At 29.6% G+C, this 57671-nt stretch carries 55 protein-coding genes, 1 tRNA gene and 1 pseudogene (2 of these 57 only partly in view); 34 read left to right on the forward strand and 23 right to left on the reverse strand.

Annotated elements, in window-relative coordinates; all coding sequences use genetic code 11:
- On the forward strand, positions 1-961 hold the 3' portion of the coding sequence (locus TOPB45_RS02365; RefSeq protein ID WP_013909258.1) for an iron-containing alcohol dehydrogenase. The gene continues 191 nt to the left of window position 1, outside the view; 961 of the gene's 1152 nt are visible here — the last part of the coding sequence; its start codon lies off the left edge, out of view; it ends in the stop codon at positions 959-961.
- 37 nt (positions 962-998) lie between these two features.
- Positions 999-1916, forward strand: coding sequence for a J domain-containing protein (locus TOPB45_RS08510; RefSeq protein WP_013909259.1), 918 nt, complete (start codon positions 999-1001; stop codon positions 1914-1916).
- Positions 1917-1955: 39 nt separating this feature from the next.
- Here TOPB45_RS08510 and TOPB45_RS02375 read toward each other — a convergent pair whose 3' ends face one another.
- Positions 1956-3344, reverse strand: coding sequence for a coiled-coil domain-containing protein (locus TOPB45_RS02375; protein ID WP_013909260.1), 1389 nt, complete (start codon positions 3342-3344; stop codon positions 1956-1958).
- Between the two features lie 23 nt (positions 3345-3367).
- Positions 3368-4245: pseudogene (gene pstS, locus TOPB45_RS02380) on the reverse strand (phosphate ABC transporter substrate-binding protein PstS).
- Between the two features lie 93 nt (positions 4246-4338).
- Between pstS and TOPB45_RS02385 the strand changes: the two are divergent.
- Both TOPB45_RS02385 and TOPB45_RS02390 read left to right on the forward strand, forming a co-directional pair.
- A complete protein-coding gene (locus TOPB45_RS02385; RefSeq protein WP_013909261.1) occupies positions 4339-5013 on the forward strand; it encodes a response regulator transcription factor in 675 nt (224 codons plus the stop codon).
- Position 5014: 1 nt separating this feature from the next.
- Positions 5015-6088 carry a sensor histidine kinase gene (locus tag TOPB45_RS02390; RefSeq protein ID WP_013909262.1) on the forward strand — a complete coding sequence of 358 codons (1074 nt, stop codon included), beginning with the start codon at positions 5015-5017 and terminating at the stop codon, positions 6086-6088.
- On the opposite strand, the gene TOPB45_RS02395 is transcribed toward TOPB45_RS02390, so the two are convergent.
- Complete coding sequence (locus TOPB45_RS02395; RefSeq protein ID WP_013909263.1) at positions 6034-9081, reverse strand: EAL domain-containing protein; 3048 nt, start codon at positions 9079-9081, stop codon at positions 6034-6036. The two genes, TOPB45_RS02390 and TOPB45_RS02395, sit on opposite strands and share 55 nt — an antisense overlap.
- Positions 9082-9189: 108 nt before the next feature.
- Between TOPB45_RS02395 and folE2 the strand changes: the two genes are divergently transcribed.
- Positions 9190-9969 carry a GTP cyclohydrolase FolE2 gene (folE2, locus tag TOPB45_RS02400; protein ID WP_013909264.1) on the forward strand — a complete coding sequence of 260 codons (780 nt, stop codon included), beginning with the start codon at positions 9190-9192 and terminating at the stop codon, positions 9967-9969.
- Here the strand turns inward: folE2 and TOPB45_RS02405 are convergent.
- Complete coding sequence (locus TOPB45_RS02405; protein ID WP_013909265.1) at positions 9966-11351, reverse strand: hypothetical protein; 1386 nt, start codon at positions 11349-11351, stop codon at positions 9966-9968. The genes folE2 and TOPB45_RS02405 overlap by 4 nt on opposite strands.
- A 281-nt stretch (positions 11352-11632) precedes the next feature.
- Between TOPB45_RS02405 and hypB the strand changes: the two genes are divergently transcribed.
- From hypB to TOPB45_RS02420, 3 genes are read left to right on the forward strand one after another with little or no spacing between them, the layout of a single operon-like run.
- Complete coding sequence (hypB, locus tag TOPB45_RS02410; RefSeq protein WP_013909266.1) at positions 11633-12349, forward strand: hydrogenase nickel incorporation protein HypB; 717 nt, start codon at positions 11633-11635, stop codon at positions 12347-12349.
- A gap of 5 nt (positions 12350-12354) precedes the next feature.
- The gene (hypE, locus tag TOPB45_RS02415) at positions 12355-13365 is read left to right on the forward strand and encodes a hydrogenase expression/formation protein HypE (RefSeq protein WP_013909267.1); all 1011 of its coding nucleotides are present in this window, start codon (positions 12355-12357) and stop codon (positions 13363-13365) included.
- A 1-nt stretch (position 13366) separates the two neighbouring features.
- Positions 13367-13708, forward strand: coding sequence for a hydrogenase maturation nickel metallochaperone HypA/HybF (locus tag TOPB45_RS02420; protein WP_013909268.1), 342 nt, complete (start codon positions 13367-13369; stop codon positions 13706-13708).
- Here the strand turns inward: TOPB45_RS02420 and TOPB45_RS02425 are convergent.
- Positions 13686-14237, reverse strand: coding sequence for a HyaD/HybD family hydrogenase maturation endopeptidase (locus TOPB45_RS02425; protein ID WP_013909269.1), 552 nt, complete (start codon positions 14235-14237; stop codon positions 13686-13688). The two genes, TOPB45_RS02420 and TOPB45_RS02425, sit on opposite strands and share 23 nt — an antisense overlap.
- Positions 14238-14468: 231 nt before the next feature.
- Here TOPB45_RS02425 and TOPB45_RS02430 point away from each other — a divergent pair, with 231 nt between their 5' ends.
- The 3 genes from TOPB45_RS02430 (at position 14469) to TOPB45_RS02440 (ending at position 16928) form a co-directional block, all read left to right on the forward strand.
- Entirely contained in the window at positions 14469-15365 is an 897-nt protein-coding gene (locus TOPB45_RS02430; protein WP_013909270.1) for a universal stress protein, read from the forward strand.
- Between the two features lie 159 nt (positions 15366-15524).
- Positions 15525-16493: a sulfite exporter TauE/SafE family protein gene (locus tag TOPB45_RS02435; protein ID WP_013909271.1), complete on the forward strand. Its 969-nt coding sequence runs from the start codon at positions 15525-15527 to the stop codon at positions 16491-16493.
- A gap of 21 nt (positions 16494-16514) precedes the next feature.
- A complete protein-coding gene (locus TOPB45_RS02440; RefSeq protein WP_013909272.1) occupies positions 16515-16928 on the forward strand; it encodes a hypothetical protein in 414 nt (137 codons plus the stop codon).
- 3 nt (positions 16929-16931) lie between these two features.
- Here TOPB45_RS02440 and TOPB45_RS02445 read toward each other — a convergent pair whose 3' ends face one another.
- Complete coding sequence (locus TOPB45_RS02445) at positions 16932-17882, reverse strand: biotin--[acetyl-CoA-carboxylase] ligase (RefSeq protein WP_013909273.1); 951 nt, start codon at positions 17880-17882, stop codon at positions 16932-16934.
- A gap of 24 nt (positions 17883-17906) precedes the next feature.
- Positions 17907-17996: transfer RNA gene (locus tag TOPB45_RS02450), tRNA-Ser, on the reverse strand.
- Between the two features lie 147 nt (positions 17997-18143).
- Here TOPB45_RS02450 and TOPB45_RS08515 point away from each other — a divergent pair.
- Positions 18144-19022, forward strand: coding sequence for a GGDEF domain-containing protein (locus TOPB45_RS08515; protein WP_013909274.1), 879 nt, complete (start codon positions 18144-18146; stop codon positions 19020-19022).
- Here the strand turns inward: TOPB45_RS08515 and tadA are convergent.
- The 6 genes from tadA to kdsA are packed head-to-tail and all read right to left on the reverse strand — an operon-like array spanning position 19011 to position 23605.
- Positions 19011-19469, reverse strand: coding sequence for a tRNA adenosine(34) deaminase TadA (tadA, locus tag TOPB45_RS02460; protein ID WP_013909275.1), 459 nt, complete (start codon positions 19467-19469; stop codon positions 19011-19013). The genes TOPB45_RS08515 and tadA overlap by 12 nt on opposite strands.
- The gene (gene ispH, locus TOPB45_RS08520) at positions 19462-21099 is read right to left on the reverse strand and encodes a 4-hydroxy-3-methylbut-2-enyl diphosphate reductase (protein WP_013909276.1); all 1638 of its coding nucleotides are present in this window, start codon (positions 21097-21099) and stop codon (positions 19462-19464) included. The genes tadA and ispH overlap by 8 nt, the downstream gene beginning before the upstream one ends.
- Positions 21096-21839: a RadC family protein gene (radC, locus tag TOPB45_RS02470; protein WP_013909277.1), complete on the reverse strand. Its 744-nt coding sequence runs from the start codon at positions 21837-21839 to the stop codon at positions 21096-21098. Before radC ends, ispH begins: the two co-directional genes overlap by 4 nt.
- 2 nt (positions 21840-21841) lie before the next feature.
- Entirely contained in the window at positions 21842-22324 is a 483-nt protein-coding gene (gene lptC / locus TOPB45_RS02475) for an LPS export ABC transporter periplasmic protein LptC (RefSeq protein ID WP_013909278.1), read from the reverse strand.
- Entirely contained in the window at positions 22291-22824 is a 534-nt protein-coding gene (locus TOPB45_RS02480; RefSeq protein ID WP_013909279.1) for a KdsC family phosphatase, read from the reverse strand. Before TOPB45_RS02480 ends, lptC begins: the two co-directional genes overlap by 34 nt.
- Positions 22811-23605 (reverse strand): 3-deoxy-8-phosphooctulonate synthase, encoded by a 795-nt coding sequence (kdsA, locus tag TOPB45_RS02485; RefSeq protein ID WP_013909280.1) that lies wholly within the window; start codon positions 23603-23605, stop codon positions 22811-22813. The genes TOPB45_RS02480 and kdsA overlap by 14 nt, the downstream gene beginning before the upstream one ends.
- 46 nt (positions 23606-23651) lie before the next feature.
- Here kdsA and TOPB45_RS02490 point away from each other — a divergent pair, with 46 nt between their 5' ends.
- The 4 genes from TOPB45_RS02490 (at position 23652) to TOPB45_RS02505 (ending at position 27886) form a co-directional block, all read left to right on the forward strand.
- A complete protein-coding gene (locus tag TOPB45_RS02490) occupies positions 23652-25211 on the forward strand; it encodes a radical SAM protein (RefSeq protein WP_013909281.1) in 1560 nt (519 codons plus the stop codon).
- Positions 25212-25277: 66 nt separating this feature from the next.
- Positions 25278-26576, forward strand: a complete 1299-nt coding sequence (locus TOPB45_RS02495) for a hypothetical protein (protein ID WP_013909282.1) — start codon at positions 25278-25280, stop codon at positions 26574-26576.
- Position 26577: 1 nt separating this feature from the next.
- Positions 26578-27327 (forward strand): hypothetical protein, encoded by a 750-nt coding sequence (locus TOPB45_RS02500; protein ID WP_013909283.1) that lies wholly within the window; start codon positions 26578-26580, stop codon positions 27325-27327.
- Between the two features lie 220 nt (positions 27328-27547).
- Positions 27548-27886, forward strand: coding sequence for a hypothetical protein (locus TOPB45_RS02505; protein ID WP_144011480.1), 339 nt, complete (start codon positions 27548-27550; stop codon positions 27884-27886).
- Here TOPB45_RS02505 and TOPB45_RS02510 read toward each other — a convergent pair.
- Genes TOPB45_RS02510 through TOPB45_RS02520 form a run of 3 tightly spaced genes read right to left on the reverse strand, consistent with a single transcriptional unit; the run spans position 27883 to position 31896 of the window.
- Positions 27883-29091: a glycosyltransferase gene (locus tag TOPB45_RS02510; RefSeq protein ID WP_013909284.1), complete on the reverse strand. Its 1209-nt coding sequence runs from the start codon at positions 29089-29091 to the stop codon at positions 27883-27885. The genes TOPB45_RS02505 and TOPB45_RS02510 overlap by 4 nt on opposite strands.
- Positions 29085-29714: a DUF5752 family protein gene (locus TOPB45_RS02515; protein ID WP_013909285.1), complete on the reverse strand. Its 630-nt coding sequence runs from the start codon at positions 29712-29714 to the stop codon at positions 29085-29087. The genes TOPB45_RS02510 and TOPB45_RS02515 overlap by 7 nt, the downstream gene beginning before the upstream one ends.
- Positions 29707-31896 carry a bifunctional alpha,alpha-trehalose-phosphate synthase (UDP-forming)/trehalose-phosphatase gene (locus tag TOPB45_RS02520; RefSeq protein WP_013909286.1) on the reverse strand — a complete coding sequence of 730 codons (2190 nt, stop codon included), beginning with the start codon at positions 31894-31896 and terminating at the stop codon, positions 29707-29709. Before TOPB45_RS02520 ends, TOPB45_RS02515 begins: the two co-directional genes overlap by 8 nt.
- A 155-nt stretch (positions 31897-32051) precedes the next feature.
- Here TOPB45_RS02520 and TOPB45_RS02525 point away from each other — a divergent pair, with 155 nt between their 5' ends.
- Genes TOPB45_RS02525 through TOPB45_RS08525 form a run of 7 tightly spaced genes read left to right on the forward strand, consistent with a single transcriptional unit; the run spans position 32052 to position 38124 of the window.
- Entirely contained in the window at positions 32052-32369 is a 318-nt protein-coding gene (locus TOPB45_RS02525; RefSeq protein ID WP_013909287.1) for an MTH1187 family thiamine-binding protein, read from the forward strand.
- Positions 32370-32378: 9 nt separating this feature from the next.
- Positions 32379-33584, forward strand: a complete 1206-nt coding sequence (locus TOPB45_RS02530) for an argininosuccinate synthase (RefSeq protein ID WP_013909288.1) — start codon at positions 32379-32381, stop codon at positions 33582-33584.
- A complete protein-coding gene (gene fsa / locus TOPB45_RS02535) occupies positions 33581-34237 on the forward strand; it encodes a fructose-6-phosphate aldolase (RefSeq protein ID WP_013909289.1) in 657 nt (218 codons plus the stop codon). Before TOPB45_RS02530 ends, fsa begins: the two co-directional genes overlap by 4 nt.
- Positions 34237-34800, forward strand: coding sequence for a phosphatase PAP2 family protein (locus TOPB45_RS02540; protein WP_013909290.1), 564 nt, complete (start codon positions 34237-34239; stop codon positions 34798-34800). Before fsa ends, TOPB45_RS02540 begins: the two co-directional genes overlap by 1 nt.
- Positions 34800-36218, forward strand: coding sequence for an ArnT family glycosyltransferase (locus TOPB45_RS02545; RefSeq protein WP_013909291.1), 1419 nt, complete (start codon positions 34800-34802; stop codon positions 36216-36218). Before TOPB45_RS02540 ends, TOPB45_RS02545 begins: the two co-directional genes overlap by 1 nt.
- A gap of 8 nt (positions 36219-36226) precedes the next feature.
- Entirely contained in the window at positions 36227-37540 is a 1314-nt protein-coding gene (gene radA / locus TOPB45_RS02550) for a DNA repair protein RadA (protein ID WP_013909292.1), read from the forward strand.
- 2 nt (positions 37541-37542) lie between these two features.
- On the forward strand, positions 37543-38124 hold the full coding sequence (locus TOPB45_RS08525; RefSeq protein ID WP_013909293.1) for a TVP38/TMEM64 family protein: 582 nt from the start codon (positions 37543-37545) through the stop codon (positions 38122-38124).
- Here the strand turns inward: TOPB45_RS08525 and hisF are convergent.
- The 5 genes from hisF to TOPB45_RS02580 form a co-directional block, all read right to left on the reverse strand.
- Positions 38114-38893 (reverse strand): imidazole glycerol phosphate synthase subunit HisF, encoded by a 780-nt coding sequence (gene hisF, locus TOPB45_RS02560; protein ID WP_013909294.1) that lies wholly within the window; start codon positions 38891-38893, stop codon positions 38114-38116. The two genes, TOPB45_RS08525 and hisF, sit on opposite strands and share 11 nt — an antisense overlap.
- A gap of 72 nt (positions 38894-38965) precedes the next feature.
- Positions 38966-39166, reverse strand: a complete 201-nt coding sequence (locus TOPB45_RS02565; protein ID WP_013909295.1) for an FmdB family zinc ribbon protein — start codon at positions 39164-39166, stop codon at positions 38966-38968.
- A 58-nt stretch (positions 39167-39224) separates the two neighbouring features.
- Entirely contained in the window at positions 39225-39962 is a 738-nt protein-coding gene (locus tag TOPB45_RS02570; RefSeq protein WP_013909296.1) for an SIR2 family NAD-dependent protein deacylase, read from the reverse strand.
- Entirely contained in the window at positions 39963-40289 is a 327-nt protein-coding gene (gene cutA / locus TOPB45_RS02575; protein ID WP_013909297.1) for a divalent-cation tolerance protein CutA, read from the reverse strand. It lies immediately after the preceding gene.
- Positions 40286-41518, reverse strand: coding sequence for a molybdopterin molybdotransferase MoeA (locus TOPB45_RS02580; RefSeq protein WP_013909298.1), 1233 nt, complete (start codon positions 41516-41518; stop codon positions 40286-40288). Before TOPB45_RS02580 ends, cutA begins: the two co-directional genes overlap by 4 nt.
- Positions 41519-41760: 242 nt before the next feature.
- On the opposite strand from TOPB45_RS02580, the gene fdnG reads away from it, so the two are divergent.
- From fdnG to TOPB45_RS02605, 4 genes are all read left to right on the forward strand, one after another.
- Positions 41761-44796 (forward strand): formate dehydrogenase-N subunit alpha, encoded by a 3036-nt coding sequence (gene fdnG, locus TOPB45_RS02590; RefSeq protein ID WP_081460693.1) that lies wholly within the window; start codon positions 41761-41763, stop codon positions 44794-44796.
- Between the two features lie 17 nt (positions 44797-44813).
- Complete coding sequence (locus TOPB45_RS02595; RefSeq protein ID WP_013909300.1) at positions 44814-45530, forward strand: 4Fe-4S dicluster domain-containing protein; 717 nt, start codon at positions 44814-44816, stop codon at positions 45528-45530.
- Between the two features lie 98 nt (positions 45531-45628).
- Positions 45629-46372, forward strand: a complete 744-nt coding sequence (locus TOPB45_RS02600) for a formate dehydrogenase accessory protein FdhE domain-containing protein (protein ID WP_013909301.1) — start codon at positions 45629-45631, stop codon at positions 46370-46372.
- 2 nt (positions 46373-46374) lie between these two features.
- Positions 46375-48306: a molybdopterin biosynthesis protein gene (locus tag TOPB45_RS02605; protein WP_013909302.1), complete on the forward strand. Its 1932-nt coding sequence runs from the start codon at positions 46375-46377 to the stop codon at positions 48304-48306.
- Here the strand turns inward: TOPB45_RS02605 and TOPB45_RS02610 are convergent.
- On the reverse strand, positions 48303-49445 hold the full coding sequence (locus tag TOPB45_RS02610) for a YihY/virulence factor BrkB family protein (RefSeq protein WP_013909303.1): 1143 nt from the start codon (positions 49443-49445) through the stop codon (positions 48303-48305). The genes TOPB45_RS02605 and TOPB45_RS02610 overlap by 4 nt on opposite strands.
- A 127-nt stretch (positions 49446-49572) precedes the next feature.
- Here TOPB45_RS02610 and TOPB45_RS02615 point away from each other — a divergent pair, with 127 nt between their 5' ends.
- A complete protein-coding gene (locus tag TOPB45_RS02615; protein WP_013909304.1) occupies positions 49573-50016 on the forward strand; it encodes a tetratricopeptide repeat protein in 444 nt (147 codons plus the stop codon).
- Here TOPB45_RS02615 and TOPB45_RS02620 read toward each other — a convergent pair.
- Positions 50013-51083, reverse strand: a complete 1071-nt coding sequence (locus TOPB45_RS02620; RefSeq protein ID WP_013909305.1) for a branched-chain amino acid aminotransferase — start codon at positions 51081-51083, stop codon at positions 50013-50015. The two genes, TOPB45_RS02615 and TOPB45_RS02620, sit on opposite strands and share 4 nt — an antisense overlap.
- 116 nt (positions 51084-51199) lie before the next feature.
- On the opposite strand from TOPB45_RS02620, the gene TOPB45_RS02625 reads away from it, so the two are divergent.
- The 6 genes in view from TOPB45_RS02625 to TOPB45_RS02650 are tightly spaced (at most 11 nt apart) and all read left to right on the forward strand, a layout consistent with a single transcriptional unit that may run on beyond the window.
- On the forward strand, positions 51200-51832 hold the full coding sequence (locus TOPB45_RS02625) for a PD-(D/E)XK nuclease family protein (protein WP_013909306.1): 633 nt from the start codon (positions 51200-51202) through the stop codon (positions 51830-51832).
- Entirely contained in the window at positions 51777-54770 is a 2994-nt protein-coding gene (locus TOPB45_RS02630; RefSeq protein ID WP_013909307.1) for a PD-(D/E)XK nuclease family protein, read from the forward strand. Before TOPB45_RS02625 ends, TOPB45_RS02630 begins: the two co-directional genes overlap by 56 nt.
- A 7-nt stretch (positions 54771-54777) precedes the next feature.
- Positions 54778-55890, forward strand: coding sequence for a CofH family radical SAM protein (locus TOPB45_RS02635; protein ID WP_013909308.1), 1113 nt, complete (start codon positions 54778-54780; stop codon positions 55888-55890).
- 11 nt (positions 55891-55901) lie between these two features.
- Positions 55902-56798 carry a glycosyltransferase family 2 protein gene (locus tag TOPB45_RS02640; protein ID WP_013909309.1) on the forward strand — a complete coding sequence of 299 codons (897 nt, stop codon included), beginning with the start codon at positions 55902-55904 and terminating at the stop codon, positions 56796-56798.
- Positions 56795-57532, forward strand: a complete 738-nt coding sequence (locus TOPB45_RS02645; RefSeq protein ID WP_013909310.1) for a lipopolysaccharide kinase InaA family protein — start codon at positions 56795-56797, stop codon at positions 57530-57532. Before TOPB45_RS02640 ends, TOPB45_RS02645 begins: the two co-directional genes overlap by 4 nt.
- Position 57533: 1 nt before the next feature.
- On the forward strand, positions 57534-57671 hold the 5' end (the start) of the coding sequence (locus TOPB45_RS02650; protein ID WP_013909311.1) for an asparagine synthase-related protein. It continues 1356 nt past the right edge of the window; the window shows 138 of its 1494 coding nt (coding positions 1-138); the start codon lies at positions 57534-57536; the stop codon falls past the right edge of the window.

Consider the following 57671-nt stretch of genomic DNA (forward strand, 5'->3'; position numbering starts at 1 on the left):
AGAACATTCAGGGGTTAAACCTAATCCAGTTTTATCTCATACAAGAGAGGGAATTAAAAAAGCTAAAGAAAATAAAGTGAAAGCTATACTTGCTGTAGGTGGAGGTTCAGCAATTGATGAAGGAAAAGCTATAGCAGTGGGAGCAAAAACTAAAAAAGATATATGGAAATATTTTAAAGGTGAGGAAGTTATTGAAACTGCTTTACCTATTTATACTATCCTTACTTTAGCTGCAACAGGTTCTGAAATGAATGGATTTGCTGTAATTACTAATGAGGAAACTAAAGAAAAATTAAATATTGCCTCAGAACATATTTTTCCAAGAGTCTCTATTCTAAATCCAGAACTAACTTATACAGTAACTTCTCAGTATCAAGCCTATGCTGCAGTTGATGTAATAGCACACATAATTGAGTACTATTTTACTTGTAAAGTTTGTCCTAATTTGTCAAATAGAATTTCAGAAGGGCTCATAAAGACAGTTATGGAAACTACAGAAATCATATTAAAGGATCCAAAAAACTATAAAGCCCGTGCTGAATTTATGTGGTCTTCAACACTTGCTTTAAATGGATTAACAAGAACTGGAGTTGGTGGAGGTCTATTTCCTAATCATTTAATAGCACATGCCTTGGGAGGTATCTATGACCTTCCTCATGGAGCCTGTTTATCAATTGTAATCCCTGCATGGATGAGCTGGTATAAAGAGGAAAATAAATCTCAATTTGAAAGATTTGCTAAAGAAATCTTCGGTGTTTCTTCTGCTGAAGATGGTATATCTGCACTTAAAAACTGGTTTAAAAAAATAGGTGCTCCTGTAAGTTTAAAAGAAGTAAATATCTCAGAAAAAGAAATTCCAGAGATTGCAGAAAAGGGATATAATATTGCCAAAATTTGGGGAATAGAAAACCTTTATTCTAAAGAAGTAATTGAAGAGATATTAAAAAAAGCAATAAAATAGAGCTTTTATTTTTTTAAATAAGTTTTAAAATAAAAATATGTATATTGCAAGAAGACCTGTAGCTGGACATTTTGAATACTCTTTAAAAGAATCCTATTATGAAGCTCCCTATTGGAAAAGTAAAACTATCTTAAATCTTGGGGAATTTCCAGAAAATTATATAACCTATTACAGTGAAGTTGCATTTTCTATAGATTTAGAAGAAAAATTAGAAGAACTTGGATATAAAGTAGATCAATGGGAATTAGAAAGGCTATTTTTTAGATTTTTAAATCCTGAAGCACAAAGAATAATTCTTCAATTTACTCGACCTAAAAGTATTAAAAAAGTACACAAAACCTTTTCTATAAAAGATATCCATCCCTTTGATATTAAAAGAAGATTGGTTTTAAAATTTGGGATCTCAAATCCAGAAAAATATATGGATATTCCTTATCCCTTTTTAAGTGAACTTTGTGAGAAATCAAGAGATGAATTGGAAAACTATTTTTGGGATTTAGAAGATAGACTAAAACATAGAGAAAAAATAAGATATCTTATGGCAATTTTTGGTCTTTCTTATATATCTTCCAGAGCAACTCAAGAAGATATAGATAGGCTTTTTTTAAATAATTTTTGTCAAATTTTGGAAGATGAAACCTTTAGAATGGGTATAAGCTCAGAGGAACTTCATAGAAATTATTTTTGTAGATATATATGGATATATTTTGATATGGTTCCCTTTTTCCCAAGACCAAAGGAGTTTTATTTTAAAGAAAAAGAGATCTATTTTAAAGCTTTTGAGCTCCTTGGTATTCCTGTTGAAGAATTAAAAAGATTATCAAGAAAGGAGTTGTTGAAAATTTTTAGAAAAAAGGCAAAAGAGCTTCATCCAGACAAAGGAGGTTCTCACGAAAGATTTATAGAATTAAGAAAAATTTTTGAAGAACTCCTTAAAATAAAAAAGGGGGATTAAAATCCCCCAAAAATAATAGGTGTAGTATGAAGGTAAGGATTAAAATGCTACTTGCAAGGTTAATTGTAATCTTTTGTCATCCTTAAGCAATTTATCTTCATAATTTACATAATCATAATCAAGAACAAGCATATTTTTGTGAGGTTTATCAAGATGATAAACAATTCCCAAAATGTATCTTTTACTTTCATCTACTATTTTATCAGCTAAATCCTTTTGATCATCATTTTGGTCAAAATAATCATATCTTGCAATTAAACTTATAGGAAGGCTTGAGAAGGCATAAGGTTTAAGTTCTAAGAAAAAGGAATAGCCATCCTTATCATAATCATCAGAACCCTTTTGATTTGAATGTCCCCAGTAATATTGAGCAGTAGCAGTAAAATATTCATGTTCATAACTTGCAAAAAGAAGATTTACTCGCCAGTTAGGAGGATTTTTCTCTACGTTCCCCTTTCCTCTAATTCCGAAATAGGAGATCTGAAAACCAGGTAAGAGATCTGGTAGGGGTCTTAAAGTAATTCTTGCCTCAATAGGTTTATCATTATTTTTTTCTCTATCATGATATCCTGCACCATTATAAATTCCTAAAGCAATGCTTCCATATCTTCCTGCATAAGAGGGATTAACCCTTTTTTTGTACCATTCAGGCATTTCTTCACCAAGAAGTGCCATGAAGGTAATTCCAAAATCTGCAGAATTAAATAGACCATTTCTTTCTGTAAACATTGTATCTTGACATCTATACCAATTTAAATTTTCTTCATAATCAAGCCAAGGAAAATGAACCTGTCCAAATTCTAAGAAAGGCTTTTTTAAAAATCCCATATCCGGGAATTTAAACTTTCCATAAATATATTTAGTTCTTACCATTATAGAACCATCTATATTAGTTTTATTTGGTTTTTGAAGCTCTTCTTTTACTTGAGTTACATCAAAAGTTACATGGGCATCAAACCAAGGAGTTATATTTTTGGTAAATCTTACATATCCTCTTTTAATAGCAACTTGACTTCTCTGTTTATCATCTCCAGCTTCACCTCCCACATCTTTCCCCTTTCCATTCATATAAGAGATATACCACAAACCATTTACATTTAATCCTTTTAGAGCCTTAATAATTTCATCAAGCTTCTTATTTTTTTTCTCCACTTCATCTTTAGCCTTTTCTACCTTTTCAACCATAGAAGTTAAGGTGCCTTCTTTTTGCTTAAGCTCTTTTTCTTTTTGTTCTAATTCTGAAAGAAGTTTTTTAATCTCTTCCTTTTTCTTTTCATAATCTTCAAGAAGAGTTTTTAGTTCAGCAATTTTTGCATCTAAAGACTTTTCTTCTGTTAAAGCCTTAGCATAAGAGGGAAAAAGACTTAAAACTCCTAAGGAAAGTGCTAAAGCTAATCCTTTTTTAAAGCGTTTTTTAGTTTTTCCCATAGCAAACCTCCTTAATTTTTTATTTAAGGATTAATTTTATATTTCCCCCAGTATTCATAGATGAGATGAACTAAATTCTTGGGTAAAGGAATATAGTATAAGTCTTCTGCTATTTTACTACCCCTTTCAAAAGCCCATTTAAAAAATTTAGTTACCTCTTTTGCATTAGGTTTATCAAGAGGTATAAGAATAAAAGATGCTCCTTCTCCATTTTCCATTTTGCATTGCTTACAGCAGATTGCATTGATTTTACTGAAGGAGTAATAAAGGCACTTCCCTTAGCATTTAAAAGATTGGCTCCTATTCCCACAGGCCAATTTACTGAGGTTCCAGCTCCTACTTTTTCTCTCCACTCAGGACAAGCTTTACTTAAATAGGTAGTAAAAAGCCATGTTGTTCCAGAGCCATCAGATCTTCTAACCACTACAATAGGACGTTCAGGAAGATTGACTTTTGGATTTAATTTTTTCAAATATGGGTCATTCCAGTTTTTAATTTTACCCAAGTAAATATCACAGATAGCTTTATGATCTAAATTTAAAGAAATATTTTTTAATTCTGGCAAATTATAAGTGATTACTACAGCACCAATTATAAAAGGGAATTGAACTAAGTTATATTTTCTTAATTCTTCAGAAGCCAAGGGTTTATCACTTGCTCCAAAATCAACTGTCTTTTCTTGAGCCTGTTTTATTCCTCCTCCAGAACCTATTCCTTGATAATTGATTTTTACTTTAGTGAGTTTATAATATTCATAAGCCCAAGCTTCAATTACAGGTTGAGGGAAAGTAGCTCCTGCACCAGTTAATTCAATAGCTTGAGATAAAGAAGGACTCAAAATGCAAAAGATTATGATTAAAAGACACCAAAATTTAAAAATTAAAGACTTCATCATATTCACCTCCTTTTTAAGATTTTTTGTGAAAAGTATAAAAAAGTAATTTTAAAAAAGAGTTAAAAAAATGTTAAAAATAGGTTAAAAATCAGATATTAAATGGAAAAAATTTTAATAGTGGAAGATGATAAAGAGATAGGAAAAATTCTTTCAGAGGGCTTTTCTTCTCAAGGTTATAAATGTCATATAGTTAGTTCTTTGTCTGAGGCTTACATTTACCTTTTATCTTCTTCAGATCTATCTCTTGTTATACTTGATCTTATTCTCCCAGATGGTGACGGATTAGAACTTTTAAAGTATCTTCGTTCAACCCTTAAATTTAAAAAATTACCAGTAATTATAATTTCAGCCAGAGGAGCAGAGCTTGACAGAATTTTAGGTTTAGAATTGGGGGCAGATGATTATGTGGTTAAGCCATTTAGTCTAAGAGAAGTTATAATAAGGGCTAATAAAATTTTAAAAAGAAATTTACAACCAGAAGAGATTTTAAATTATGGTCCCCTTAAAGTGGATAAGAAAAAAAAGATTATTTTACTTGAAGAAAAACTCCTTACTCTTACACCTACAGAATATAAGATTTTAGAAACCTTAGTAGAAAACTCAGAAAGAATTATTACCAGAGAAGAGCTTATTAGAATAATTTGGCCTGTAGAAAAGGAATATTACTCAAGAGTTTTAGATGCTTATATTTGTAGATTAAGAACCAAGCTTGGTAAATATGGAAAAATCATAGAAACTGTTAGAGGCTTTGGATACCGTTTAGCTCAGATATAAAATGAAAATCCCCCTTTCTTTATTAATTTTCTTAATAATAGCCCTTTTAATAGCCATATTTTTTCTTCTCAAAAAATTTTTAAAAATTAAAAAGGAAAATAGCCTTTTAAAAAGAGAGCTTAATTTTTGGATAGATTTTTTCTCTAATTATCCTTTTCCTCTTTTTATAATTGAAAAAGATGAAATAAAATGGCAAAACAAAAAGGCTCTTGAGATTTTAGGAGATCTTAGGGGTAAGAAAAAAGACCAAATAGAGTTATTTTTAAAAGATTCTTATTGGGATCGAAAAGTCCTTTTTCTTTCACCAGAATCGGCAGCTTATCTTTTGATTGATAAAAAGGAGGAAAAAATTTTAAAAAGAAGTTATGAAATAGCTTTAGCCTATCTTTCTCATGAATTAAAAACACCCTTTACTATGGTAAAAAACTATGCAGAAAAATTGGAAGAAAAACTAAAAGAAATTAAATCTTTTGAAGCTCTTTTAAAAGATTTTGAAGCTTTAAAAAATTCTTTAGAAAGGGTTGAAAGATTAATTTATAAACTATTTTCATCCTTAGAGTATTTAGTTAAGGATTTAAAAATAAAAAAGGAAAATTTTTCTTTAAAACCTGCAATAGAGGAGGTAATTTTTTGGGTAACCCCACTTTGTAAGGATAAAAATATAGAGTTAGAGGTGGATATACCAGAGGATATAGAAATAGAGGGAGATAAAGAATGGTTAATGCAAGCTATTTTAAATCCTTTAGAAAATGCTATTAAATTTTCCCCACCTGGAGAAAAAGTGATTTTAAAGGTTTACCGAAGAGAAAATGATTGGATTAATATTTTGATAAGAGATATGGGTCCAGGGGTTGCTTATGAAGAGCTTCCCTTTTTAGGAATGCCCTTTTTTAAATCAAGTGCTGAAAAGGGATTAGGTTTTGGGCTTTTTCTTACTAAAAAAATAATATCTGCTCATGGGGGAAAACTTAGATTTAATCTTCCTTCCCAAGGAGGCTTAGAAGTATTAATAGAAATACCTTATAATTTGAAAAGAGTTTCTATTTCTTCTTCTGACATGGGTTTTGCTAAATAAAAACCTTGAACATAATCACACTTTAGTTTTTTAAGAAGCTTAAGTTGTTCCTCTGTTTCTACTCCTTCAGCTACAGTTTTTATGTTTAAAGAATGGGAAAGATTAATGATACTTTCTACAATATAATAGGTTTTAGGGTCTTTAACCAAATCCCTTGTAAAGGAAATATCAATTTTAAGAAGATCAATAGGAAAATCTTTCAAATAGTTTAAAGAGGAAAAACCTGTCCCAAAGTCATCTAAGATAACTTTTATCTTTAAAGATTTAATAGTTTCTATTATCTCTTTTGCCATCTCTATGTTTTCTGCTAAGGTGTGTTCTGTGATTTCTATTTCTAAAAAATAGGGATATTGAGAAAAAAATTCTTTGAAATGGGTTAAAAGATTTAAAAATTGGGCAGATTTAAAGCTTTGAGAGGATACATTTATAGAAATAGGTATTTTCCACTTTTTAATTTTCTCTATATTTTTCTTTAAGCATAAAGACTCAAATTCTGATAAATAGGGGCTATTTTCAAGAAAGTTTATAAACTCGGATGGTAAAATAAGTTTTTTATTTTTCTTAATTCTTACAAGGGCTTCTAATCCAGCTAATTTTAAAGTTTCTGTTTCAAAATAGGGCTGATAATAGAAAACAAAAAGATCCTTTTCAAAGGCAGTTTTAATAAGTAAATCAGTTTTAAAATCTTTTTCTACTTTTCTTTCTATTTCAGTGTTATAGATTTCTATATGAGAAGGACCTCTCCCTTTGGCTTCAACTAAAGCCAAATTGACTTTTCTCCAAAGTTCATCAACTGTATTTCCATCTTGTGGAAATATAACTATTCCCATATTCCAATCTAAGGAGATACTTTTATCTTCATAAGAAATGGGTTCTTTTAAAATATTTTCTAATATTTTTATCCATTCATATATTTCCTCTTTTGTGATATCTATAACAAAGAGGCAAAACTCATCTCCTCCAGTTCTTCCTAAAATCCCCTTATCTTTTATAGCATCTTGAAGTTCTCTTGCCAATTCCTTTAAGCAGTAATCTCCTACCTCATATCCATAGAAATGATTTATATAAGAAAATCTATAAAAATCTATTAGAAAAAGTACAGAAGGTTTATTGAGAATATTTAAAAGCTCAGTTAATTTTCTTTGAAATCCTTGTCTATTTGGAAGACCAGTTAAAAGGTCTTGGTATTGAAGAGATTCTCTTTCCTTTTCAAATTCTAATTCCTTAGTTAAATCCCTTCCTACAATTATTACCTTAGTTTTAGTAGGTAACTTAATAAAAGAAATTTTTAATTCTAAGATCAATCTTATCCTATCTGGTTTATGGTAGATAACAAATCTTGTGGTATCCTTTTTGAGCTTAATTATTTCTTCGGGTATAAAAAGAAGTTTAAAACAATTTTTTTTAAGTAAATCTTTTTTTTCAAAGCTAAGAATTTTTTCTCCGAAAGGATTAATATATTCAATTCTTCCTTCTTCATCAGCAATTATAGTTAGTTCTTCTGCTTTTTCTACAAGCTTACCTAAGGTTAAATCTCTTTCAATTAATTTTACTTTTTTTAAGGCAAAATTTAAATCTTCTTGAAGCTCATTTAATAAGGATAAAATATCTTTTGAAAAGAAGCCTTTTTCAGAGGAAAGTAGATTTAAAAAAGCTATAATATTTTCCTCTTTTATAAGGGGGATGATACCAAGGGAATAGGAGTTAATATCTTGAAAAAAAGGTGTTTTTTCGGTTGTAGTAATTATTAAATTTTTAGAGGGTTTAAAATCTTCTGGATAAGAATAAAGGACTTTTCCATTTTTATCACTTATCCATACTCCTTCTAATTCTAAAGATTCATGCACAGTAGGTAATATATTTTTATAAATTTCTTCTTCAAAATTGCAGTGTATAAGTATTTGATTAACTTTTCTTAAAAGATTAAAAAATCTTTGTAATTTTTTAAGCTCAGTTATATCAACTCCTATAATAAATCCACAGTATTTATTTCGATAAAAAATGGTTGAGGCAAATAAAAGAACTTCTATTTTTCTTCCATCTTTTGATTTAAATGTTATGGGCTCATAAGGGGAAAAGAAGTATTCACCTTTTAATCTTCTTTCTACAACCTTTTTAACCCCTTCTCTATCTTTTTCATAATAAAGAATTTCCCAGGCAGCTAATTTTTTAATTTCCTCAAGGGTATATCCCAATAATTTAAGAAAATAAGGATTTACATAAAGATAAGTGTCATGATATATAGCAATACCAAAAAAGGGGGCATTTAAAAAGGTTTCTAAGATAGTAGCTTTTTCTATTAATTGAGGAAAGATTTTACTTATATAAGAAAAGAATTTAATTAAATTTTCTTCCCATATATTTACTTCTTCTATTTCTTCAAAACCAAGAGTTTTTATTATCTTTTTATCTATGGAAAATAGGGAAGTTTTTATTTCGTTAAAGAAGGGACTTTCAGAGGAAAGCATAAAATAATGAGTAATTGGAAAAGGAAACTTTTCTATATAAGGAAATTTATCTAAATAGGGTTTTGCTCTTAATTCTGAAAGTATATAAAGATCACCTTTATCATTAAGAATTTCAGCCTCAACTTCTTCATAAAAATCTTTAAAGATTGCTTGAATTTTGGAAAAGTTAAAATCAAATTTTAAAACTAAATAAAATAATAGAGCATAAAAAATAGCTTGATTAACAGTAACAATTCTAATTTTTTCTTCTTTTTTAATTTCTGAAAAAGGTTTTTTAGAGATGGCTAAATAGTGATCAATTTTATCTTTAAATTTAGCAATAGGTCTATAGTTTTTCTCAATTAAGTGTAAAGAAAGGGAAAAGGAGGCATAAAATAAATCAACTTCTTCTAAATCCTGAGGAAATTTTTCAAAGACACTAAGTTTTACCTCTTTATTTAATAAATCTTTTAAATTCTCAGAAAATTTTTCCCAAAGACTTAATTTTTCCCTTTGACAACTGCAGATTCTTAATTTAATATCCATATAAGCCTAAAAAAAATATTTTTAATTTATGAAAAGTCAATATACATATTATCATAGTATTTTTTATATTCGGATATTTTTAAAAAAGAGTTAAATTAAAAATTAATTATGAAGCTTGAAGATATACAAAGTTTAGCTCCAGAAAATAAGATTCCTTTAGACAAGGTAGGGATAAAAGGTTTTAAATATCCTGTAAAAGTTCTTGATAGAGAAAAGGGTATTCAGCACACAGTTGCAGAAATTAACCTTTATGTAGATCTTCCTGCAAGGTTTAAAGGAACCCATATGAGTAGATTTATTGAGGTTTTAAATGAATTCGGAAGAGAAATTCATATGAAAAATGTAATAAAGCTTTTAAAAAGGCTAAAGAAAAAACTTTCTTCAAGGTCTGCTCATATAGAAATGTATTTTCCCTATTTTTTAGAAAAAAAAGCACCTGTAAGTGGAATAGCAAGTCTTATGGAGTATCAGGCATTTATCTTAGCTTCCTATTCTCAGAAAAAAAAGGATTTAATAGTAGGGGTAGAGGTTCCTGTTATGACCCTTTGTCCCTGTTCTAAAAGTATAAGTAAATATTCTGCTCATAATCAAAGGGGAAAAGTAACTATTAAAGTAAGGTTTAAGAATTTTATTTGGTTAGAGGAACTAATTGAAATTGCTGAGACTTCTGCCTCAAGTCCAGTTTATTCCCTTTTAAAAAGACCAGATGAAAAGTTTGTTACAGAACATGCCTATGAGAATCCCAAATTTGTAGAAGATGTAGTAAGGGAGGTTGCAAGAAAGCTTTTAGAACATCCAGAAATTACCTGGTTTTCAGTTGAGGCAGAAAATTTTGAATCAATTCATGCTCATAATGCCTATGCCTTTATAGAAAGGACTAAATCTTAAAAATTAGCATAAATTCCTAAATACCAAGTAAAGTTTGTAGGATCCCAACCTTTATTATTTGTTTTAGCAGCTTTATCTTTTATATAAGCTTTTAAGGCATCTTCAGCCTTTACATAATCAAAACCAATTCCAATTCTATTAGTAACATCAATACCTTTTTTGCCTCTTATAGGATAAAGGCTTAAGCATGCTCCATATCTTTCATAAACAAGGTCTTTATGAATTTTACCTGTGGTATCCCTATAATTTCCGTCTACATCTACATATTCATATCTAAATCCAATTCCTGGATAACCAATTCCAATTTTTTCATCATATATTAGATGAATCTCTCCATACCATGTCCAAACATCTCCTTTTTTATACTTATTAATCACTTCTTCATAAAAATGGGTATCTTTAAAATACATATATCCAAGCTCAGCGCCTATAAGATATTTTTGGTAAAACTTCTTTTCAAAGGCAAAATCAGCAGCATAAGCCTTTCTTGTAAGAGAAGATGAACCATATTTATTGGTATTAGCATTTTCTAAATGGGTTTCATGATGATATCCTATTCCAAAGGTCATAAAATCAAGGCTTCCTCCATAGGTTTGATATTCTCTTGAGGAAGGGTCAAAAACATTGGGCTCTTGTTTAAATCCCCAAAAAGTGGGAGTAAATTCAAGTCTTACATCATACTCAAAATTTTTAAATGATTCTTGAGGCCCTGTTGTTTGAACATTCCCAAAACCTCCAGTAGTAAGACTCCAAACTTTTGAACTATTAGATCTATCCTCACTAAAAATTCCAGCAAAGTATTTTATTAAACCATCTTTTATAGAGCCTTTAACCATCATTCCCATATCTGTTCTTTTATAAGCTTGATTTCCTCTATATCCACCTTCATAAGGATTAACAGGTTTTAAAGCCTCTTTAAATTGATTGGCTAAAAAATAATCTCCATCACTTGACATAACAGGACTATTATGACGACCTATAAAATTGTGTCTACTAAAAGGAGTTCTTATTTTTCCAGCACCTATTATAAATTCAGGACGAAAATTAAAATAAATAGCTCCCTCCCAAAGCATACCTTCATATCCTTCATTATCATTAAAGTCAAAATTTCCATAAAAACTTATTAATTTAGTTATTTGCCCTTTTGCACCAAGCCTATATTTGTAAATTTGAAATTGTTGTTGTCTATAATCTTTATATTGTTTCATAATATCTGTAGGTGAAAAACTATAAGCCCCCTTATCTAAATTTAAATAAAAAACCCTTATTTGTGCTTGCAAATCTGCAAAGGTATCTTCACTTACTTTAATTTGAACAGCATTAGCCTTTAAGGAAAAGCAAAAAATCCCCATTCCAATTAATCCTAATAATTTCTTTTTCATTCTTTAGACACCTCCTGCAATTTTTAAATTTAAATAACTTATAAGGGTAGTTTTTGATAAGTCAAATTTTTTTAGAAAGAATTAAAATTGAAAAATTTTAATTGATTAGAGTTATAAAGGAATAAAATAAGTTTTTTTAATTTTTTAAAATCTTTTTAAATAATTTTTAGAAATTTTTAAATAATTTTTAAGCCTTTATAGAAATTACCAAAATTGCTTTAAAAAATTTTAAAAATATATTATATTTGTAGTAAATATTTAAAAACTAAAAGGAGAGGAATATGTGTAAAGAATGTGGGTGTGGAGTAACTGAAAGTTCTGATAAAAAGGCATTAGAGGTTTTTGAAGACATTTTGAAATATAATAAATTCCAAGCTATGCATAATAGAGAACATTTTGAGGAACATAAAATTTATGCTATTAATCTTATGAGTGCTCCTGGAGCAGGGAAAACTACTCTTTTAGAAAAAACAATTGATTTTTTAAAAGAAAAGTACCGTTTAGGAGTAATAGAAGGAGATTTAGAAACTGAGAGAGATGCAGAAAGAATAAGAAAAAAGGGAATCCCTGTTTATCAAATAACTACAGGAAGTGCTTGTCATCTTGATGCCTCTTTAATTCACAAAGCTATGCATCATCTACCTCTTGATGAAATAGACCTTCTTTTTGTAGAAAACATAGGAAATCTTGTTTGTCCTGCCAATTATGATTTAGGTACCCATTTAAATGTAACCCTTCTTTCTGTTCCTGAAGGGGATGACAAACCAGAAAAGTATCCTCTTATTTTTAAAGTTTCAGATTTAGTATTGATTACTAAAGTTGATTTATTACCCTATTTTGATTTTGATTTAGATAAGGTAAAGGAAGATATAAAAAAGACAAATCCCAAGGCTCATATAATAGCTCTTTCTGCAAAAGATGGAATAGGTTTTGAAGAGTGGATTAAATTTTTAGAAGATAAATTTAATGAATATCGCAAAAACCTCAATTTTAGGTAAAACCTATGAAAATTGATAAACTTCTTCTTTCTCATGGTGGAGGAGGAGAAGAAACTTATTTTCTTATAAAAGAATATATTCTTAAATACTTTTCTAATCCTATTCTTAATCAACTTGAAGATTCTGCCATATTAACTGATAGTTTTTCAGAATTAGCTTTTACTATAGATGGTTTTACAGTAAAACCTATATTTTTTAAAGGTGGAAATATTGGTAAACTTGCAGTAACAGGCACTATAAATGATCTTGTAGTAGTTGGAGCAAGACCACTTTATTTGACAGTGGGCTTTATAATTGAAGAAGGTTTTTTGATGGAAGATTTTGAAAAAATTCTTAAAAGTATAAAAGAAGAGGCTGAAAAAAATAAAATTTTTATAGTAGCAGGAGATACAAAAATAGTTCCTAAAAAAGAAATTGACGGAATATTTATTACTACTTCAGGAATAGGGAAAATTGTTTATAAAGGAATTTCTTGTTCCAATTTAAAGCCAGGAGATGTTATTATAGTTTCGGGTTCAATTGGAGATCATGGAGCATGCATCTTAGCAGAAAGAGAGGGAATTAAATTTGATATAGAGTTACAAAGTGATTGCGAAAGTCTTTTACCTTTAGCAGAAGAACTTTTTAATTCAAAAATAGAGATTCATGCTATGAGAGATCCTACAAGGGGAGGGCTTGCAGCAACCCTTTATGAGTGGGCTTATAGCTCTCAAGTAAATATTATAATTGAAGAAGCTCTTATTCCTGTAAAACCTCAAGTAAAGGCTTTTTGTGAAGCTCTTGGATTTGAACCCTATCATCTTCCCTGTGAAGGAAGAATGGTTCTTTCAGTTCCAGAAAAATTTGCTGAAAAAGTTTTAGAGATTTTTAAAAATCATCCCTCAGGAAGTTCTGCTCAAATTATAGGAAAAGTTTTAGAAAAAAGTTCCTTTCCTCAAGTGATTTTAAAAACCCTTTATGGGACAGAGCGTGTTCTTGAAAATACCTCAGGAGAACTTTTTCCCAGAATTTGCTAAAATGCACGAATATTTTATTGTTCAAAATATACTTAAAACTGTAGAAGATGTTTTAAAAGATTATCCAGGAAAAAAAGTTACTAAAGCAGTTTTACTTATAGGTAAATTTTCAGGAGTTGAACCAGATTTACTAAAGACAGCCTTAGATTTTTTTAAAAAAGGTAGTCCCCTTGAAGAAGCTGAAATAATTATAGAATTGGAAGATTTAAAAATAAAATGCTTAGATTGTGGTAAGACCTCGGTTAAAGAAAGATGGGATATTATTTGCCCTTTTTGTAAATCGTTTAATACTCAGATAATCTCAGGTGAAGAAATGTTTCTTAAGACTTTGGAATTGGTTTAATTCCCCATTCTTTGAGTTGAGCTAAAACTTCCTCTAAAAGTTTATCATAATTTTTTTCTACCACCTCTGACAGCCCAATTTTTAGCTCTAAAGAATAGGGTTCAATTCCAATAATAACTAATTCTTCTGGATATTTATCTCTTAATTTAACAAGGCTTAAAATATCAGAAAAACTTAATTCATGCATAGAGATCTTTTCTATTACTTGATAAGGAATATCTTCGCCTTTAAATTTGTAAATTGTTCCTGGTGGTTTTCCTCCTGAGATAGCATCTATAACAAGAAGTTTTTTAGCAGATTCTATATAATGTAAAAGAGAAAAGCCCCCAACTCCACCATCAACCAATTCTACATTTTCTGGGAATTTATAATGGGTAGATAGGTCTTGTACTACCTTAACTCCTACCCCTTCATCAGAAAGAAGTAGATTTCCAATACCTAAAATTACAATTTTGGTTTCACACACCTTAATTTTTCCTAATTTTTTTTTTAAATTTAATTCCACCAAGGATTTTATATTAATTTTCATACATTTTCAAGTTTAATTTTAATAAGGATGTTTTTAATAAGAATGTTTTAATATAAAAAATAAAGAAAAATAAAAAAATTTATCAAAAAAATGCTCTAAAATTTTTAAATTTTTTTATAAAAGTTAATTTTATTCAAAATTAAGCCAATTAGGTCAAAATTAACTTTGACTTTTTAGAGAAAGAAATGTATTTTGAAATTATCAAATTAATAGAATGCAGGAGGAATAAAAATGAAGGTTTTTCAACTTTATGAAAAAATGTTAGTTGCTTGTGGATCAGAACCTTCAGGTTTACACGCTTTAAAAGAGATAATTAAATATATTAAAGAGGATGGTAAACCGATTATTGTTTTATCAGTAGTTCCTTTTTATGAAGAATTCTATGAAGGAGATTTATATTTATTTACTTCTAAAGAAGATATTTTGGAGAAATTTTATAAACCCTTTAAAGAGGCTTTAGAAAAGGCTAAAGAAATAGGGGATCAGGAAAAAGTTATTGTAAAAACTGTTTTAGAAGAGGGTGATCCATTTATTAAAATTGTAGATACTGCTTTAAGCGAAAATTGTGATTTAATAGTTCTTGGAAGAAAAAAAGAATTAGGTTTAATGGGGAAATTATTAGGAGCAAATGTAGCAAGAACTATAGGGCAATCTCCTATTGATATTCTTGTAATTCCTGAAGGTTCAAATTTATCTTTTAATAAAATATTGGTTCCTATAGATGGCTCTATTTACAGTGAAATTGCTTTGAAAAAAGCCTGTAAAATAGCACAAACTTTTTCTTCAGAACTTTTTATTTTGTCAGTAGTTGATATTCCTGTAGAGATTTCTGCAGAATATCCTGATTTAAGAGAAAGGGTTTATAGTAAAGCTAAAAACATCTTAGAGGGAGCGCAAAAATTGGCTGAAAATTTATGTAAGAAGGTAGAGACTGATATAAGAGAAGGTGATCCTGCAGAGAAAATTTTATCTTTTATTAAAGAGAAAGGTATAGAGACTGTGGTAATAGGTTCTCATGGGAAAACAGGAATGAAGAGATTACTTATGGGAAGTGTTGCTGAAAAGGTTCTTACATTTGCTTCTATTCCAGTATTGGTTTCTAAAAGTTTAGAATTTAGAGCAATTTAATTGTAAAAAATTATGAAAAAATGCTTTAAAATTTTTAAATTTTTTTATAAAAGGAAATTTTTCTTAAAATTAAAAAAATTTAAATAAATTTGGTTTTGACTTTTTAGAGGGAAAATTATAATTTTAATTATTTAAAATTTTTATAGAGGAGGGAGGGAGATGTGCAAATTTAAAAAATGGATTTGGTGGATCTGTGGATTATTTTTGATTTTTCTAATTCTTTATTCTTTATCTTTTGCAGAGGTGAAAGAAGCAACTCAACAAGTTAGCACAAGTTCTTCACTTCCTTGGTGGTTTTGGCCTTTAGCTTTATTCATTTTTACTTTTATTTTAGGAATTTTAGCTGTTTTAGCTGGTGTAGGAGGAGGTGTTCTTTTTGTTCCTTTAGTAAGTAGTTTTTTCCCTTTTCATATTGATTTTGTAAGAGGAGCTGGTCTTTTTGTAGCTTTAACTGGTGCATTAGCTGCAGGTCCTGGTCTTTTAAGGCAAGGATTTGCAGATTTGAGACTTTCTATTCCTATGGCTCTTATTGCTTCAACTTGTTCTATAATAGGGGCTTTAATAGGATTAAAACTTCCTTCTAATATAGTTCAAATTCTCCTAGGAGTTACTATAATTTTTATTGTTATTGTAATGGCTATGGCAAAAAAATCAGAATTTCCAGAAGTTAAAGAACCAGACGCCCTTTCCCAAGCTTTACAAATTAGTGGTATTTTTTATGATCCTTCTATAGGAAAAGAAGTTGAATGGAAAATTCATAGAACACCCTTAGGACTTGGATTATTTTGTTTAATTGGAATCATTGCAGGGCTTTTTGGACTTGGAGCTGGATGGGCTAATGTTCCTGTTTTAAATCTTATTCTTGGTGCACCAATTAAAGTAGCTGTTGCTACAAGTAAATTTTTGCTTTCTATTACTGATACCTCAGCTGCATGGGTATATTTAAATAGCGGAGCAGTGCTTCCTATGATAGTTGTTCCTGGTGTTGTAGGAATAATGCTTGGTTCAGTAGTAGGAGTTAAAGTACTTGCTATTACAAAGCCTAAAATTGTAAGATGGATTGTAATTTTAGTTCTCGGTTTTGCAGGGGTAAGAGCTTTACTTAAAGGTTTAGGTATTTGGACATAAAACCTAAGGAGGAGGTAGAAAATGACCCAAAATAAATATGTAAAAGAAGAACAAATAGCTTATGCTAATCTTCTTGATATAGGAATGAAATTAGGATTAGTTGCTCTTATAATAACCTTCATAATCTATCTTTTAGGACTTCTTCCTAATCAAATTCCTATAAATGAATTGCCTAATCTTTGGAAATTAAGAGCACACGAATTCATAGAAAAAACCGGGCTTCCTACAGGATGGGGATGGCTTAAAAATATAAATAAAGGCGATTATTTAAACTATATTCCTATTGTCTTTTTAGGAGGTTTAACCATTTTATGCTATATTAGGATTTTACCTATTTTTATAAAGAAAAAGGATACTGCTTATACAATTCTTACTTTATTAGAAGTTTTAATTTTAATTCTTGCTGCTATTGGTATTTTTAAAGTGGGGCATTAAGTTTTAAAGAAAATTCCTTAAATGTATACAGTCTCCAGAATAGATTTTTAAAATTTTTGTGTCTTCAGTTTTTAAAAGGAGTGCTCCATCATCAGAAATATCTAAAGCTAAACCCATTTTTTCTCCCTCAGGATGAATAATTTTTACTTTTCTTCCTAAGGTTAAGCTTTTATCTTTCCATAGATTTAAAATTTTAATGCTTTCCACTTTTAATAAATCTTTAAACTCCTTTATTAGCTCTTTAATTATATCCTTTCTTTTAAGTTCTTTTTTAAGAATTTCTTTTAAAGATATAGCTTCTGGGACAAGAGAGCTAATTTCATTATTTACATTTATTCCTATTCCTATAATAGCGTAATCTATTTTATCAATTTCAGCTTTCACTTCCAATAATATTCCTGCAAGTTTTTTTTCTTTATCGTTTTCTTTATAAATAATGTCATTAGGCCATTTTAAAAAAACTTTTATTCCTGCTATTTTTTCAATAGCTAAAGCTGTAGCTAAGGATGCTATATAGGTAAGGAGATAGGCTTCTTTTAAAGAAAAAGACGGTTTAATAACAAGGCTCATCCATATTCCACCTTTTGGAGAATACCAAAATCTTCCCATTCTTCCCTTTCCCTTAGTTTGGGTTTCAGCAATTATAAGAGCCTCTTCTCCTTTTTCGGCTATTTCTTTTGCTATATCCATGGTTGAGGTAACTTCTTTATAATAATAGACTTTATAGGGAAGGTAAGCTAATTCTTCTTCATTTAGTAAATCACCATTATCTATTAAGGAATAGCCCTTAGGTGTAGCCTTAATTAGATATCCTTTTCTTTTTAGATCTTTTATATGTTTCCAGACAGCAGTTCTTGATATACTAAGAATTTTAGCTATTTTTTCGCCAGAGATAATTTTATTTTCTTTTAAAAGTTTAAGAATATCCTGTTTGGTATTTTTTGTTTTTTTCAAAGGGATTTTTTAAAAATTTTTATGCGGAGGAGGAGGGATTCGAACCCCCGAAGGGAGATTTGCTCCCTTAGCCGATTTCGAGTCGGCCCCCTTCGTCCACTCGGGCACTCCTCCTTTTAAAAACTTTAAAATTTCTTTTCATTCTGTCAAGAAGTTGAAAAATTCAAATTTTCAAATGAGATATTGCAAAATTTTAAAAAAGTGATTAATAAAAAAATTATTTTTAAAAGTAATTTTTAGAAGACCTTAAGGTTTAGGCGAATGAAAGTCAAAGATATAATGAAACCAAATCCAATTACTCTTACCTTGCAAAATAGTTTAAAAGATCTAATTGAGATATTTAGAGAAAATGAAATAGGAAGTGTTATAATTGTTGATCAAAAGAAAGAACCCTATCAAATTGTTACCTTAAGAGACTTAAGTAGAATATGTTTTTTAAATTTATTTACTGATTCTATTTTGGAGGCATTAAAAGAGTTAAATAAAGACAAAAATTCCTTAATAACTGTTTCCCCTAATGATTCATATATAGAAGCCCTTTCTTTAATGAAAAAATTTAATATAAGTCATTTGCCTGTGGTAAATCAAAAGAAAAAACTTGTAGGTATTTTAAGTATAAGAGATATTGCTAAAAATTTCCCAGAACTAATTTTTATAGACCCTTTAACAGAAGTAAATAATAGAGCCTATTTAAATATAATAAATACCAAAATAAAAAAAATAAACGGACCTGCAACTATTTTAATGATAGATATAGATAATTTTAAAGAGATAAATGATACCTTTGGTCATGTAGTAGGAGATAAAGTTTTAAAAAAACTTGCTCAAACTTTGAGGAAAAATGTTAAAATTACAGATGAAGTCATAAGATATGGAGGAGAAGAATTTTTAATTATAGCTTATAGATGTGATTTAGAAGAAGGAAAGATTTTAGCTGAACGCTTGAGAAAAAGGGTAGAAGATATTAAATTTAATAAAATATGCCCTAAATTTAAAATTACTGTTAGTATAGGAATATCAATTTATGAACCTCAAGAAGACCTTTTAACTGCTATTGAAAAAGCAGACAAAGCTATGTATAAGGCAAAACAAAAAGGGAAAAATAGAGTAGAAGTTTTTGAAAATAGCTTATCTTCTTAATTTAAAAAATTCTTTTAATAAATTCTGAGCTTCCTCTTTTAATAAACCCTCTCTTATTTTTATTCTATGATTAAATCTTAAGTCTTGAACAAGGTTATATATGCTTCCACAGGCTCCAGTTTTTTCATCTCTTGTTGCAAAGATCAATTCTTCAATTCTTGCAAGGACTAAAGCATAGGCACACATAGGACAGGGTTCAAGGGTGACATAAATTTTACAACCTAAAAGTCTAAAATTTCCTAAATTTTTGCATGCCTCTCTTATAGCTAAAATTTCTGCATGAGCTGTAGGATCATTAAGTTTTATTATCTGATTTCTTCCCTTCCCAATTATTTTACCTTCAGGGCTTACAATTACTGCTCCTACAGGGACTTCCTCTTCTTTAAAGGCAAGTTCAGCCTCAACTAAAGCTTCCTTCATAAAAATTAGATCTTTTTCATCAAACATAACTTAGAAGTATACTTAATAAATTAAAAGTAAAAGGTAAAAGAAAAGACAAATTTTCTAAATAAATTATCTGTCCAAGTGGTCTATTTTTAGAAAAAATATAAAGTTTATAAGCAAAAATCCACAATAATAAAAGAATAATATAAGTTTTTTTAACGTAGATAAAAGGTAAAGTTAAAAGAGCACCTAAAAAGATAAGAAATAGCATTAATTTATAGAGCCTTTCCTCTTTATAGCCAAAAAGGGAAAATAAAAAATTAGAGGGTAAAAAGCCATCTGTTTGGGAATAAATAGATTCAAAATAGAGACGTAAAAAAATTAAAATAAATAAAGTTTGTAAAAAAATTAGGAAAGATAAAAGGTTAAAAAGAGGGTAAAAAAATAAAATAAGTATAGTAAAAATAAGAGGCTCTATAATGAAATATAAAATACTTCTAAATAAAAATTGATTTAAAATTAATAAAACTATAAATAAAGCTAAAACTTTCGGATTATATAGAATACTACTTATAATGCAGAAAAGAGAAAAAAGAGGTAGTATAAATTTAATTAATTTTTCATGCTTTTTTATAAAGATAGCTTTGATAGAGTAATAGAATTCAAAGGATGTTAGGTTTTGTAGATTTTCAAGGTTATATTTTAACATTAAAAAAGAAAAAAGAGAGCATAGTAAAAGAAAGTTTTTAGGATTAAAAGGGTGTGTAAAATTTAAAAAGCCCCAAAAAAGAAGGACTAAATTGAAGGAGTGAAGAAAGGAAAGAAAAGAAAAGGATTTTAAAAAGAGATAAAATTTAGAGGTATGAGATTTTAAAAAATCTACTACTTCATTAATTAGCCAATTAGGAGTTGAGGCACCAGCTGTTATACCAACTATTCCATTTTTTTTGATTTCTTCTAAAGGGATTTCTTCAGGTTTTTCTATCAAATATACTTTCTTTCCTTCTTTTTTAGCAATCTCAGCAAGTCTATTGGTGTTGGCACTGAATTTTCCTCCAATAACTATAATAGAAGAAGATATTTTACTTAAGTTTCTTACTTCATTTTGTCTTACTTCAGTTGCTTTACAAATAGTATTTATAATTTCTCCTTGGGGATATTTTTCAAGAATAGCTTGAGAAAGAGTTTTAAAAAGTTTTTCGTCCTGAGTTGTTTGAGAAAGGATTACATAATTTTTAAGTCCAGGTAAGTTTTTAAGATCTTCAAAGGAACTTACTACGTATCCCTTATTTTGCAAGACACCAAGGATACCTTTTATTTCTGCATGTTCTTTATCCCCAATAATAACTACCTCTTTTCCTTCTGAAATAGCTTTTTTAGCAAGTGCTTGAACTTTTAAAACCCTTGGACAGGTTCCATCAAGAATTTCGTGTTTTTTAGAGAGTTCTTCTTTTTCCTGAGGTGGTATCCCGTGAGCCCTAATAATACAAACTCCAGAAGGAAAATCATCTTTGAGATCTCTTATAATTTTAACTCCAAGTTTATTTAAAAGTTCTAAGGTTTGGGGATTATGAATAAGTGGTCCATAAGTATAGATAGGATATTTTCCCTGGTTTAAAGCAGATAAAACAAGATTTACAGCTCTTCTAACTCCCATACAAAATCCAGCTTTTTTTGCTATTCTTATTTTCATTTCAAAATACTTAATATTTCTTTTTCAAGATTTTCTATAATCCCCTTTTCTGCCATACTAAAATATCCATTTTTTCCTATAATAATGTGGTCAATAATTTTACATTGTAAAAGAAGACCAGCTAAAATTAGATTTTTAGTAAGTCTAATATCTTCCTTAGAGGGAGTTACGTCTCCAGATGGGTGATTATGTACAAGTATTAAAAAAACAGCTTTTTTTTCAAGGGCTTTGTTGAAAATTTCTCTTGGATAAATAGCGCTTTCTGTTATAGTTCCTTCAAAAAGGGTCTCTATACCCAGAACCTTTGATTTTGCATCTAAGAAAATAGTTTTTAGAGTTTCTCTTGAAAGGTTTTGCATTTCATATTTTAAATAATTATAAACTTCCTCTGGTGATCTAAGATATTCAGTTTTTAAAGCCTTAGCTTTTAGATATCTTCTGGCAACTTCTTTTACTACTTTTAAAGGTAAGGTTCCTTTTTCTTTAAGTCCCTTAAATTTTGATAAATCCTCTAAAGGGGCATCAAGGACATTATCAAGGGTTTTATAATGGCTTAAAAGTTCTCTTGCCAATTTTCTTGTATCTTTAAAAGGAAGATTTAACATAAGAAGAAGTTCTAAAAGATCTTCATCTGTAAAAGTTTCTGGTCCTTCTTTTAAAAATCTTTCTTTTACTCTATTTCTATGCCCTTTTGCTTTTTCATAAGCGGTAAGAAGAATTTTTTCTTTATTAATAGCCATTATTAAATTTTCCACTTAACCTTTGTTTTTCCTTCAATTTTAAAGTTTCCTGTTTTAATTTCATATATAAGCCCCTTTCCCCTTATAGTTAAGCCCTTTTTTATTAATATAACTTCTTCGTCTGTAAAAATGAGATATTTTTTAGGATAAAAAATTAGTTTTTGAGTATAAACTTCTCCATAGGAAAGCGTAACAAGGTGGACATTTTCTTGAAGTATAAATTTATCTTCCTCCTTTTGATAAAATCCTCTATTTGCCCAAATTTCTAATCCTTTTTCTTTATTTATAAGATAAATGTTTTTGCCTTCAAAATCTCCGTTTTCTTTTTGTAAAAACTCTTTTATTTTAAAACCCCAAACAAACTGATTATTTTTATAAAGAGCATATTCAAAATCATGAGAAACAATTTGAAAGGGGTAAATGTTATGAAAAGATAAAAAAATAAGAGTGATTATACTAAATAGGAGTTTAATAAAATTTCCCATTTTCCCTTTGCTTTTAAAATAAGATCACAAACTTCTCTTACTGCCCCATTTCCTCCAGGATATCTGGTTACATAATCTACATATTCATTAACAGGATACCAAGCATTAGGAACCCCTATGGCAAGTCCCACTCTTTTCAAAATAGGAAGATCTACCCAATCATCTCCTATATAAGCAACTTCTTCGTCTTTGAGATTTTTTTCCTTTAAAAGTTTTTCGTAAGCTTCAAGTTTTTTAAGTTCTCCTTGAATTAAAACCTCAATCCCAAGTTCTTTTGCTCTATGTTCTATTGCTAATGAAAATCTACTTGAGATAATTCCTACTTCAACACCAATTTTTTGTAGAAGCTTAATCCCCATTCCATCAAGTACATTAAAATGTTTAATTTCATTATTTTGACTATCTATAATTATTTTTCCATCTGTAAGAACTCCGTCTACATCAAGAAGAAGAAACTTTATTTTACTTGCCTTTTTTAAGATTTCTTCAGGATATTCCATATTTTTCTACTACACTTCTTAGATCTTTTATTTGTTTTAAAATATTTTCAACTTCTGCCAAAGGTAAAGAATTTGGTCCGTCACAGAGTGCCTTATCAGGTTCTGGATGAACCTCCATAAATATTCCATCAGCCCCTACTGCAACTGCTGCTCTTATAAGATAGGGGACAAATTCTCTTTCTCCTCCAGATTTTCCTTCCCCTGCTCCAGGTAATTGAACACTATGAGTGGCATCAAAAATAACCCTCACTCCAAAATTTTTCATAATTGGAATGGATCTAAAATCAACTACTAAATTTCTATATCCAAAGGAATATCCTCTTTCAGTAAGAAGAACTTCTTGAGGATTAAAAGCTTGAGCTTTTTGTAAAACATATTTCATATCCCAAGGAGACATAAATTGTCCTTTTTTGATATTAATAGTTTTTCCTGTTTGAGAAGCAGTTACCACCAGATCTGTTTGTCTACAGAGAAAAGCAGGTATTTGAATAATATCTACCACCTCAGAAACAGGTTTTACTTGCCATGTTTCATGAACATCAGTTGTAATTTTTACTTTAGCTTTCCCCTTAATCTCTTCTAACCAAGAAAGCCCTTTTTCTAATCCAGGACCTCTATAAGAGAAAAGAGATGTCCTGTTAGCTTTATCAAAAGAGGCTTTGAAAACATAATCAAAATCATATTTTTGAACCAAATCTTTTAAGACTTGAGCAATATAGAAGGCTGTATCAAAATCTTCTAATACACAAGGACCAGCAATTATTAAAAATTTCTTTTCCATAAAAATATTTTATAATCAAAAAATAACCTTGCAAGTATAAGGACTTATGGATTATTTAAAGTTTGAAAGAAATTATATTAAAAAGAAATGGAGAAACAAAATTTCTATTGCTCTCATATTTCCTAATTATTATCATGTAGGCATGTCAAATTTAGGATTTTTATATATTTATGAAAGGTTAAATAGATATGAAGAAATAGTTTGTGAAAGAGTGTTTTTGCCTGAAAAAGAAACTCCTCTAAGATCTATAGAAAGCAATAGACCCTTAAAAGATTTTGATCTTATAATTTTTTCTATTTCCTTTGAGGTTGATTATATAAATATTTTGAAAATATTAAAATTAGGAGAAATAGATTTAGAACCTCTTAAGAGAAAAGAGATTGTTTTAGCAGGAGGGGTTGCTACTTGGTTAAATCCTGAACCTCTTTCACCTTTTATTGATGCCTTTTTATTAGGGGAATGGGAAGAAATAGAAGAAAAGATAATTCCTATAATTTTAGATTATTTTCAAGATAAAAAGAAATTTCTTGAAAAATTAGATGCCTTTCCATTTGTTTATATTCCTTTTAAGGAAAAAAAAGAAATAAAGGTAGCTAAGAGTAAGGAGTTAAAAAAAGTTATTTATTCAAAGATCATTAGTAAAAAAGCTGAATTTTCCGATACCTATTTAATAGAAGTTTCTAAGGGATGTGGAAGATCTTGTAGATTTTGTGCTGCAGGATTTGTTTATAGACCTCCAAGAAGTTATGTAGAAAACCTTTTAAGTGAAGCAGTAGAGGAGATCCCTGACAACTCAAAGGTTGGATTAATAGGGCTTGAATTTGCAGATAAAAAAGAAATTCTTATGCTTGGGAATAAGCTTTTAGAAAAGGGTTGTGTGCTTACTTTTTCATCTTTAAGAATAGACGCATTAAATAATGAATTTTTAGAGCTTTTAAAAGGAGCTAAAAGTGTTGCTGTAGCTCCAGAGACAGCCTCTTTAAAATTAAAAAAGGTTATAAATAAGAATTTGACAGAAGAAGAAATCTTTTGGGCATTAAGTAAGTTTCAAGAAAAGGGATTAAAAAAGGTTAAGTTTTATTTTATGCTTGGTTTACCTCTTGAAAATTTGGAAGATTTAAAAGAGATAGTAGAATTTATAAAAAAATTATTAGAAAAAAAATATAAGCTAATTTTTTCTTTCACTTTCTCTTTTTTTATTCCTAAACCTCATACACCTTTCCAATGGGCTAAATTTTTAGATTTAAAGGAGCTTAAAGAGAGGGAAAGGTTTATTAAGCGGGAGCTTTATTATATAAAAAATTTAAAAATAGAATCACCAAAGTCTGCTTTTATTCAAGCATTAATAGCAAGAGGGGGAAGGGATTTGAAGGAGTTTATTTTTTTACTTTCTAAGGGGGTGAGTTTAAAGGAGGCATTAAAAAGCATTCCTAATATTGAAGATATTTTATCTCCTAAGGATTCCTTAGAAACAGTTTTCCCATGGGATAAAATTGATATAGGGGTTAAGAAGGAGTATCTTTGGAGGGAGTGGAAGAGAGCTTTAAGATTAGAGTTTACAGCTTTTTGTAATACCAAGAAATGTAAAATTTGTGGAGCCTGCTAAGCAAAAGTTTTTTGAATTTTAAGTTTGGGATTTTTAATTTTAGAGTTATGTTATATTATTTAAAAAATGTTTAATAAAGAATCGTCTAAACAATTGATATTTTTTAATTTCTTAAATCAAGAAAATAGCAAAATAAAATCATCTTTATTTAACCAAAATAAAAAAGTTGCTATACTTTTTAGAAATTCCATACCTGAAATTCCATCTACAACTTATGGAACCTTTGCTATTTATAAATATCCAGCCAAATTTATTCCCCAAGTAGTTGCTTTTATTCTTAAAAATTATGCTAAACCTGGTATGAAAATTTTTGATCCTTTTGCTGGTTATGGTACTGTTGGAATTGTGTCAAGAGTTTATGGTTATAATTATGAACTATGGGATTTAAATCCTATATTGGAAGTAATTCATAACACAGCTATAATGAAAAATTTTAAAATAAATCTTTTTAAGTTGATAAAAGAAATAAAAACTTCTGAGAAAATTTTTATTCCAAAATGGTCCAACCTAAACTATTGGTTTCCTGAAGAATTTATTTCTGTCCTTTCTAAAGCTTGGGGATATGCTCATTCATTGCCGGAAGATGTTAAATATTTTCTTTTAATTCCTCTAATTAATGTAACAAAATATTTTTCCTATAGTGATGAGAAGGTTCATAAACTTTATAGGTCAAAATATTCTAAAGAAAAAATAGAAAATCTATTAAAAAGTGATTGGGAAAAAGAATTTTATAATATGCTTGAAAAAGAAATAGTTAAACTTTTAAAAAAAGTTTGGGAGTATAATAGACTAAATCCTAAAGATGTAGATTATGAGATAAAAATAGGTATAGATGCATTAGAAACAGACCTTAAAGATGAAGTAAATATTTTAATAACTTCTCCTCCCTATTTACAAGCACAAGAATATATAAGATCCACTAAATTAGAACTTTTTTGGCTTGGATATAATGAAAATTTCATAAAAGAATTAAGCAAAAAAGAGATACCCTATAGAGATGTTAAAGAGATTAAGATATACTCTGAAAAATATTATGAATTTCGAGAAAAAATAGAGGAAAAACATCTTAAAATTTTATATGATAGATATTTTTTTAGCATTTTAAAGATTTTTCAAGAACTCGGAGAAAAAGTAACAGATTACATGTGCATTTTTGTTGGTCCGGCTAAAATAAGAACAATTCCAATCCCAATAGATGAAATAATTATTCAACATCTAACTAATTTTGGATGGGAACATGAAATTACATTTGTAGATAAAATTGTATCAAGAGTTATGTTTGAATCAAAAATAAATCCAGCCTCTAAAAAAAAAGATAGTAGAATAAAAACAGAACATTTAATAATTCTAAAAAGAAAGATATAACGTGATTGAAATACCAAAACAAATACTAAAATCTCCCTATAAATTTAAAGAAAAATTAAGTGATTTTATTAAGATCCAGATAGAAAATATTCAAAAAATTCATAATGTTTATTTTAATTTTGAAGAATTAAGTGATCTTTTACTTTCTGCTTGTAGAAGTAATGATTTTAATGTCCTTTATTTTGAAAGGAGAAAATTATTTATTAATGAAGATAAAATTTCTGAATGGATTCATAAAAAGCTTTTATCTAATACTATAGCATTAAAAATAGATGATGAAGATATACTTAGGTTACTTATATTTTGTATTGAAATAACTTATCAAATGTTTTCTGGTGGGACAAGAGCAACAATAACTGCGAAAGCATTTAGAGAAAGAAGAAGAACTTTTGAATCTATTTTAGTAGATCAGTTTGTTGGGAAATTAGGGGAGGTTATGCTAAAAAAATTTTTAGAGCAAAATTTTCCAGGAATTAAAATAGAATTGGATTGGAGGATATCTACTCAACTTGAAAAACACAAAAATGATATTATCAATGCGAAGAAAAAAGTAAGTATAAAATCAACACCGACTTTAGCTGGAATATGGGCAGAAGCAGATATAGGGTATGATTATGGCATTATGGTTAAATGTTCTGTACCTAAACAACCAATTTTACAATTTTTTATTGAAGTTTGTGGATTTAAAAAACTTATTGATTTTGTTGAAGGTAAAATTCCTACTTATGTGAAAAGATACAAACAGAACTGAAAGGTTTTGTTTGTGGTTATTTTAAAACAAGTGAATATAAACCTATTGAAGTAGGAAAGGAACTTCCTTATATGGGTAAAATTAGAGAGAAAAGATATCTTGTAAATATTAATGAGTTGAAATATGAAAAAATCTTCATGGAGAGCCTTTCTTCAGGATACAGGACTTATACTTGAACAATCTTAAATTTTTAGATTTAAAGGAGCTTAAAGAGAGGGAAATGTTTATTAAGCGGGAGCTTTATTATATAAAAAATTCAAAGGTAGAATCCCCAAAGTCTGCTTTTATTCAAGCATTAATAGCAAGAGGGGGAAGGGATTTGAAGGAGTTTATTTTTTTACTTTCTAAGGGGGTGAGTTTAAAGGAGGCATTAAAAAGCATTCCTAATATTGAAGATATTTTATCTCCTAAGGATTCCTTAGAAACAGTTTTCCCATGGGATAAAATTAATATAGGGGTTAAGAAGGAGTATCTTTGGAGGGAGTGGAAGAGAGCTTTAAGATTAGAATTTACAGCTTTTTGTAATACCAAGAAATGTAAAATTTGTGGAGCCTGCTAAGAATTTTGATTTAAAATTTTATATATAAGAAGAAGATAGTCTCTTAAATGACGTATAATTAAAAATCTGTGTTTTACTCTTTCTTTTGCGTGAAATCCCATTTTTTCTCTTAAATGTTTATTAGCTAAAAGCTGTTTAATTCTCATCGCAGCTCCTTCAACACTTTCTACGAGATATCCTGTAATACCATGAACAATTTGTCTTTTAATCCCTCCAACATTTGATCCTACAACAGGTTTTGATTTCCACATAGCTTCTGAAACAACAAGTCCAAAACCTTCTTTTAAAGATTTTTGAACTACTACAGTTGCACCTCTTTGAAAGGCATTTATCTCTTTATGACTATCAGGAGGGAGATTAAGAACAAGTATATCCCTTTCATCAGCAATAAGATTCAAAAGTTCTTTATAAACCTCTTCTCCTTCGGGATCATCTGAAGCAAAAGAGCCAGCTAAAATAAGCTGACAATCATATTTTTTCTTTACAAGTTTAAAAGCTTCAATAACTCCAAAGGGATCTTTTAATCTATCAAAACGAGAAACTTGAAGAATGATAGGCTTTTCAGGATTTATTCCAAATTTAGTTAAAGTATTTTTAATTTCCTCTTCTGAAAGATCTATATTTTTGGGATGCAGGGGATCTATAGAAGGAAGAATTGTGTAAGTAGGAATTTCAATTTTTTCATAGACAAATTCAGGCATATGGAAAATACAAGCATCATAAGAATTTAGAAAGTTTTCAATAAAATTCCAAGCTCTTGGATCAGGGGTTGAGGTGTCTATATGACATCTCCAGATCCATTTCTGTTTTTTTTGCTTATTTACAATAAGTCCCATAGGTTGAGGATCGTGAATAAAAACTACATCATAGTTTTCTGTGTCTATCTCTTTTAGATTTTCATAAGTAATTTTCAAATAATAAACAAATTCTTCACTACTGATACCTTTTTCAGAGGGTAAATGAAGTAAATTATGTAATTTTTTAGTGAAACTAAAAAATTTTTCATCACCTTTAAAAACTTTCCAATCTGTCTTTATTCCAAGTTCATTCATAAGAGGAATAAATCTTTGTAGAATTTCAGCAACCCCTCCTCCTTTATAGGTAGAATTTACATGAAGTACTTTTAAATCCTTTAATTTTCTACTTAAGATAAAAAGTTCCTGAAGAGTTTCTTCACCAACAAAAGGTATATATTGTTCTAACATATTTTTTCTTCTAAAATTTTTATTATTTCTTCTTTGATTTCATATAAAGTCAGGGTATAAGGGTCTAATTTATTTATTTTTTCTGCTTTTTTAGCCTCTCCTATACTGTATAACCAGGCAGAATAATCGTTTATAATGGTTTTATTTTCTATTCTTGAAGTTATGAGATGATAAAAAAGGGAGTTTATACTTGATTTTTTAATTCCTTCTATAAATTCATCTAAATTATGAGCAATCTTTCCACATTCTATAATTTCTCTTTCAGCAGTAATAAAATAAAAGGGATATTTTTCTTTTCTATTCCAATTTTTATCATAATTTTTTTCAAGAATATTTATTAGGGCAATTCTTAATTCTTCAAGATCAAAATAATCTAAAGGGTCGATAATAGATAGTTTTTCAGCTAATAAAAGATAGCCATTTTTAAAAAACCAATAGGATATACTATTAGTGTAAAAGGTAGGCAAATTATGATAATTAAAAATATTTATATACATGTGATAAAAAATGGAAAATTTGTCAACCTCTTTTAGAGCTTTTATAAATTCATTAATAGAATAAACTTTAATTCCTGTATACTTGGGAATCCATAATTCAGATTTAAAAATAAAGGGATTATTCATTTTTTAGAAAACTTTCTAAAAGGTTTCTGATTTCAATGTATGATTTTGCACTATATTTAGCTGATGATCTTCCCATTCCTATTTTTATAGTGATTGTATTTTCTGGAAGATTAATAAATAAATCTTCATCAGTGGTGTCATCTCCCGCAGCAAGTATAAAATCATAAGGTTTTTCTCTTAAAAATATATTAGCTGCAACCCCTTTATCAATCCCTGCAGGTCTTACTTCTACGACTTTATTTCCCAAAATAAGATTAACTTGCATGTTTCCAGTTAATATCAATAATTCATCAATTAATTCTGCAACCCTTAAATTTGCAAGTTCTGGATCTGCATTTCTATAATGAAAAACTATAGAAAATTCCTTTTCTTCAATAAAGGATTGAGGCAAACGGTCTACATATACTTCCATTATATTTTTGATAGTTTTTTTAAAATCAGAAGACAAATTAGTAAGAGTTTCCCAATCTTTGTTATATCTTTTAATAAATATTCCGTGTTCACAAATAAAATTTAATTTTAATCCATTAAACCATTTTTCTAAATCTTCTTTTTTTCTACCAGAAATAATTACTATATCTGTATTAGGAATTTCAGAAAGTGATTTTAAAAGATTTTTTAATTCTTTATCTGGAGCAGCCAAATAGGGTTTTGATACCAAAGGTACTAAGGTTCCATCGTAATCAAGGAAGAGTATTTTATTAGACGATTTATGGAAAGCTTCTTTTATTTCATCAATAAGAGGAGGGGTTAGAAGTTGAGTACTAAATTTAAATTTTTTCTCATTAATAGATTCAAGGGTTGTAAGGAAATCATTTCCCCATTTTATTATATTATATCTTTTTAATCTTTCTTGCATAGAAGAAATCCTTTCTTTTTGTTCTTCTTCAGAGATCTCAAAGGCTTTTTCAATAGCATTAGTTAATTCATCAATTGAGTTAGGATTTACAATAAAAGCCTCTCCTAATTCTTTAGCACTTCCTGCGAATTCAGAAAGTATTATAACTCCCCTTTTATCTTTTCTTGAAGCTACAAATTCTTTAGCAATTAAATTCATACCATCTTTTAAGGGGGTAACTAAAATCACATCTGTAGCTAAATAATGCGCTACAAGTTCTTCAAAATCAAGTGATCTATAATAATACAATACAGGAATCCAGTGTATTTTACCAAATTTCCCGTTAATTTCACTTATTTTTTCCTCTAATTGTTTTTTCATTCTTTGATAATGTTCTACTCCTTCTCTTGAAGGAACAACTACCATAATTAAAACTACCTTTTCATGAAAATCTGGGCGTTTAAGTAAAAGTCTTTCAAAGGCTAAAAGTCTGTTATAAATCCCTTTAGTATAATCAAGTCTATCTACGGAAAAAATAATTTTTTTCCCTTTTAATTGGTTTTTGATATTTTTAACTAATTTTTTTATTTTTCTTTTTTCGCAGGCATTATAAAATAATTCAAAATCAATCCCCATGGGAAAGGTTTCTACTTTTATTAATCTATCCTGATACAAAATTAATCCAGTTTTATGATCAATTCCCAAGGTACGAGAAAGGGTTCTTAAAAAATTAGCAGTATATTCATAAATGTGGAACCCTATTAAATCACATCCTAAAAGACCTTCAAGGAGTTCCCTTCTCCAAGGAAGTTGCATAAAAAGTTCAGGTGGTGGGAAAGGTATATGGAGAAAAAAACCTATAGTTGCAGAGGGGAAAAGATTTCTTATCATAGAGGGTAAAAGAAGTAAATGATAATCATGAATCCATATTATTGAATCTAAAGTCACATATTTTGCTACCTCATTACAAAAAAGTTTATTTACCTCTATATAAGTTTCCCAATAACTTTCATCATAAACAACATGACTTGGGAAACCGTGAAAAAGTGGCCAAAGCACTTTATTGCAAAATCCATTATAAAATTTGTCAAACTGCTTAGCAGGAATAAAAACAGGATGGTTTTTTAGTCTTTTTGCTTTTTCCTTTATAATTTTGAAAGTAGATTTATTTAAATGTGAACCAGGCCACCCAATCCAGACATAATCTTTAATTTTAGATTTTTTTAAAAAAGTTGTTAAACCAGAGACCAATCCTCCAGGGCTCTTAATAAAACTTAAGTCCGACTTGATAGTAAAAGGAAGTCTATTTGCTACTATAATTAGTCTTTTAAAAGAATTTTCCATGATTTTTTACAATTTATGAATGTTTTTGATTAATTTTTATTAAAAAACTAAGACATATTATATTTATGTCAAGTTTTTGTTATTTTAGAGAAATTTGATTAATAATTTTTAAATAGGTTGATATTGAAAAATCTTATTGTAAAATTTGTTTTATTATGAGTGTCTTAATAGGAATTAGTATTTTTCCCTTAGATAAAGGTGAAAGCGTTAGTGAATATGTAGCAAGGGCTGTAGAGGTAATAGAAAAATCAAAATTTCCTTATGTATTAACTCCTATGGAAACAGTTGTTGAAACTGATACTATAGAGTCTGCTTTAAAACTTGTTGAGGATTGCTTTAAAGCTTTAGAAATAGATTGTAACCGTATTATAATAAATATAAAAATAGATTTTAGAAAAGGAAGGGTTGATCGTATCAAGGGTAAAATTGAGTCAGTAGAAAAGAAACTTGGCAAGTCTTTAAGTAAGGTTTAAGGGGGTTTTTTGAATCCTAAAAAAATAGTTTTAGCCTATTCTGGTGGTCTTGATACTTCAGTAATTTTAAAATGGCTTATAGAAAGGTATAAATGCCCAGTAATAGCTTTTTGTGCAGATCTTGGACAAGAAGAAAATTGGGAGGAAATAAAAGAAAGAGGATTAAAATGTGGAGCTGAAAAGGTTATAATAAGGGATTTAAAAGAAGAATTTGTTAGAGATTACGTATTTTTTGCTATAAAGGCAGGTGCAAGGTATGAAGATTGGTATCTTATGGGAACTTCAGTTGCAAGACCTCTTATTGCAAAAGAACAAGTTAAGATTGCTCTTGAAGAGGGAGCAGATGCAGTTGCTCATGGAGCAACAGGAAAAGGAAATGACCAAATAAGATTCGAATTAACCTATACAGCTCTTGCACCAGAATTAAAAATTATCGCACCTTGGAGAGAATGGGACTTTAAAGGAAGAAGTGATCTTATAGAATATGCTAAAAAACACAATATTCCTATTCCAGTAACTCCCGAAAAACCTTATAGTATTGATGCTAACCTTTTTCATATAAGCTATGAGGGAGGTATACTTGAAGATCTTTGGCAAGAACCTCCTGAAGATATGTTTATTATGACTGTTTCTCCTGAAAAAGCATCCGCACATCCTGAATATATAGAAATAGAGTTTGAAAAAGGAGAACCTGTTTCAATTAATGGGGAGAGATTAAGCCCTGCTGAACTTCTAAAAAGATTAAATAAAATAGGTGGAAAACATGGAATTGGAAGAATCGATATGGTAGAAAATAGATTTATAGGCTTGAAAAGTAGAGGAGTTTATGAAACTCCAGGAGGAACTATTTTACATATAGCTCATAGAGCCTTAGAACAAATTACTTTAGATAGAGAGGTAATGCGATTTAAAGATAGCTTAATGCCTAAAATTGCAGAATTAATTTATTATGGATTTTGGTATGCTCCGGAATTTCAAGCTCTTAAAGTTTTTATAGAAAAAACTCAAGAAAGGGTATCAGGCACAATAAGACTTAAGCTTTATAAAGGAAATGTAATTGTAGTTGGTAGAAAAAGTCCTTATAGTCTTTATAAAAAAGATTTGGTAAGTTTTGATAAAAGTGAGGAATATAATCCTAAGGATGCAGAAGGGTTTATAAGACTTCAAGGATTAAGATTGAAAATTTATCATTTATTAGAAGGGGGAGGTTTATGAAAATCTTTGTAGATACAGCTAAAATTGAAGAAATAAGAAAAGTTAAGGAATGGGGGATTCTTGATGGTGTTACTACAAATCCTACTCTTCTTTCCCAAACTGGTAAACCTTGGAAAGAAGCAGCACTTGAAATATTAAAAGAAGTTCCTGATAAACCTGTTTCTTTGGAAGTAATAGCTACAGATTTTGAGGGAATGGTAAAAGAAGCAAAAGAACTTGCTAAAATGGGAGATAATGTAGTAGTTAAAATACCTTTTACTTATGAAGGAATAAAAGCAGTTCAAGCTTTAAAAGCAGAAGGGATTAAAACTAATGTAACCTTAGTTTTTTCATCTTTACAAGCTTTACTTGCTGGTAAAGCTGGGGCAACCTATGTTTCACCCTTTATAGGAAGGGTGGACGATATAGCTTATAATGGAATGGAAGTTTTAGAAGAAATAATTCAAATTTATAATTTATATGATTTTGAAACCCAAATTATTGCTGCAAGTATTCGTCATGTAGATCATGTTAAAAATTGTGCACTTTTAGGAGTTGATATAGCAACTATTCCTTTTAAAGTAATAGAACAGATGTTTAAACATCCTCTTACAGATGTAGGATTAAAAAGATTTCTTGAAGATGCAAAAAAAGCAAATATAACTATACTTTAATGTCTCAACTGGATATTCAGTTTTTTTACTTAATAAATCATTTTAGAAATTCTATTTTAGATAATATTTTGCCAATTTTTAGTGATCCTAAGTTTATTAATGCATTTTATATATTAGTTAGCTTTTTTTTATTGATTAAATATTCTTTTAAAAAATATTTGGTCATTTTTTTATTTATGATTTTAGGTTTTTTTATAACAGATTTCAGCTGTGCAAGAATTTTTAAGCCCTATTTTAAAAAAGAAAGACCCTTTGTTAGTATTCCTAAGGTTTATTATTATTCTGATGGAAAATTTGAATTTCTTTCTCAACCCAAGAGTAAAAAGAATACACTTAGTTTTCCTTCTTGTCATGCAGGAAATTCATCCTTTATTTCTTTTTTTCTCTCTTTTTTCTATCCAAGATTAGCTCTTATCCTTTATCCCTTTTTTATTTTAGTGGGATGGTCAAGGATTTATTTAGGGGTCCATTTTCCTTTTGATGTGCTTGGAGGGTGGCTTTTAGGCTTAATCTTAGCCTTTATATTTTTCAAACTTTGTAAAAAAGTTTTATATAAAACCTGATGCAAAATAGGAGATTTACATTTGCTCTTCTTTTCATTTTAATTCTTTTCTTTTTAAAAACTATTTATCTTTATTTTTTAGATCTTCCTCTTTCTTATGATGAAGCCTATTATTGGGATTGGTCAAGGTTTTTAGATTTTGGTTATTACAACAAACCTCCTATGATAGCTTGGATTATAAGATTGGGAACTGAAATTTTAGGAAATACCGAATTTGCAGTAAGATTTCCAGCCTTAATTTTTATTACCCTAACTTTATTTTTTTCTTATTTATTAATTTATAAATATTTTAACGAGTTTAATGCTTTTTTACTTTTATTAACCCTTTCCTTTATCCCTATTTTAACAGTTTACAGTTTCATAATGACTATAGATCCACCTTTATTATTTTTTTGGGTTTTGTCTTTATTTTTCTTTATAAAATATTTAGAAAATCCCAATTATAAAAATGCCACTTTTACAGGAATCTTTATAGGATTTGGTCTTTTAACTAAACAAACTATGTTTGCTTTTTTATTTCTTAGTGCACTTTATTTGTTAATCCTTAAGAAGGAATTAGTTTTTAAAAAAGAAACTTTTCTTCTTTTTTTTATATCTCTTTTAATTTACTTTCCTAATTTTTATTGGAATTATACTCATCAATTTCTTTTAATAAAACATACTGAAGAACATTTTAGCAGAAAAACTTTATCCATTTATTCTTTTTTGAGTTTTTTAAGAGACTCAATAGGTGTTTATACACCTCTATTTTTATTTTTTCTTTATACAGGAAAGACTTATACTAAAGAATTTCTTAGAAAAGGATCTTCAAAAAGTTTAAAATTTTTATATTTTCTTTCTTTTCCTGCTGTTTTAGGTTTTATATTTCTATCTTTTTTTATTAAATTAAATGTAAACTGGATTTTACCTTTTTGCCTAACAGGTTTTATTTTTTTCTTTGCTTATGTTTCTTTTTCTAAGAAATGGAAAATTTTAGTTTTCACTAATTTAATTTTAAGTTTAATTTTGTCTTTTTTAATTTATCTTTTTGGTTATTTTTCGGATAAATTTCCAGAGCCTTTTCAAGTTTTATTAGAGAAGTTTAAGGGATGGAAAATTCTTGCAGAAAGGGTTGAAAGACATTATAATGAAAAATTAGCTTTAGTGACAGATCGTAGAGATATTGCAGCAGTTCTTTCTTTTTATGTTAAAGGACATCCAGAAGTTTACGTTATTCAGTTTAGTAAGTATCCTGAAAATCAATATCATTTATGGAGAAATGCAAATACTTTGATAGGAAAAGAGGTGTTAGTAATAAAAAAGGGTTTTTTAGCACCCTCCTATTTAGAAAAATTTGAAAAGGTTGAGGAAATAACTATAAAAATAACCAAAAAAAGGTATAAAAACTATTCCCTTTGGAAAGGTATTTTTAAACTATAGAATTAGTTATGGCTTATTATTGTCAAGAATGTGGCTATAAAAGTTTAAAATGGTTTGGGAGATGTCCTGAGTGTGGGGCATGGAATACTCTTGTTGAAGAAAAAGAAAGTAAGGATAAGAAAAAAGCCACTTTTGAAAAGGCAAAAGTTCAAAAACTTTCTGAAATTATTTTTAAACCGCAGAAAAGATTAAAAACGGGTTTAACAGAATTTGATCAAGTGTTAGGAGGAGGGATTGTTTCTTCATCTTTAATTCTTATAGGAGGAGATCCTGGTATTGGTAAATCTACTTTATTAACTCAAATAGCAGGATTACTTTCTGAAAAAAAAGTAAAAGTAGTTTATGTTTCGGCAGAGGAATCTCTTGAGCAAATAAGTTTAAGAGTTGAAAGATTAAAAATAAATAGGGATTTTTATTTTATTTCTGATACCAATTTAACTTCAATTTTAGAGACAGTAGAAGAGATAAAGCCACAGCTTTTAATTATAGATTCTATACAGACTGTTTATCTTCCAGAGCTTGAAAGTTCTCCTGGGGGAGTTTCTCAAGTAAGAGAATGTGCTAATGTACTTATGCGTTTAGCAAAGGAAAAGGGTATTATTGTAATTTTAGTAGGGCATATTACAAAAGGTGGTATTATAGCAGGCCCCAAAATTTTAGAACATCTTGTAGATGTGGTTCTATATTTAGAAGGAGAAAAAGAAACAGGTTTTAGAATTTTAAGAGCTGTTAAGAATCGCTTTGGTCCTGTAAATGAGATAGGAGTTTTTTTAATGACTGAAGAAGGACTTATCCCCCATTCTCAATATGAAGACTTTTTCTTATCAGAAGAAGGAAGCTATTTTTGTGTGATAGAAGGAACAAGACCTATTTTAGTTACTGCTCAGGCCTTAGTAACTAAGAGTTATTTTGCTGTTCCAAGAAGAACAGCTGTTGGATTTGATCCTATTAGACTTTCTCTTTTAGTTGCTATTTTAGAAAAAAAACTTGGTTTTAACTTTAGAGATCAGGATATTTATGTAAAAATAGCAGGTGGTTTAAAAGTAAGAGATCCTTCTGCAGATTTAGCAATTGCAATGGCATTAATTTCAAGTTTACTTGAAAAACCACTACCAACTAAAACAGTTTTTATAGGAGAAATAGGGCTTTCAGCAGAATTAAGAACTGTAAGAGATATAACTTTAAGGCTAAAAGAGGCTGAGAAAAAGGGTTTTAAAAAAGCCTTTATTCCAGAGTCAGCAAATATTAAAGAAAAGGAATTTAAAATAGAGATTTTACCTTGTAAAAGGGTATCTGAAGTATGTAAATATGTTTTTAGTTAAAAATGTTTGATAATCTACTTTCTTTATGGAATAATAGAGAAGAATTAAGAATCTTTTTAGGGAAACATCCTTATTTAGGTCCAATTTTATTTATAGTTCTTCAAGCTTTACAAGTTATCATAGCTCCCATACCTGGAGAGGCAACAGGATTTTTAGCAGGTTTTTTCTTTGGAGCTTTTAAGGGTTGTTTAATAAGTACTATTGGAATTATCATAGGTTCTTCTTTTGCCTTTTATATAGGAAGATTTTTCAAAAAAAAGATTTTAAGTAGATACGAACAATCTCCTTATTATTTAAAAATTAAAAAAGTCTTTAAAAAATATGGAATTACTGGAACTTTTTTTCTTTATTTATTCCCAGGTTTTCCTAAGGATATTTTAAATTACCTTTTAGGAGTTATGCCCATTTCTTTTAAAGCTTTTATTTTTGTGTGTACCTTAGGAAGAATTCCAGGAACATTTGCTCTATCTTTACAAGGGGATGTAGTATATGGAGGGCATCCCTATAAAATTTTCTTTGTATCCACTATATTTGGGCTTTCTTTTATAATTTTTTTTCTTTTTAAGAAAAGATTTACCATTTAATTCTTACTTTAACTCCTCTTTCAGCTAAATATTCTTTAATTTCTTTTATAGTATACATTCCATAATGAACCATAGAAGCAATAAGTGCAGCATCTGCTTTTCCTTCTGTTAAAACCTGATAAAGATGTTCTGGATGCCCAGCTCCACCAGAAGCTATAATTGGGATATTTACAGCCTCTGCTATCATTCTTGTAATAGTAAGTTCATATCCTTCTTTTGTTCCATCTGCATCAATAGAATTTAGACATATTTCTCCAGCACCGAGATTTTCTGCCTCCTTTGCCCACCAAACTGCATCTATTCCCATAGGTTGTCTTCCGCCCTTAATCCAAACTTCATATCCAGAGGGTATTTTAGAAGAGGGTTCTACTTTTTTTACATCCATTCCAAGCACTATACATTGAGAACCAAAGGCTTTAGCTCCTTCATATATAAGTTTAGGGTTTAAAACAGCAGCAGTATTTATTGATACTTTTTCAGCTCCTGCCAGTAATACTTCTCTCATATCTTCTAAACTTTTGATTCCTCCCCCCACTGCGAAGGGAATAAAAATGCGTTCAGCAGTTTTTCTTACTACATCAATCATTATTTTTCTATGTTCTGCACTGGCTGTAATATCATAAAAGACTATTTCGTCAGCACCTTCCAGATAATATTTTTCAGCCATTTCAACAGGGTCTCCTACTTCTATATTATTTTTAAATTTGATTCCTTTAGTAGTTTTTCCGTCTTTTACATCTAAACAAACAACAATTCTTTTACTTAACATAATTTTTAAATTTAAAATGAGATTTTAAAAAGTGAAGACCTGAGGAGAAAACTTCTCCTCAAGACTTTAAGCTCAAGTAAACCTAAATCCTCCACCGCTACAAGAAGAATTTTTTAGAGAAGAATCTTTATTAGAATAAAAATTGGAAATAAGTTTTTTTATATTTTTAGAATTGCAATATGGGCATCTTAATTCATAGATTTCTTTATCTTTTAGAACAAGTTTTTCAAAAACTTTTCCACAATTTAAACAGCTAAATTCATAAATTGGCATAATTAAAACCTCCTTTCTAATTTAAAGCATTTTTAAAATAAGGATTTTTTAAAAAAATTCAAGAAAGTTCTGAGAAAATTTTAAAAAGGATTTCTCCTGCTTTTCCTTTTAAAAAATAATCGGTAATAGAATGGGTGTAAGGAGTTTCTTCAAGGTTTATTTCTATGATAGTAGCTTTATTTAATTTTGCCATATAAGGGAGTTGAGAAGCTGGATAAACAACGCCTGATGTTCCAATTATTAACAAGAGATCACACCTTTGAACTTCCCTTTCTGCTTTGGTTTTAGCTTCAAAAGGTATGGCTTCTCCAAAAAATACTACATCAGGCTTTAAAGGAGCTTCGCATTCTTTACATTTGGGATAGGGAAGCATCTCAATAAGTTCTCTTTTTACTTCTTCTTTTTTTCCACAACTTAAACATAAAAGCCATTTACAATTTCCGTGATATTCTATAACATTTTTACTTCCAGCAAGTTGATGGAGTCCATCTATGTTTTGAGTAATTATTGCTTTTAGATAGCCTCTTTTTTCCATTTCAGCTAAAATTTCATGAGCAGGATTGGGTTTAGCTTCAAAAATTATCGCAAACATTTCTCTTATCATTTTCCAAACCTTAGCAGGGTTTCTTATAAATGAGTCAATATGAGCAAATTCTTCAGGATCATATTTACTCCAAAGCCCCTGAGAACCTCTAAAAGTTGGAATACCGCTTTCTACAGATATACCAGCACCTGTAAAAGCTAAAGAATATTTTGAATTTTTTATAAGATCTGCAATTTCTTTATATAAGTTCATTTAAATAGGTTTAGTTTCTTTAAGTAACCAATTTAAAAAGCACTCATTGGTTCTTTCTATTTCTATTTTAGCTATACAAGGACAGGTATAAGAGTGTAATTGAAGAATTTTTTCCTCTACCAAATTTATTAGAGATTCTTTAGTTTTAACAATCATAATAGCTTCTTTAGATTCTTCAATTTTCCCCTCCCACCAGTACATTGAGCTTATTTGAGGATAAATATTAACACAAGCACAAAGTCTTTCTTCAAGAAGGGCTTTTCCTATTTTTTTAGCCTCTTCTTCAGATGCGCAGGTTACATAAAGAAACACTATTTTGTCTTTCATAAAAGTTCCACCTCCACTATTTCATCTTTTTCAAAGCCTAAAAGATCTTCAGGAATACAAAGTATACCATTAGCTTTTACTAAGGTCATAATAAGACCAGATTTACTTAAAAGTGGGGTAGCCAGAAGTTCCCCTTCTTTTTCTTCCAAATAAACTCTTATAAAATCTCTTCTTCCTGCCTGAGAAGAAATACTTTTTGTTAATTTAGCCTTAACTTTTGGTTTGTAAGTTTTATCAGTTAGTCCAAGCATTTTATTTATAACAGGTTTTACAAAAAGTTCAAAACAAATATAAACAGCTACAGGATGACCAGGAAGTCCAAAAACGGGTTTATTATTGCAAACTCCTGCTATAATTGGTTTCCCAGGTTTAATAGATACTCCGTGGAAAATAATGCCTGGTTCTCCAAGCTCATTTATAATTTGAGCAGTCATATCCTTTATTCCAGCACTTGTACCACCTGTGATTAAAATAATATCTGCTAATTCATAAGCTTTATTTACTATAGCTTTTAGCTCTTTATAATCATCTTTAACAATCCCCATTTTAAGAGGAATGCCCCCAGCTAAATCAATTAAACCTGCTAAAGTGAAAGAATTAATATCTCTTATTTTCCCAGGAGTTACCTTTTCTGTATAAGGGATAATTTCATCTCCGGTAAGGATTATAGCGATTACTGGCTTTTTAACTACTTTTATTTGAGAAATTCCTAAGCCTGCGAGTGCACCTATATCTTGAGGTTTTAGTTTATGTCCTTTAGGAATTACAAGTTCTCCCTCCTTTATATCTTCGTCTTCAAAAATAACATTTTCTCCAGGTCCAATAGGTTTTAAAATTTCTATTAAATCTGAGGAAACCACATTTACATGTTCAATCATTACCACTGCATCAGCACCCTCTGGAAGCATTCCTCCTGTTCCAATAGATGCAGCCTCACCTGGATTTAAAGAAAAATCAGGTGCCACCCCCATAGGAATATGCCCTTTTACAGTTAAATAAACAGGCATGGTTTCCTTTGCTCCAAAAGTATCCTGAGACCTTACTGCAAATCCATCAACAGTTGATCTTTTAAAACCAGGCAGATTTTCAGGTGCTAAAATATCTTCATAAGTAATTCTATTATAGGCAGATTCTATAGAAACAATCTCAAAAGAAAGACATCTAAACTCAATATAGTCTAAAAGTAATTTTACACTTTCTTTTAAGGTAAGATATTTTTTATCAAGCATTATCTTTATTATAACCTTTAGATTTTTAAAATAAACCTCTGAGATAGTTTAGAAAAAAATTTTTTTAAAATTAAAAAATTTAAAAAATAGATAAAAAAACAAAAAAAAAACAAAATAATTAATCAAAATCATTAAAAACAAGCAGAAATAAAAATTGACTTATTTTTTTAAAATATTTATAAATTTTTTAAAGATTTATTAAAATAGTTTATTTATAATGAAAAGGAGGTGGGGGTATGGATATTAAATTAACAAGAAGGGATTTTTTAAAGTTATCCATAGGGTCTTTAGTTTTAAGCTCAATTGGAATTAATTTAGAGCCTGTTAAGGCTTATGCAAAAGAATTAAAGATTAAAGATGCCAAAGAGACTACTACCATTTGTCCTTATTGTGGTGTGGGATGTGGAATTATTGTTTATTCTAAAGGGGGAAAGGTAGTAAATACAGAAGGAGATCCTGATCATCCTATTAATGAGGGTTCTCTTTGTCCTAAAGGAGCTTCTCTTTATCAGTTAGCAAACAATCCAACGAGGGTTTTAAAGCCTTTATATAGGGCACCCTATTCTAACAAATGGAAAGAGGTTTCTTGGGACTGGGCTCTTGATAGGATTGCAAGATTGGTAAAATCTACCAGAGACAAATACTTTATAGTTAAAAATGAAAAGGGGCAGGTTGTAAATAGAGTTGAGGCAATTGCTCATCTTGGTTCAGCTGCCCTTGATAACGAAGAATGCTATATTTTACAGAAATTTTTAAGAGCACTTGGAGTGGTTTATATAGATCATCAGGCGCGAGTCTGACACAGTCCAACAGTTGCGGCTCTGGCAGAGTCGTTTGGAAGAGGAGCAATGACCAATCAATTTAATGATCTTAAAAATGCTGATGTAATTTTGGTAATGGGTGGAAATCCTGCTGAAAATCATCCTATTTCTATGAAATGGATCCTTAGAGCTAAAAAAGAAAGAGGGGCAAAACTTGTGGTTGTGGATCCCAAATTTACAAGGACTGCAGCACATGCTGATCTATACGTTCCTATTCGTCCAGGAACTGATATAGCCTTTCTGGGTGGTTTAATTAAATACATTATTGATAATGAGCTTTATTTTAAAGATTATGTAGTTAATTATACAGATGCAAGTTTCTTAGTAGATCCTAACTTTAAAGATACTGAAGATTTAGGCGGTGTATTTTCTGGATATGATCCTGAGAAAAGAAAATATGATAAAACAACCTGGAAGTATCAAGTTGATGAAAATGGAGTTATAAAGAAGGATCCCACTTTAAAGGATCCAAACTGTGTATTTCAACTTTTAAAGAAACATTATTCAAGATATACCATAGATACTGTTTCTGCAATAACAGGCGCACCAAAGGAAAAGTTACTTAAAGCTTATGAAATTATTGCTTCAACAGGAAAGCCAAATAAGGTAGCGACTGAATGTTATGCTATGGGATGGACTCAGCATACTGTTGGTGTTCAAAATATAAGAACCATGGCAATTATTCAACTTCTTCTTGGAAATATGGGAATGGCAGGTGGTGGAATTAACGCTTTAAGAGGAGAATCAAATGTTCAGGGTTCAACAGATGCTGGACTTCTTTTCCATGTTTTACCAGGATATTTACCTACACCAAAGGCTTCTTGGGTAGATTTAAAGACTTATATTGAGAAGAATACTCCTAAAACTAAAGAGCCAAAGAGTTTAAACTGGTGGAAAAATAGACCTAAGTATATTGTAAGTTTACTTAAAGCTTTTTATGGAGATAATGCAACTCCTGAAAATGATTTTTGTTATAGTTATTTACCTAAGCTTGATGATGACAAACAGTATTCTTGGTATGACCTTTTTGATGCTATGTATAAAGGTAAAATTAAGGGATTCTTTGCTTGGGGGCAGAATCCAGCTTGTTCTTCTGCAAATGCTGGTAAAGTAAGAACTGCACTTTCTAAGCTTGACTGGTTAGTTTGTGTAAATCTCTGGGATAGTGAGACAGCCTCATTTTGGAGAGGACCTGGTATGGATCCTAAGAAGATAAAGACTGAGGTATTTTTACTTCCAGCTGCAGCATCCATTGAAAAAGAAGGAAGTATTACTAATTCTGGAAGAATAGCTCAATGGAGATATAAAGCAGTAGAACCTCCTGGTGAGGCAAGACCTGATGCAGAGATTATAAACGAGCTTTATAAGAGAATTAAAGCACTTTATGCAAAAGAAGGTGGAGCTTTTCCTGATCCTATACTTAAGCTTAATTGGAATTATGGAGACAAACATGTTGATACAAAGCTTATAGCTAAGGAATATAATGGATATTTTACTAAGGATGTTACTGTAGGGGATAAGTCTTTTAAGAAAGGAACTCAGGTTCCCAGTTTTGTATTTTTACAGGATGATGGATCAACTGCTTGTGGAAACTGGATATATTCTGGTAGTTATACAGAAGAAGGAAATATGATGGCAAGGAGGGAAAAGGTTGATATAGCTGGTCTTGGGCTTTATCCGAAGTGGGCATGGTGTTGGCCGGTTAATAGAAGAATCCTTTATAATAGAGCAAGTGTTGATCCTAATGGTAATCCTTGGGATCCTCAGAGACCGGTTATTAAATGGGATCCTCAAGCTAAGAAGTGGGTCGGAGATGTTCCTGATGGACCACAGCCACCACTTGCAATGGAAGGAGGAGTATTACCTTTTATTATGAAACCTTCAGGTGTAGGAACTATATTTGGAGCAGGTCTTGCAGATGGTCCATTCCCCACTCATTATGAACCTGTAGAATCACCCTTTGAAAATCTTCTTTATCCAAAAGTTAGATTTAACCCAGTTGCAAGAATTTTTAAGGATACACCTCTTGATAAGATTATACTTGGTGCTGATCCAAAATATCCTTATGTTGCAACTACATATAGAGTTACTGAGCATTGGCAGACAGGGCTTATGACGAGAAATATGCCTTGGTTACTTGAGCTTCAGCCTCAGGTATTTGTAGAAATGAGCAAAGAATTAGCAAAGGAACTTGGAATTAAAAGTGGAGATAAAGTAATTGTTACTTCTCCAAGAGGAAAGATTTGGGCAATAGCAATAGTTACTGAAAGAATTAAACCTCTTAAAATTATGGGGCATACTTGTCATGTTGTAGGAATACCTTGGCATTATGGATGGAGATGGCCTGAAGATGGAAGTGGTGGAGATAGCGCTAATCTTTTAACTCCACCTGCATATGATCCAAATACTTCTATTCAGGAAACTAAATGTTTTGCAGTAAATATAAAAAAGGCATAGAAAAAGGGGGTTAAAAAATGGGAAGAAAAGCACTTCTTATAACACCAGATTTGTGTATAGGATGTAGGGCTTGTCAAGTAGCGTGTAAATCTTGGAATGGATTGCCAGCAGAAAAAACAAAGAATAACGGGACTCATGAAAATCCTCCTGATCTTTCAGGAAATACTTATAATAAAATAAGGTTTATAGAAAAATCTGTTGATGGTGAAGTGAGATGGCTTTTTGTTCGTCAATCCTGTATGCATTGTGGGGAGCCTGCTTGTGTTTCAGTTTGTCCTGTTGGGGCTATGCAAAAGGATTCAGAGACAGGGATTGTATTTTATGATAAAAATGTTTGTATAGGTTGTCAGGCATGTAGATCAGCTTGTCCTTTTGATATTCCAAGATATGATAAACAAGGAAAGGTTAGTAAATGTCATATGTGTATAGATAGGGTTAAAGCTGGGCTTGTTCCAGCCTGTGCCAAGACTTGTCCAACAGGAGCTATAAAGTTTGGAGAAAGGGATGAGCTTATAGCTAAGGCAAAGGCTGAAGGATATAAGATTATTTATGGTGAAAAGGAATTAGGAGGCTTAGGACAGGTATTTGCTATTAATGAGGCACCAAGTTATTACCAACTTGCAGAAAATCCAAAAGCACCTGAGAAGGTTGTTGCTCTTGGTGAGATGTTAAGGATTCTTGTTGCTAAAGGAATTCCTATTAATAACTCCATAATTAGAGAATTCCTTAGCTAAGGATTTTCATTTTTAAAATTTCTAAAGAAAGGGGGAGGATCCCCCTTTCTTTTTTAAAATTTTATAATAAATTTTCTTAAAATTTTAGAGGATAAATTATGGAGATTAAAAGAATAATTAATGAACTTAAAGAAGAAAGGCCCTATTTAAAAAGCCCTCTTGAATTATATGAAAGGGTTTTAGAGTTTAATAGAAAATGTGAAAAAATTATAAAAGATAAGGCTAAAAATAATCTATTAGATGAAATTATTAATGAATTTTCTTCAATATTTGAAATCCCTTATGAATTTAGTTCTTTTTTAAAAACTTCTATACTAAATAGTGCCAAAGATCCCTTTTCTGAACCAAAGAGTATTTTAGAACTTCCTATAAGTGAAGAAGAAACCTCAAAAGAAGAGATTAAAAGAGCTCTTTTTATTCTCTCTAAACCTTTTTTTATAAAATATAGAGAATCTTTAAAGAAAAAGAAAAAGTTTGAAGAGATAGGAAGATGTGTAGTTTGTGGAGAACCAGTATCTTTAACTATGATAGATAGTGAAAATAAAAGACACATGGTTTGTACTGTATGTGGGCATGAAGAAGAAATATTTAGAATTGGGTGCAGTTATTGTATGCAAAAGATTTGTGAAAAGATTGATCTTTTAGTTGATGAGGATGAAATAAGAGTTGAATTATGTAAGGATTGTAAAACTTATATTAAAAGTTTCAAAGATGAAGTTTATCAAAAATTTAAAGATCCCTATTTAATAGATATAATAAGTTTACCTCTTGATGTAGTTGCTCAAGAAAGAGGTTATATAAGAAGGTCTCCTAATATTATAGGAATTCAAAGAGTTGTTTAAAGGTGGGGAAGAAAGTCTTTCACGAAGTTGTTTCTTTAGAATCTGCACTTAAAAATCTTTTAAATTCTTTTAAAGAAAAGGTAAGGTGTCCTTTATCTGAAGAGATAATCCCAGTAAAAGAGGCTCTTAATAGAGTTACAGCAGAGCCTGTTTTTGCTAAGCTTTCTTCTCCTTATTTTCATTCATCTGCTATGGATGGTTATGCAGTTAAATCAAAGAGTACTTTTTCTGCAACAGAAAAAGATCCGGTTCGATTAAAAATAGGAGAATCTGCAGTCTGGATTGAAACAGGAGATCCTCTTCCAGAAGGATTTGATGCAGTTATTCCTGTTGAGGAAGTTAATATTAAAGAAGGATATATTGAAATTTATAAAGCCTATCCTCCTTATCATGATGTAAGACCGGTTGGTGAAGATATTGTTGCTACAGAACTTATAATACCTGAAAATCACTTTATCAGAGCAGTAGATATAGGTGCTATGCTTGCAAGTGGTATTTTAAAAGTAAAAGTAAGGAAAAAACCTTTAATTGGAATAATTCCTACAGGTTCAGAATTAATAGAGCCTGAAAGAATTGAAGAAGGCTTTTTAAAACCACCTACTTTAATTGAATATAATTCTTCAGTTTTAGCTAATCTTATAAAGGAAGATGGAGGAGAACCTAAAATATATCCCATAGCTAAGGATGAGGAAAAATCTATAGAAGAAAGAATTTTTAAAGCTTATGAAGAATGTGATCTAATTCTTTTAAATGCTGGTGCAGGTTATGGGAAAGAGGATTTTACTTATAAAATTATAAACAAGCTTGGAGAGGTTATAATTAATGGAGTTGCCATTAAACCTGGTAAACCTTTTATAGCAGGTTTTATCAAGAATAAACCAGTTTTAGGAATTCCTGGTTATCCAGTTTCAGCATTTATCTGTTATAATTTATTTGTAAGACCTCTCATAGAACTTTTTTTAGGAGTAAAACTTAAAAAAGAAGAAAAAATTCAAGCTATTCTTTCAAGACAGATATTTTCTACTATAGGAGTTGATGAATTTATAAGAGTGAAGGTGGGGAAAGTGGGAGAGAATTATATCGTTTCCCCTGTTGGTAGAGGAGCAGGTCTTCTTATGTCTGTTGTTAGAGCTGATGGCTATATAGTTATTCCCTCTGGTTCTGAAGGTTATTCTCAAGGAAAGCTTGTAGATGTGTATTTGTGGAAAACAAAAGAAGAAATTGATAACACTATCGTTTGTATAGGAAGCCATGATAACACCCTTGATGTTATCTATAATTATCTAAGAAAAAAATATCCCCATATAAGTCTTTCTTCAGCTCATGTTGGTTCTATGGGAGGTTTAATTGCTATAAAAAAGGGAGAGGCTCATGTGGCAGGAACTCATCTTTTAGATGAGGTAACAGGAGAATATAACATCCCTTTTATTAAAAGAATATTGCCTGAGAAAAAAGTAGTTTTGATTAATTTAGTGTATAGAATTCAGGGACTCATTGTAAGAAAGGGGAATCCTAAAAATATAAGAAATTTTGAAGATTTAAAAAGAGAAGACGTGATTTTTATTAATAGACAGGCAGGTTCCGGAACAAGGCTTCTTTTGGATAAGCATCTAAAAGAATTAGGAATAAATCCTTCAGAAATTAAAGGCTATGAAAATGAAGAATACACCCATATGGGGGTTGCACAAGCTGTAGCGAGTGGAAGGGCAGATGTGGGATTGGGCATTCTTGCTGCAGCTAAAGCACTTGACCTTGACTTTATTCCCATAACTGAGGAAAGATATGACCTTTTAATTGCAAAAGAATTTTTAGATTTGGAAATTATTCAAGCACTTCTTGATATTATAAAAAATGATAAAGAATTTAGAAATGCGGTTTTAGCTTTGGGAGGTTATGATATAAGAGACATGGGAAAAGTAATTTATGAAAATTAACTCTTTATTAAATCCTCTAAAGTAATTTCTGAAAAATTTTTAGTTAAAATGGATAGCTTTTGAGAAAAGCTATCTCCTTCAGGAAGCTTAAGCAGTTCTTGAAATTTATTAAGCCCTACTACTTTAGTAATATTTATTTTTTGTAAAGGTTTAACAAAGAAAACTTCTTCATCCCTTACAGCTACAAAACCCTCTTTTTCTAACTCTTGTAAAATGCTTTCTAAAAGAATAGGTGATACATTTAAATATTCTGAAAATTCAAAAATGTTACAGGGTTTTCCTTCTATAAAATTTTTTCCAAGAAGATAAAGAATATATAATTTTAAATAGGGATGAGAAGGGTCTATAGGAATTCTTTTCCAAATTTTTTGCTCTAAAAAAACTACTAACTCAGCACCCAAAAGAAATACTAACCAGTTCACAAATAGCCATACTAAAAATAAAGGAATAGCAGAAAGAGAACCATAAACCTTAGAGTATCCCACTGCATATTTTACATAAAAAGAATAGAGATAAGAAGACAAAGTCCACAAAATAGTTGAAAAAAATGCACCTATTAATGCTTCTTTTTTAGGTACATCCTTAGCTGGGAAATATATATACATTAAAAAGAAAATAAATGCAAGAATTAATAGTATGAAAAAATTGGAAAAATTTCCAAGATAAAAATAAGAATACACAGGCATAAAAAAAATAAAAGGGACTATAGTTATACATACCCAGAAAAAGATTATTCTTTGTATAAAATTTCTTCTTTTCGAACTTTCAAAAATTCTATTTAGGATTTCTTCAATCTGAAAAAGAAGTCCTAATCCCATAATAAAATAACCTATAAGACTAAATTTTCCTAATGGAAAAGTTTCAAGTTTTTTAACCAATTCTAAAATTGTATCCATAACTTTTTTGGTAGCTTCTGGAGTGAGGTATTGAGCAATATTTATAAAAACTTGCTCTACAAATTTTTGTTGAGGTATAAAGATTTTACTTATAGAAAGTACTAAACCTAAAAGAGGAACTAAAGTAAGAAGTGTATTAAAAGTTAGCCCTTGCGCACAAAGGAGAAGGTCATCTTTCTGGAGTTTTTTTAAAAAAGTTATAATTGCTATTTTAAAAGAAAGAAAAGCATTTTTAAAATTCATAACGTTTCCATTTTAATAGAGCTCTTAATTTTATGCAAGAAGAAAATAAATTCTGACTACTTGCTGAAATTTTTGATATAAAATAAAATTAAAATTAGAAAAAATTAAATTAGGAGGTTTTATAGGTATGGATATTGAAGAACTTTTTTTAGAGGGTGCAAGGATCCTTACTTTAAAACAATTTGATTCTGCTTTAGAAATTTTTAATAAAGTTCTTGAAATAGATCCCAATCATATTAAAGCTTTAGAGGCAAGAGCAGTTATTTATATGCAAAAAAATGAATTAGAGCTTGCTCAAAATGATTTAGAAAAAGCAATTAGTATAGAGCCAGAAAATGCAAGACTTTATTTTCGTTTAGGACAGATTTATTATAGAAAAAAGGATCTTGATAAAGCATTGGAATTATTTACTAAAGCCATTGACCTTGAACCTACTTATCCAGCAGCTTATATGGCAAGAAGTCAAGTTTTAAGAGAAAAGGGACTTGAAGAGGCAGCAGATTTAGAATTAGATAAGGCAGTAGCTGTACAAAGAGAACTTGCCAAAGCAAGAAGAGTTGTAGATTTTTAGTCTTCTACAATAACAGTCCAGTTAAAGGGATCCTCTTTTTCTCCATATTGGATTCCTGTAATGTATTCAAATAACTTTCTGGTAAGTTCCCCGGTTTTACCTTCATTTATGATATAAGATTTGTCCTTATAACAAATTTCTCCTACCGGACTTATTACTGCAGCTGTTCCTGTTCCAAAGCATTCTTTTAAGGTCTTATTTTCAATACTTTCTATTATCTCATCTATAGAGATTCTTCTTTCTTTTGTAGGGATACCTAATTGGGGAGCTAATTTTAAAACTGAATCTCTTGTAATACCTGGTAAAATAGAACCTGTTAAAGCAGGGGTTGCAAGTTCATTATCGAAATAAAAAAAGATGTTCATACTTCCCACTTCTTCTACATATTTTTTTTCTTTGGCATCAAGCCAAAGAACCTGGGTATATCCCTTTTTTTGTGCCAGTTCTTGAGCTTTGAGACTGGCAGCATAATTTCCACCTGTTTTAACCTCCCCAGTTCCTCCAGGGCAAGCCCTTATATATTCAGTAGTTACATAAATTTTAACTGGATTAAATCCTTCTTTATAATAAGCTCCAACAGGAGACAGAATTATAATAAAAAGATACTCAGAACTTATTTTTAGACCGAGATTAGGTTGAGTAGCAAAAATGAGAGGTCTTATATAAAGAGCTGACCCTTTTTTCTTTGGTATCCAATCTTTATCAATTAAAATAAGAGTTTTAATTGCTTTAAAAACAAATTCAGGGTCAACTTGAGGGATACAAAGTCTTTCAGCAGAGCGATTAAGTCTTGCAATATGATCCCATACACGAAAAAGTCTTATTTTACCATCAATTCCATAATAGGCTTTTAATCCTTCAAAAACTGTTTGGGAATAATGCAAAACTATAGCAGCAGGATGTAATTCTATATTAGAAAAGGGTTGTATTTTAGGTGAGTGCCATCCTTTATTTTCTTCATATTTCATTATAAACATATGAGGAGTGAAAATTTTCCCAAAAGGTAGTTCCTCAAATTGAGAAACTTTCCTTTTTTCAGGCTCAGCTAAATTAATTTCTATTTCCATTCTTTTTTCCTCCTGCAATTTTTATCTCAGAATAGAAAAATTATGTTCAAAAGAGAAAAATATACCTTTTATCAATTTTTGACAAGACCTAAAATATATTTTAAACTAAGATCATTATGGCATTAAAATTTAATCAAAGCAAAGTTTCTTTAAGACTTCTAAAAGAAAAGAGTGACTCCATAATATTAGGAGAAATTTTACATAATATTTGGGAACTCCTTTTGAGTCATAAAGAAAATGTCTTTTCTTTGCCTTTAGATTCAGAAGAATTTAAGAGCGAAATAGAAATTTATATAAAAAAGGCTTTAGCCTCTTATCAAGAGCCCCTTCCACAAAGAAAATATCTTTTAGAGAGAGCATTTAATATTATAAAAAATATGTTTAAAAGTGAAGAATTTCAGAAATTTAAAGAGCTTTTTGTAGAAAGTGAAGTTTTAGCTGTATATAAAGAGCCAGAAGGATTTTTTGTAGAAGAAGATCAGATTCAGGATTTAAGACCAGATTTAATAATAAAGAAACCTAATGAATGGATTATTCTTGAATTTAAACTTCACAGGGAGTTTGAGGAAAGTCAATTGGAAAGATATTTTTCTTTGTTGAAAAAAGTATTCCCCAATGATAATATAAAAGTATACTTAATTTCTTTTGAACCTTTTAAAATTGAATTAAAGTATTGTAAAATAAGTAAACCAGATGAACCAAGCTCTCTTCATCCCGTCCAACTCTCACTTTTTAAAAACCTTAACTAATTTCTTTTTAGATAAACATTCCTTAGATGACATAAAAACTCTTAAAGTTTGGTGTATTTTTCCTACTAAAAGATCAGGGCTTTATTTTAAAAATTATCTTAAAGAAAAACTTAAATTAAAAAAAATTGAGGCAGGCTTTTTTCCAAGAATTTACTCTTTTGAGGAATTTATAGAAGCTCTTTATACGAATTTGATTAGCTCCCCCTTTCCTCAAGTTCCTTCTATACTTAGAGTTTTTGTTTTTCTTGAGGTCCTGAGTAAAAGATTAAATTTTTTTTCTAAAAAAGAAGAGGATAATTTTGAAAAGTATTTTAACTGGGGAATAAAGTTTTTAGAAGTTTTTGAAGAATTTGAAAAAGAAGGAAAGATTCCAGAAAATTTGCTTTATCCTCCAGAGGGTCTTCCAGAATTAGCTAAAAAACTTTTTGAAGAATTAAAAACTACCTATTTAGAATTTTCCTCTCTTATAGAGGAAAAAGGTTTTTCTTATTATTCTTATAGATTAAAAAAAGTAAGAGATGTCCTTAAGGAAGAAAAAGTCTTTAATAATAATATTTTTAATGAGATAAATGAAGTATGGTTTATTGGTTTTGCAGCCTTAAGGAGAGTAGAGGTTGAGATTTTAAAATATTTTAAAGAAAAATTTAAAAGTTATTTTTTTATTTTTGAAGCCTATGAGCCTATTCCTTCAATAATTAGGGATACTCTTAAAGCTCTTGAGCTTGATTATAAATGGATATCTCCTGATTATTATGAAAAAAAAGAAATTAAAGACCCTCAAATTTACTTTTATGAAACTACAGATCCCCATTTAGAGGTTAAGTCAGCTTTAGAGTTTATTCCTGAGAGTCTTAAAAATCCTGATGAAATAGTTATAGTGGTTCCTAATCCCTTTAATTTACTTCCTCTTATTTATACTTTGGAGGGGAAAGAGAATCCTATAGAAGTGAATATAACCCTTCAGTATCCAATCACTAAAATCCCTTTAAATCAATTTCTAAAAAATCTTATTAGAGCACAAAAAGAAAGAGAAGAAAAATTTTATCCCACTCAGGTGTATTTAAAAATTCTTAAACATCCTTATTTTTTAGCACTTGAATTCGAAGGAGGTATTTCTTTTCAAAAAATTATAAAAGAAATAGAAGATGAACTGAGGAAAATAGGGTATCTTAAAATAACCCTTGATGAAGTTGAAAATTTAGTTCCTAAATACAGAGATTATTTAGAAAAAATTCACAAGATCTTTTTTAGAAATTGGGAAAGCATAAAAACCCCTTTTGAATTTTCTGAGAATCTAAAAAATATTTTAAATTTTTTTGAACCTCTTTTTGAAAAACTAAAAGATGAAGATTCTTGGCATTCAATTCTTTTGAGAAATTACATACATGTTCTTGAAACAAAGATTTTTCCTATATTTGAAGAGGAGACCTATTTAAAAGATAAAAGTTTTTCAGGAAGTTTTCTTTTAGAGATTTTAGAATATCTCCTTAAAGAAGAGAAAATTCCTTTTATAGGGGATCCATTAAAAGGGCTTCAAATTATGGGATTTTTAGAAACAAGGCTTCTTTCTTTTAAAAAAGTTATTATTTTGGATGTAAACGAAGGTTTTTTGCCCCCTGCTCCTTCTTTTAATCCCCTTCTTACAGATGAGATAAAAATTTACCTTGGCATTCCTATTTTTAGAAATGAATTATGGGTTTATTATTTTGAAAGGCTTATCAAGAGTGCAGAAGAAGTTCATCTTTTTTATATTTTTGTAGAAAAAGGTAAAACTCAAGAATTTAGAGAACCTTCAAGATTTATTCAAAAACTAAAATGGGAACTTGAAAAAGAAGAAAAAAAGCCTAATGAGAAATTAATTCCTCTTTATTTTGAAATCCTTCCTGAAAAAGAAGGAATTCCTAAAACTAAAGAAATAAAACAAAGTCTTTTAGATCTTATTAAAACTACAGAAATAAGTAGATACTTTTTAGAAACCTACCTTAGATGCGGAGTGAAGTTTTATTTTAAATACCTTTTAAAGTTAAAAGAAGAAACAAAAATAGGTTTAAGGTCTTTTGATATTGGTAATTTTATTCATGAATTTTTTGAAAATATTTTTAGAGAATTAGAAGGAAAGGAAGTATTAATGGAAAATGTTTATAAAGAAAATGAAGTTTTAGAAAAACTTGAAAATCTTTGGCTTTCTTACAAGTTTGAGAGAAAGATGGATGCTCTTTCGCATTTTCTTTCTAAAAAAATTGCTGTAGAAACTATTAGAAAATATTTCAATTATCTTATTGATAAAGAGAGAGCTGGGGAAATCAAAAGCACAAAAATTTTAGGTGTAGAAAGATCCTTAAAGCTACTTACTGAGTGTAATTTATTTGATCCCTCCTATGAGGAGTTTAGAAATTTTAAAGTTCTTTTTAGTGGAAGAACTGACTTTTTAATTAAGAGAAAAGAAGGAATTACTAAATATCTTATTCTTGATTTTAAAAGTAATCCTGATATTAGGCCTTATTCTGGTAAAGAAAAAATTGATAAAATGTTCTCTTTTTCACTTTCTGACAAGTTTGATAATTTATCTCTTTATGAGGTGGCAGATATTTTTGGTTCAGATCTTTCTGGTTTTCAGCCTCGATTTTATTATTATCTTTTTTATCAACAAAAAGAAAAATTCATTACTGAAAATGATAAAGAGTTTGTGGTGATAAATGCAGGTTTTATAACCCCTTCTGACTTTAAAAACCCTGAAAAATTTGTTTTTAATCTTTCTAAAAGAGGTGAGTGGGCAAAGATTTATGACTATTTTAAGAACAGATTTAAAAATTTGCTTGAATGGATCTTAAATCACATTATAATAAGTGATAAATTTTATCTCCCAGCTGATGATAATATTTGTAAATACTGTGAATATAAGGCTCCCTGCAAGAATTATAGATATCTTTTAGAGTAAAAATATTATGTTGTGGTTTGAAGAAGAGCTTAATTTTGAAGAAGATAAAAGTTTTATTTTGGAAGAAACTTTCAAAAAAAATAAAGAATTAGAAAAAATTGCAGAAAGGGTTTTAAATTTAGAGCCCATAGATTTTGAGTCTGCTCTAAAACTTTATAGAGAAGGAGATCTTTTCTTTTTAGGAGAGCTTGCAAGAAAGGCAAAAGAAAAGCTACATGGTAAAAAATACTATTACACCATAAATAGGCATATTAACTATACTAATATTTGTGCTATTGATTGTAAATTTTGCGGATATCATAAAAGGTTAGGGGAAGAGGGAGGTTATACTTTAGAAATTGATGAAATTTTAAAAACACTAAAAGAAACTCCAGAATTAAGAGAAGTTCACATTGTAGGAGGCTTAAATCCTAAACTTCCCTATGAATATTACATAGATTTAATTCGCAAGATAAGATCTGCCTTTCCTGAAATTCATATAAGAGCTTATACTTGTGTAGAGATAGATTGGTTGAGTAAAATTTCTGGGAAATCTGTTAAAGAAGTATTGGAGGAGTTAAAATCTGCAGGGCTTAATTCAATTCCTGGGGGAGGGGCTGAAGTTTTTTCAGAAAGAATAAGAACTGAGCTTTATCCCAAAAAAATATCTTCTGAAAGATGGATTGAGATCGCTAAAACTGCCCATAGTCTAAATATTCCAACTAATGCTACTTTACTTTTTGGGCATATAGAAACAGATGAAGAAATAATAGAGCATCTTATAAAATTAAGAGAAATACAAGAAGAAACAAAAGGTTTTTATTGTTTTGTTCCTTTGGCTTTTATTCCCGAAGGAAATAGCCTTTCCTATCTTCCAGGACCTTCAGCACATAAAATTTTAAAGGTTATTGCTATTTCTCGCATAATTTTGAACAATTTTCCACATATTAAGGCTTATTGGGTATTTTTGGGGGTAAAGCTTGCTCAAGTAGCTCTCCTTTGGGGAGCAGATCATTTTCATGGAACAGTAATTGAAGAAAAAATAAGTGAGTTAATGAAGGGAGAGCCAGTTATCCGTCTTTCTCCCCTTGAAATACAAAGACTAATTAGAGAAATCGGCGGAGAACCAGTTTTGTTGTAAATATACTTGGAATGAGTAATTATAAACTTTCCATTCTTATCCCTACTTACAATCGGCTGGATCTTTTTAAAGAAACCCTTAATTCAATCCTTCCACAAGCTCAAGGAAAACCTGTGCATATAGCTATAGTTGATGATGGCTCAACCGAAGGAAACTATGAGTATGCTTTAGAGTTAAGTAAGAAATATCCCTTTATTGAAATAGCGAGGCATGAAAAGAACTTGGGGGTTGGAGTAGCAAGAAATACCCTTCTTGGATTAGCTAAAGGAGATTATTTAATTTTCTTTGATTCTGATGACTTACTTCTTGATAGGGGTTTAGAGAAAATGTTAGATCTTATTGATTCTGAAATTGCTGAGGTTTATGTTTTAAATACTTACCGTGAGAAAGGAAAAAAGCTAAAGTTTAAAATTTTCCCAGAGGATAAAACAGAAAAAAAACTACTTAAAGCTTTTCTTGAGGGGAAATTTTCTGAAGCTTTATATTTAGTGAAATCTGATATAGCAAAAAAGTTTTCCTTTTCTTCCAATTTAAGAGTTATGGAGGATTTACCTTATCAAGGAAAATTGATTCTTCATTCCAAAATAAAAATAATTAATCAACCTTTTGCTATAAAAAGAGATCACCCTCAAAGATTAAGAAAGGTTTCAGATTATTATTTTCAAAATGCCATAGATGCAATTGAAGACCTTTTTAAGAGACTCCCTTCTGAGTATCAATGCTTTAAGCCTTTTGCCTATGCTAAAACTTATCTTGACCTTGGGAAAAGAGCTTATTTAAATAGTGATTTAGCAAAGGCTAAAGATTTTCTTAAGAAGGCAATAGAATGCTATCCAAAAATAAGAAAAGATTTTAAATATTGGAAGCTTAGGTTTAAAATCCTCTTCAAAAATTTTTTGAAAAAATGAGCATTATTAAAATTGAACCCTTTGAGGTTGTTAGCGAAGAAGTTCCCTTTTTTAATCAAATCTTTTTGGTAGAAAAAAGAGCTCTAAACCTTCCTGAACCTTTTTTTGAACACCAAAAAAGATATAAAATTATTAAAGGTTATATAGTAGAGAGAAGAAAATTTTTTGTGAAAGAATATCTTTCGCACTTTGAAGAAGGGGATAAGGAATGGGAAAATCTCTTTTTTTTAAAAAGGCTTGGTTTTAATGTTCCTAAGCCCATTTTTAGATTAAGGACCTCAAAACAATATCTTTTAGCAACCTTAGCTTTAGATGGGACACCTCTTTCTCAACTTTTAATTGAAGATAAAGATCAGAACAATTTTTTTCTTAAAGCTCTTGGAGAACTTCTTGTTAGGCTTCATAAACAAAACCTTTATCATCAAGATTGCTATTTAAATCATTTTTTTTGGGATGAAAAAACTAAAACCCTTGGGTTTTTGGATGTATCAAGGATTTTGGTTAATCCTCGTTTTTCCTTAAAATATAGAATTAAAGACCTTGCCCAGCTTGGTTATTCTTTTGAGGAATATTTAGGAAAAAATGCCCCTCCTCTCTTTCAAAAATTTTTATCCTATTATTTAGATCTCTCTGAAATTAAGCTAAAATGGCTTGTAAAATCTTTAGTTAAATTTAAAGTTTGGTTAATCAGGAAAAGAACTGAGAGGGCAAGAAAAAAAGGGAAGATTTTATAAAATGGTAAAAAAGATTATTGCAGAAGAAATAAAAGATAAGATAATACTTGGAGGTGCAAAAACCTTCGATAAGGTGTTATATATTTATCTTTCCCCTGATAGAAAATATTTACTCTATTCAAATTCAGCAGTTGCTTTA

This window comes from Thermodesulfobacterium geofontis OPF15 (assembly GCF_000215975.1).
GTDB lineage: Bacteria > Desulfobacterota > Thermodesulfobacteria > Thermodesulfobacteriales > Thermodesulfobacteriaceae > Thermodesulfobacterium > Thermodesulfobacterium geofontis.

Excerpts from the sequence above, each read along its gene's own strand:
- TOPB45_RS08510 (WP_013909259.1), top strand. The coding sequence starts at position 999 with ATGTATATTGCAAGAAGACCTGTAGCTGGACATTTTGAATACTCTTTA.
- TOPB45_RS02375 (WP_013909260.1), bottom strand. The coding sequence starts at position 3,344 with ATGGGAAAAACTAAAAAACGCTTTAAAAAAGGATTAGCTTTAGCACTT.
- TOPB45_RS02385 (WP_013909261.1), top strand. The coding sequence starts at position 4,339 with ATGGAAAAAATTTTAATAGTGGAAGATGATAAAGAGATAGGAAAAATT.
- TOPB45_RS02390 (WP_013909262.1), top strand. The coding sequence starts at position 5,015 with ATGAAAATCCCCCTTTCTTTATTAATTTTCTTAATAATAGCCCTTTTA.
- TOPB45_RS02395 (WP_013909263.1), bottom strand. The coding sequence starts at position 9,081 with ATGGATATTAAATTAAGAATCTGCAGTTGTCAAAGGGAAAAATTAAGT.
- folE2 (WP_013909264.1), top strand. The coding sequence starts at position 9,190 with ATGAAGCTTGAAGATATACAAAGTTTAGCTCCAGAAAATAAGATTCCT.
- TOPB45_RS02405 (WP_013909265.1), bottom strand. The coding sequence starts at position 11,351 with ATGAAAAAGAAATTATTAGGATTAATTGGAATGGGGATTTTTTGCTTT.
- hypB (WP_013909266.1), top strand. The coding sequence starts at position 11,633 with ATGTGTAAAGAATGTGGGTGTGGAGTAACTGAAAGTTCTGATAAAAAG.
- hypE (WP_013909267.1), top strand. The coding sequence starts at position 12,355 with ATGAAAATTGATAAACTTCTTCTTTCTCATGGTGGAGGAGGAGAAGAA.
- TOPB45_RS02420 (WP_013909268.1), top strand. The coding sequence starts at position 13,367 with ATGCACGAATATTTTATTGTTCAAAATATACTTAAAACTGTAGAAGAT.
- TOPB45_RS02425 (WP_013909269.1), bottom strand. The coding sequence starts at position 14,237 with ATGAAAATTAATATAAAATCCTTGGTGGAATTAAATTTAAAAAAAAAA.
- TOPB45_RS02430 (WP_013909270.1), top strand. The coding sequence starts at position 14,469 with ATGAAGGTTTTTCAACTTTATGAAAAAATGTTAGTTGCTTGTGGATCA.
- TOPB45_RS02435 (WP_013909271.1), top strand. The coding sequence starts at position 15,525 with ATGTGCAAATTTAAAAAATGGATTTGGTGGATCTGTGGATTATTTTTG.
- TOPB45_RS02440 (WP_013909272.1), top strand. The coding sequence starts at position 16,515 with ATGACCCAAAATAAATATGTAAAAGAAGAACAAATAGCTTATGCTAAT.
- TOPB45_RS08515 (WP_013909274.1), top strand. The coding sequence starts at position 18,144 with ATGAAAGTCAAAGATATAATGAAACCAAATCCAATTACTCTTACCTTG.
- tadA (WP_013909275.1), bottom strand. The coding sequence starts at position 19,469 with ATGTTTGATGAAAAAGATCTAATTTTTATGAAGGAAGCTTTAGTTGAG.
- ispH (WP_013909276.1), bottom strand. The coding sequence starts at position 21,099 with ATGAAAATAAGAATAGCAAAAAAAGCTGGATTTTGTATGGGAGTTAGA.
- radC (WP_013909277.1), bottom strand. The coding sequence starts at position 21,839 with ATGGCTATTAATAAAGAAAAAATTCTTCTTACCGCTTATGAAAAAGCA.
- lptC (WP_013909278.1), bottom strand. The coding sequence starts at position 22,324 with ATGGGAAATTTTATTAAACTCCTATTTAGTATAATCACTCTTATTTTT.
- TOPB45_RS02480 (WP_013909279.1), bottom strand. The coding sequence starts at position 22,824 with ATGGAATATCCTGAAGAAATCTTAAAAAAGGCAAGTAAAATAAAGTTT.
- kdsA (WP_013909280.1), bottom strand. The coding sequence starts at position 23,605 with ATGGAAAAGAAATTTTTAATAATTGCTGGTCCTTGTGTATTAGAAGAT.
- TOPB45_RS02490 (WP_013909281.1), top strand. The coding sequence starts at position 23,652 with ATGGATTATTTAAAGTTTGAAAGAAATTATATTAAAAAGAAATGGAGA.
- TOPB45_RS02495 (WP_013909282.1), top strand. The coding sequence starts at position 25,278 with ATGTTTAATAAAGAATCGTCTAAACAATTGATATTTTTTAATTTCTTA.
- TOPB45_RS02505 (WP_144011480.1), top strand. The coding sequence starts at position 27,548 with ATGTTTATTAAGCGGGAGCTTTATTATATAAAAAATTCAAAGGTAGAA.
- TOPB45_RS02510 (WP_013909284.1), bottom strand. The coding sequence starts at position 29,091 with ATGTTAGAACAATATATACCTTTTGTTGGTGAAGAAACTCTTCAGGAA.
- TOPB45_RS02515 (WP_013909285.1), bottom strand. The coding sequence starts at position 29,714 with ATGAATAATCCCTTTATTTTTAAATCTGAATTATGGATTCCCAAGTAT.
- TOPB45_RS02520 (WP_013909286.1), bottom strand. The coding sequence starts at position 31,896 with ATGGAAAATTCTTTTAAAAGACTAATTATAGTAGCAAATAGACTTCCT.
- TOPB45_RS02525 (WP_013909287.1), top strand. The coding sequence starts at position 32,052 with ATGAGTGTCTTAATAGGAATTAGTATTTTTCCCTTAGATAAAGGTGAA.
- fsa (WP_013909289.1), top strand. The coding sequence starts at position 33,581 with ATGAAAATCTTTGTAGATACAGCTAAAATTGAAGAAATAAGAAAAGTT.
- TOPB45_RS02540 (WP_013909290.1), top strand. The coding sequence starts at position 34,237 with ATGTCTCAACTGGATATTCAGTTTTTTTACTTAATAAATCATTTTAGA.
- TOPB45_RS02545 (WP_013909291.1), top strand. The coding sequence starts at position 34,800 with ATGCAAAATAGGAGATTTACATTTGCTCTTCTTTTCATTTTAATTCTT.
- radA (WP_013909292.1), top strand. The coding sequence starts at position 36,227 with ATGGCTTATTATTGTCAAGAATGTGGCTATAAAAGTTTAAAATGGTTT.
- TOPB45_RS08525 (WP_013909293.1), top strand. The coding sequence starts at position 37,543 with ATGTTTGATAATCTACTTTCTTTATGGAATAATAGAGAAGAATTAAGA.
- hisF (WP_013909294.1), bottom strand. The coding sequence starts at position 38,893 with ATGTTAAGTAAAAGAATTGTTGTTTGTTTAGATGTAAAAGACGGAAAA.
- TOPB45_RS02565 (WP_013909295.1), bottom strand. The coding sequence starts at position 39,166 with ATGCCAATTTATGAATTTAGCTGTTTAAATTGTGGAAAAGTTTTTGAA.
- TOPB45_RS02570 (WP_013909296.1), bottom strand. The coding sequence starts at position 39,962 with ATGAACTTATATAAAGAAATTGCAGATCTTATAAAAAATTCAAAATAT.
- cutA (WP_013909297.1), bottom strand. The coding sequence starts at position 40,289 with ATGAAAGACAAAATAGTGTTTCTTTATGTAACCTGCGCATCTGAAGAA.
- TOPB45_RS02580 (WP_013909298.1), bottom strand. The coding sequence starts at position 41,518 with ATGCTTGATAAAAAATATCTTACCTTAAAAGAAAGTGTAAAATTACTT.
- TOPB45_RS02595 (WP_013909300.1), top strand. The coding sequence starts at position 44,814 with ATGGGAAGAAAAGCACTTCTTATAACACCAGATTTGTGTATAGGATGT.
- TOPB45_RS02600 (WP_013909301.1), top strand. The coding sequence starts at position 45,629 with ATGGAGATTAAAAGAATAATTAATGAACTTAAAGAAGAAAGGCCCTAT.
- TOPB45_RS02610 (WP_013909303.1), bottom strand. The coding sequence starts at position 49,445 with ATGAATTTTAAAAATGCTTTTCTTTCTTTTAAAATAGCAATTATAACT.
- TOPB45_RS02615 (WP_013909304.1), top strand. The coding sequence starts at position 49,573 with ATGGATATTGAAGAACTTTTTTTAGAGGGTGCAAGGATCCTTACTTTA.
- TOPB45_RS02620 (WP_013909305.1), bottom strand. The coding sequence starts at position 51,083 with ATGGAAATAGAAATTAATTTAGCTGAGCCTGAAAAAAGGAAAGTTTCT.
- TOPB45_RS02625 (WP_013909306.1), top strand. The coding sequence starts at position 51,200 with ATGGCATTAAAATTTAATCAAAGCAAAGTTTCTTTAAGACTTCTAAAA.
- TOPB45_RS02630 (WP_013909307.1), top strand. The coding sequence starts at position 51,777 with ATGAACCAAGCTCTCTTCATCCCGTCCAACTCTCACTTTTTAAAAACC.
- TOPB45_RS02635 (WP_013909308.1), top strand. The coding sequence starts at position 54,778 with ATGTTGTGGTTTGAAGAAGAGCTTAATTTTGAAGAAGATAAAAGTTTT.
- TOPB45_RS02640 (WP_013909309.1), top strand. The coding sequence starts at position 55,902 with ATGAGTAATTATAAACTTTCCATTCTTATCCCTACTTACAATCGGCTG.
- TOPB45_RS02645 (WP_013909310.1), top strand. The coding sequence starts at position 56,795 with ATGAGCATTATTAAAATTGAACCCTTTGAGGTTGTTAGCGAAGAAGTT.